We start from the raw sequence: 57,357 nt of genomic DNA on the forward strand, positions 1-57,357 counted from the left end.
GGTTCTCGGTGGCGAACTCCACCAGAGCTTCCTCCGCGAACGCCAGATCCTCCGGGTTAGCGTTCGCCCTAGCCTGCTCGAGGTTCGACATGATCGCCTCGGCCGCGTCCACCGGGATCCGGCCCGCCGAGAGCGCCTCCGCCACCGCCGGGAACGCGACCGGCAGCCGTTCCCCCAGCAAAGTCACCGGCGTCGCCGTCGCCGCGCCCACCCGGCACAGACGGCTCGCCTCGGCCACGGTGATCCGGCCGATCTCGGCCAGCAGCATCGCCGCACTCGCGTTCCCGGTGCGTTTGGCCAACCCCTCCTGCCCGAGCGACACGCGCGACCGTTCAACCACCTGCCCGGCAAGCCTCGCCAACAAGGCGTCGACCTCACGCTTGACCGCGAAACCCGCCCTAAGCGACTCCATGAGGCCCGCATCGCTCATCCCGGCCGCGTCGACCTCCGCATCGCCCATGCCCGCTGGTTGGGCGAAGTGCAGCGCGCCGGCCCACGCGTCGGCGAGTTCGCCGACCGAGGCGACCAACGCATCCGTTGAACCTGACATACCCTCACGCTACGGGTAACCACCGACATTCCCGCCGTCCTCGAATACCAGCCCTCACCAGCGGTTACACCCTGTGGACAACCCCACTCGACACGCCGCTGTGGAGGACCGAAACAGCCGGTCGACACGGGCCCCGACCTCGTCCCCGACAGTGACGTGAACGAACTGCGCGCACGGCGACGGTCACGCTCCCGGCCCGCGGATGGAAGACTGGAGGCATGACGATCATCGCTGCCGCCGACGGATCCGCCCTCGGGAACCCGGGCCCCGCCGGATGGGCATGGTACGTCGATGACTCCTGCTGGGCCGCCGGCGGCTGGCCGCACGCCACCAACAACCAGGGCGAGCTGAAGGCCGTTCTCGAACTGTTCCGGGCGACCGCGCACCTCGACGACGACCTCCATGTGCTGTGCGACAGCCAGTACGTCATCAACTCGGTGACCAAGTGGATGCCCGGCTGGAAGAAGAAGGGCTGGCGCAAGGCCGACGGAAAGCCGGTCATGAACGTCGAGCTCCTCCGCGAGATCGACGACGCGCTCGCCGGGCGCCGTTACCGTTTCGAGTGGGTCAAGGGCCACGCCAACCACACGTTGAACGAGGCAGCGGATGCGCGCGCCCGCGCCGTGGCCGAGGCCTACCAGCGACGCACGACGATTCCGGCCGGACCGGGCTGGTCCGGTGGCGCGGGCGCACCCGTGACGTCCCCGCCCGCTCCCGCGCGACCGCCGGAGCCAGGCGGCGCCCCGGTGACGCTGTTCGACGAGATCGCCGAGCACGGTGCCCTGTTCGACACCGCCTCGAAGGCCGAACCGGCGCGCGAGGCCGGCCGCACGGCATCCGTCACCCTCACCCTCACCCTCACCGACGCGGAACACGCCCGGCTCACGCAGCGCGCGGCGCGGCGCGGTGTGAGCGTCGAAGAGCTGTTGCGGGAGCTGATCTGAGCCCATGGACCAGCCGATGACCCCGCACCTGATCCTCGACCTGCTCCTGCTGCTGGCGCTCGTGGGCTGCTTCGTGTCCGGCTACCGCAGCGGGCTCCTCCGCAGCATCGCCGTGATGCTGGGACTCGTCGCCGGCGGCATCGCCGCCTACTTCGTCGTGCCGCTCGTGGGCAGCTGGGTGCCGGCGCCCGAGTGGCGCACCGCCGCCACCCTGGGGGCGGCCGCGCTCCTGGTGCTCACCGGCCTCTCGATCGGCCAGTCGGTCGGGTTCGCCATCCGTCGCCGCACGAGCCGCAGCCCGCTGCGGGTCGTCGACCGGACGCTCGGCGCCGTGGTCACCACCGTGGCTGCCGCACTGGTGCTTTCGATGGTCGCATTCACGGTCAGCGCCCTCGGCGTGCCTGTGCTGTCGTCTGCCATCGCGTCGTCGAAGGTGTTGCAGACCATCGACGGTCTCACGCCGACCCCGGTGCAGCGGTTCATGGCGCAGCTGCGCACGCTCACCGTCGACGAGGGGCTGCCGCGCATCATCGACGCGTTCAAGGGTCCGGTGCCGGAGATCCCCAAGATCGAAACCGGAAGCCCCGCTCTCAACGCCGCCGCGCAATCCGTGGTGCGCATCACCGGCAACGCCTACGCCTGCGGCCAGAACCAGTCGGGCAGTGGCTTCGTGGTGGCGCCCGGCCGGGTCGTCACGAACGCCCACGTGGTCGCCGGGGTGACGAGTCCTGTCGTCGAGTCGCCCGGCGGGCAGGCCGTGCGCGGCGACATCGTCTACTTCGACCCGGTGGGCGATCTCGCCGTGATCGCGGCCGACGACCTGTCGGCTTCCCCGCTCGACCTCACGAAGACCCTGGGCGTCGGCGCCACCGCGGTGACCGACGGATACCCCTTCGGCGGCCCGTTCGATTCCGACCCGGCGCGCGTGATCGCGGTGAACACCCAGGGCGTCGCCGACATCTACGGCGAGAACCGCGCGCCGCGGGAGGTGTACACCATCGCCTCGAAGGTCGACCACGGCGAGTCGGGCGGCCCACTGCTCACCACCGACGGCCTCGTCGCCGGGGTGATCTTCGCCAAGGCGGCCAACACCGCCAACGTCGGATACGCCCTCACCATGGACGAGCTGCAGCCGGTCGCCGCCAAGGCGCCCGGTCTCAACGACCCGGTGTCGTCAGGGATGTGCGTGAGCGGGTGACTCCTCCCAGCCGGCGCTGATCTCGGCGAGACCCTCCCGGAACCCGCGCTCCCACACCGACCAGTCGTGGCCACCGTCGTACACGCGGAAGGACGCGGTGATCCCCGGCGTGCGTCTGGCCCGGTCGTACAGCACCGCCGCCTCCACGTCGAGGTCATGCCCGGCGTCGGCCTCATCGTTCCGGTACTCCGCATCGCCCACGGCGATGAACAGCCGGATCGGCGTGGCGGGGTCGACGGCGTCGAGTGCCGCAGGGTAGCCGAGCTCCCGGTAGCGGGCGTCGTCGAAGACCCGGCCGCCCACGCCGAAGGCTCCGGAGTGGCGTGCGGAGGACCCCCGCGGCGGCGTGGGAACGTACACGGCCGGACTCATCACGATCGCCGCCGCGAACAGGTCAGGGCGCACGAGCGTGAACCGCAGGGCGCCGGCGCCGCCCATCGAGTACCCGGCGACGACACGGTCCCTGCCGCGCCGCGTGCGGTAGCGACTGTCGATGCGTGGAACCAGCACCTCCGTGAAGGCGGTTTCGATCGCCGCGCCGCCGCGGTACCGGGAGTCGACGTAGAAGCCGGCGCGGTCGCTCCACGGCGCATCCGGGATCACGCCGATGACCGCCGGCAGCGCCCCGCTCCGGATCCGGCCGTCGAGCCAGGGCAGCACCTGCGCCCAGTCGTCCGTCGAGTCGCCACGGCCGTGCAGCAGGTACAGCGTCGGATACCGTCGGTCCTGGTTCTCGGCGTCGTCGTAGCCCGGTGGAAGGTACACCGAGTAGTCGAGCCGGCCGCCGGGCACAGCGGCCGGCATCCACTCGACGCGCAGGTCCCCGCGCGTCATACCGGCGGAACCGTTCTCGGGCTCAATCACTGCCGGGCGTCAGGTCCCAGGCCAACCGGAACCCGATGTTGGGCGAGCGGTCGAGGCCCAGCCCTGCGAGCAGGAACTTCAGGCTGAATTCGGGCTCGCGGCGACCGCCGTCGACGTACCAGTCCGACCCCAGGGACGCGTGGTCGCTCCCGCCTTTCAGCATGACGAAGCGGGTGATCCCGTCGCTGTGCTCACTCTCGGTCCAGTTCCACACCCACCGCTCGGATCGGCGGAACCGGGGGTCGGCGGCCGCGATCTGCCACTCGAATTCAGTGGGGAGGCGGGCGCCCGCCCAGGCGGCGTACGCGCGCGCGTCGTCGAGATCGAGCCAGGTGGCCGCGCCGTCGCCGTCGCTCTCAACCAGGAACCGGTTCGTGCACACGGGCCGGTATCCGGTTGCGGCGGCGAAGGCCAGGAACTCTGCGCGGGTGACCTCGGTGGCGGCCACGGCAGTCCTCGCCTGGTCGACGCGGATGCGCTCGGTCCGGTCGTCGTGCAGCCGGGGCGGGAGCGGCTTCCACTCTTCGACGTACGGGGCGCCGGCGTACATCCCCGTCTCACGCCGCCGGTAGCGCACTTCGAGCGTTCGCTCGCCTGCCTCGATCACGACGGCGCCGGCAGGCGCCATACGGTCCCGCGACGTCCCGGGTGCCAGGCGCAGGGCGTCGCGGGCTGGGAAGGTGTCGTCGGCGTCGAACTCGTCGCCGGCCGCGGCGGCGAGGAGGCCCCCGAGCCAGTCCGGCTCGTCACCGCGAACGGCGAGGACGCCCGTGACGCTCCGGGCCGGGACCGTCGTACTCCCGCCCGGCAGGGCGTGTCCGGCGGTCACGTCATAGAGGCGGGCCCCGGAGGGGGCCTCCGCGATGAGCGGCCCGTGGTAGTCCTCCGTGCCCCGGTTCACGATGGTCCAGAGCGTCAGCGGGCCGTGCGAGTACCGGGAGACGTACACCCGGGCGGCGAGCGCTTCCGGGGCGGCGCCCGAGAGGGGCGACCAGTCGCCGTTAACCAGCACGTCGTTCAGGGCGCGCTGCACCCGGAGCATCCGTCGGAGGGTGCTCGTGTCGCGGGCGTTCCAGCCCACCCACACGCCGAACACGGTGTCCCACACCAGCATGCCCGTTCCGTTCATCCAGGCCGATTGCAGTTCTCCGCTGTGGTCGCGGTTCCAGCGCCTCGTTGAGTGCAGCATGTGGCGGCGCTCGTACCAGTGCGCCCGCATCACCCCGGGGGCCTCGCTGTCGGCGAACCACTGCGCCCAGCTGAGGAGGTGGTCTTCGATCCGCTGGTTGGGCACGCGCGACTCGCCCTCGAGCACCTGCGGCGGGTCGGCCGCGTGCAGGGCGTCGATGAGCCGGGAATCGCCCTCCTTCATGGTGTCGAGGAACACGCCGTCGACCCGCAGTTCGCCCACGAGGAGCGCGAGTTCCTCGGGGTCGTCGTTGGCCGGACGCCGGGTGCCGGTGTCCCACGGGTTGTAGTCGATGAAGACCTTGAGGCCGCGGGATTGGAAGTCCGCGACGAGATCGGCGAGTCCGGGCACATCCCGGTAGTAGTCGTACTGGTTGCGGTCGTCGATGCCGATGACGGGGTATGCGTGCCAGAGCACGATGCCGTCGAACCCGCCGTGGTCCGCGGTCAGCGAGAGGAGGCGGTCCGGGGTGAAGCGCTGCGCGTCACGGTCGAAGAGCCGTTCATCCCAGAGCCAGACGAGGGCGACGCTGTAACAGGACCGCGTCCAGGCGTGGTCGTCGCGGTCGTATTCGCGGCCGCTGTATGCCAGCCGCCGGCGGGCCTCCCGACGCCATGACGCGAGGGCGTCCCGCCAGGCCGGCCACTCGGCGGGGTCGGTGGGCGCCGCGAAGATCTTGGCGATGTCGCCGGTGGCCGCGTCGAGGGTCCCGTCCAGCGGCAGTACCGTCGGCAGGTCGATGGCGCGCGGAACCAGCGGGTTGATCTCGTTGGTGTTGGCCTCATCCGGGTCGAAGGAGTTCATGCGTGCATGCTTTCCGCCACGGCGAGCGTGCGCCGGGCCAGGTCGTCGAACGCGCTGGCATCGAACCCTGGGATGCTGGACGCCAGGCGGTTGTGCAGTGGGTCGATCCATTCGGCGGGCAGAGCGGATGCGCCCGCGAGCGCCCCGCAGATGGAGCCGGCCGTGGCGCCGACCGAGTCGGTGTCCCAGCCGCCGGTGACGGCCAGCGCGATCGCCTCGGCGAAGTCCCCGCCGCTCCGGGTGAGCGCGAAGGCAAGGAGCGCCGCATTGTTGAGCACATGCACCCAGTGCAGGCGGCCGAATTCGGCGTGCAGGGTGTCGAGTGCCTCCTCGACGGGCGTGTGCCCGCGGCCGAGCTCGCACCCGCGGCGGATGGCCGCCGCATAGCGGCTGCCGGCGGGAACGACGGAGAGGCCGGCACCGATGACGTCGTCCATGCTTGCGGCGACCACGGCCGCCGATGACGCGGCGGCGACGAACATGGCGCCGTACAGCCCGTTCCGGCGGTGACTCAGCCACGCGTCGGTCCAGGCCAGGCGGGCCGCCCGCCGCGGGTCGCCGGGGCAGGCCCAGCCGTAGACGTCGGTGCGGATCTGGGCGCCGATCCAGTCCCGGAAGGGATTGCGCACGGCCCCTGCCACGTCGGGTTCGTAGCCGTCGAGGAGGTTGCGATAGGCGATGCGCTCCGCGGTGAAGACCCGGCCCCCGGGGAGGTTTGCCAGCCAGGACCGGGCGACGTCGTCGGTCGTGAAACCGGCGCCGACGCGCTCCAGGAGGTCGAGGCCGATCAGGGGAAAGTTGAGGTCGTCGTCTTCGGGCATGCCGTCGATGTTCTCGGCCAGGCTCGTGGGTCGGCTGCGCCGGTTCCACGGATACCGGGCCGCGACGTCGGCATCGAGACCCGCCTCGGTGAAGTAGCCGGTGATCGGCCAGTTTCCGGTGGACTGCGCGATCGCCCTGATTCCTTCACGCGGGATCTTCTCGACGGGTTTGCCGAGGAGGCAGCCCGCGGCCCGGCCGAGCCACGCGCCGTGCACGCGGTCCAGGTTGGTGGTCGGCGGGAGTGACGGCGTTGCCGGGGCGGCGGCACGGATGTCGTCCAGGGCGTCGGGTTCGGCGTGGCGGAGGGACGCGGGGATGGGAATCCGGTCGATGTCGTCGAGCAGGGTCCGCGCCAGCAGCCGCAGTGCGTCGTCGGCGGCGGTGGGCGTGGCGCCGGTCGCGGGTGCCGTCGTGCTTCCCCCGGCACCGCGCCAGCGCTCGCGGATGGCGGTGACGTCCTGCTCGTCGGCGTCGGCGGCGGCCAGGGCGTGCGGGAGCAGGTCTTCCGGTTGGGTCCAGGTGAGCCGCAGCATCACCGCTGGGCCGCCGGGACCTGTCCGAGGGCGTTCCGTGCGGTGTCGCGTGCCTGTGCCCGCTGCTGGTCCTTCGCCCAGATGTCCCGGGTCACGTCGGCCATGGTGGCGCCGGAGCGTGTGAGGTCCATCTGGCTTCCGGTGGAGACGCCGTCGAGCCACTCCGCCGGGACGCTGCCGAGCCCGCCGAGGGCGCCGGCGATGGAGCCGGCCATCACCGCGATGGAGTCGGAGTCGCGACCGTAGTTGATGGCGCCGAGGACGGATTCTGCGTAGTCCCCGTCGGCGGCCAGGAGCATGCCGAGGGCGATGGGAAGCTCTTCGATCGACTTGGTGCGGCTGGGGATGCGCGCGTCACGGGCGGGCGCCCGGTAGTCGGGGCCGACGGTGTCGAATGGTTCGACAGCGCGGCGCAGCGTCGCGAGTCCGCTCCGCCAGTCGGTGACCGACGCGGCCGCGGTCGCGACGGCGTCGATGGCGTCCTTCGTGCCGTCCTTGGCCAGGCGGAGTGCCGCCGAGACGACGTCGTCGGGTCCCGCTCCCGGGCGCATGGCTTCGGCGACAGCGGCCGCGTACACCCCGGCCGCCTCGCGCCCGTAGCTGGACTGGTGTGCGCCGGCGACGTCGATGGCCTCCGCGTACGCGGCATCTGCTGCACCCGCGTTGGCGATGCCGATGGGGGCCACGTACATGGTCGCCCCGCAGTTCACGATGTTGCCCACTCCGGCTTCCCGGGGATCGATGTGGCCGTAGTGGATGCGGGCGACCAGCCACTTCTCGGCGAGGAAGATGCGGTGCAGGAGCAGGGCTTCGCTCTCCAGTTCGGGGATCCAGCGTTTGTCGCCGATGAGCAGCGGCACGAGGTGGTCGGCGATGGCGTAGGCGTCGAGGTGGTCCCGCACGGTGGCGTAGACGTCGACGAGCGCGTTGGTCATGAGGGTGTCGTCGGTGACGTGCCCGTCGCCCTTGTGGTACGGGGCGATCGGGCGGGCATTACGCCAATCGGCGAGGAACGGGGGAACGATGCCGCTGATGAAGCCGCCGTACCGGGCCTGGATCGCCTCGGGCGTGTTCCCCTCCGCGGCTCCGCCGAGGGCGTCTCCCACTGCGGCGCCGGCGAGGGCACCTGTCGCCTTGTCCTCGAGCAGATCCATTGGTTGTTCTCCTTGTTTCACGATTGCGCTCGCACGCTGGTTCCGGTTGGTCGAGGGCGGGCCGGGCGCGATGCCCGGCCTGCCCTCGCGGTGGTCAGCCGCCGACGGCTGCCCAGCCGTCGGTGAGCTGCTTCTTCAGGTCGTCGGCGCTGATGTTGTTCGCCAGGAACTTCTGCAGGCTCGGGGTGGCGTACTGGTCCTTCCACTGCGGGTAGTTCGCCGCGGACTGGAACGGCGCAGCGGTCAGGCTCTCGCCCGAGGCCAGCATCGCGCTCCAGCCGTTCTTGCCCTCGGTGTCCTTGGCGACCTGCTCGCGAGCGGGCGCTGACGCCGGGATCAGCCAGTCGCCCTCGGCCAGCTTCGCCTGGTTGGTGGGGTTCATGAAGTAGTCGATGAACTCCGCGGCCTGCTTGACGTGCTTGCTCTCGGCGGCCACGGACATGGTCTGCGGGTTGGCAGCCTGCATGGTTCCCTCGCTCCCTGCCAGCGGGGGCAGGACGGCCCAGTGGAAGCCCTTGGGCGCGGATTCCGTGAGCTGCTGCGCGACGTAGTTTCCGCCGACGTACATGGCGTACGACCCGTCGAAGAAGCCCGGGAGCACGTCGGAGCCGCTCTGCGTCAGCGACACCGGGTCGATCGACTTGTCGGAATACGTCATCTCGTTGATGCGCTTGGGAACTTCGAGTTCCGCGTCGCCCACGTGGATCGTCGACGAGCCGCCGTTGTTGTCGAAGAACGTGCCGCCGAAACCGAGCGCGAGGTTCATGACGGTGGCCGTGGGCGACTTCAGGCCCCAGCCGATGCCGTACTTTCCGTCTGCGGTGAGCTTCTTCGCCAGGGCCTGGAAGTCATCCCAGCTCAGCTCTTTGCCGTCGGGCAGCGGCACACCCGCCGCGGCGAATGCATCCGTGTTGGCGAAGACCACATAGGTCTGCATGAGGGTCGGTGCCGCGACGACGGATCCGTCCTGGGCGGTGACCGTGCTCCACACGTCCTTCGACACGGCGTTCACGACGTCGTCGCTGAGGTACGGCTTGAGGTCGGCGAGGTAACCCTGGTTGGCGAAGCCGGCGATGTCCGCTGACTCGTCGTGGATGATGTCCGGGGCCGTTCCGCCCTGGAACTGCGTGACCAGCTGGTCGTGCACGTTGTCCCAGCTGCCCTGCTGGAGCTTGACGGTGATGTCGGGGTGATCCTTGTTCCACGAGTCGACAATCTCTTTCGTGGCCGCGATCGTGGTGTCCTGGAACGCGAGGCTCTGGAACGTGAGGGTGACCGGCCCTTCGGCGGACGGTTCCTGGGAGGACGAGGTGCCTCCCCCGCCGCCGAACGCGCATCCGGTCAGGACTCCGGCGACCGCGAGAGCGCCGGCGGCTAGTGCAGCCCGTCTTTTCATTGTGAGTACTCCTTTGTGATTGCACTGCATTGTGATTGCACTGTTGGATCTTCCGGTGGAAGCGTGGTCATCCTGGTCAGCCCTTCACCGCACCGCTCAACAGCCCCGAGGTGAGGCGGCGCTGGATGATGGCGAAGAAGACGAGGCTCGGGATGGTGGCGAGCAGCGAGGCCGCAGCGAGCTGGCCCAGTTGGACCTGCCCCTCCGCCCCGACGAAACGGGCGAGGGTGAGCGGGAGGGTCTGCAGCTTCGGATCCTGGATCAGCACGAGCGCGAAGAAGAACTCGTTCCAGCTGCCGATGAACGTGAAGAGGCTCGTGGCGACGAGGCCGGGGGCCAGGAGCGGCAGCACGATGCGGCGCAGGATCAGCAGCCGAGAGCCGCCGTCCATGGCGCCGGCCTCCTCCAGCTCGACCGGGATGCCGGCGACGTACCCCTGCAGCATCCACAGGGCGAACGGCAGCGACCACACCGTGTAGACGAGCACGAGGCCGAGCAGGTTGTTGATCAGGCCGATCTGCTTCAGCACCAGGAACAGCGGGATGATGATCAGGATGAAGGGGAACACCTGGCTGAGCAGGATCCACCCGGTCGCGATGGTCCGCAGCTTGGTGCGGAACCGCGCCAGGGCGTAGGCAGCGGGCAGGGAGATCAGGGTGACGATGATCGTGGTCAGAACCGCCACGATCAGGCTGTTCGTGGCCGCCCGGATCAGGTTGGCCTTGTCGATGGCGCCCGCGAAGTTGTCGAAGTTCCAGCTCTCCGGCAGGAACGTCGGGTTGGGCGAGAGCAGTTCCTGCGACGACTTGAAGGCCGTCAGGAGCAGGAACAGGAGCGGGAAGCCGAGGAAGACGACGTAGCAGGCGAGCGCGACGTACTGCAGGGGCCGGCCGATGCGACGTGCCGCGAAGCCCGACGCCATGGGTGCCGCTGTGGTCGTGGTCTGTCTCATGACAGCCTGCTCCTTGCCTGGCCGCGGAGGTAGAGGAAGAGGAACACCGAGATCACGATGACCATGACGTTGCCCATCGCGGCCGCGTAACCGAACTCCCCGTAGCGGAACGCCTCGTTGTAGGCGAACAGCATGGGGAGCATCGTCTGGCCGCCGGGGCCGCCCGCGGTGAGCACGAAGACCAGGGCGAACGAGTTGAAGTTCCAGATGAGGTCGAGGGTGGTGATGGCGACGATGATGGGCCGCAGGGCCGGAAGCGTGACGTGCCAGAAGCGGTGCAGCACTCCGGCGCCGTCGATGGCGGCCGCCTCGTGCAGTTCGGCTGGGACGTTCTGCAGGCCGGCCAGCAGCGTGATCGTGGTCTGCGGCATCCCGGCCCAGACGCCGACGACGATGACCGCGGGCAGGGCGGTGCTGAAGCTTCCCAGCCAGTTGATGTCGCCGGGGAAGCCGACGGTGCGCATCGCCTCGTTGATCGGGCCGTAGCTGGGGTTGAGCATCAGGCGCCACATGATCGCGATGACCACCGGCGGCATCGCCCAGGGCACGAGGGCGAGGGTGCGTGCGACACCGCGAAACTTGAGGTCGAGGTTCAGCAGCAGCGCCAGCCCGAGCGAGGCGAGGAATTGGAGCGCCGTGACCCCGAACGCCCAGACCAGGCCGATGCGGAAGGAGTTCCAGAAGAGCTCGTTCCCCGCGAGCCGCGCGTAGTTCTCGAGGCCGTTGAAGCTGACGACGGCATTCAGCCCGGCTTTGGAGTCGGTGAAGCCGAGCAGGATCCCCTGCATGAGCGGGTACACGCTGAACAGCACGACGGGGATGAGCGCGGGCAGGACGAGGAGCCAGGCGTCGCGGCCTCCGCCGTTGGGTCCGGTGTTCCTGCGCCGGCGCTTCGGCGGGGCGACCGGCGGGACGGGGCGCGTCAGGGTGCTGGTGCTCACGCCGCACCTCCCCGGACTCCACTGCCGGCCGTGTCGATGCTGCCCGGGGCGGGGGTGCCGGCGGTCGACTCCCGCACCGTCAGGCGGGGCTCGATGACGACCCGGCTCACCGACGCTGACGGGTCCTCCAGACGCCGCAGCAGCAGCCGGGCGGCGGTTCTCGCGCGCTTGGCTGAGCGGAGGTCGACGCTCGTGATCGAGGGGATGCTGAGCTCGGCGATGTCTGTGTCGTCCATGCCGACGAGCGCGATGTCCTCCGGGACGCGCAGCCCTCGCCGGGCCAGCACCTTGAGGGCGGCGACGGCCAGCAGGTCGTTCGCGCACACGATGGCGTCGGGAGTCGACTGGTCGAGCAGGGTCTCCGCCGCGGTGAGGCCGGCGGCCAGGGTGAAGTCCTCGGCGCCGACCGTTGCGTCGTCGTTCATCGGCAGCTCGCGCTTCACCATGGCGGCGGTGTACCCCGCGAGGCGGGCGGCACCGGGGACGGTGTCGACCGGACCGTTGATGAACGCGATGCGCCGGCGGCCCAGCTCGGCGAGGTGCGCGACGGCAAGCGTCATGCCGGCGGCGGAATCGGCGCGCACGTTGTCGACCTCCACGTCGGGCGGGAGGGAACCGATGACGACGATCGGCAGGCGGCTCGAACGGATCGTGTCGATGAGTTCCGGGGTGACCCGCAAGGGGCTCAGCAGGAGCCCGTCGGCGTAGCCGCGGTTGAGGCTCTGCAGCAGGGTGATCTGGTCGTCGGGGTTGCTTCCGGTGGACGAGAGCACCAGGCGATACCCGGCATCCGTCACGACCCGGCTGACCTCGTGCATCATGTCGACGTAGACCGGGTTTCCGACGTCGGCGACGGCGAGGGCGATCTGCTCGGTGCGGCCCACCTTGAGGGAACGCGCCGTGGCGTCTGCGACATAGCCGAGTTCCTGCGCGGCGGCCTGCACCCGCTCGGCGAGGTGCGAGGAGGCGGGCAGCCCGTTCAGCACGCGCGACACCGAGGCGATGGACACGCCCGCACGCTCGGCCACGAGCGCCAGCGTTGACTTGCGTGTCTCCATCGGTGGCTCCTTCGCCGGGTCGTAAACGTTTACAAGAACGTTTACAGAAATGTAGCGCACGCCGGTCGTGCGATGCAAGCAGAAATCCGTGATCGACGTCGGAGTCGGTGCCATGATGAACCATGTCCACTCCCCGCACGCTGACGGATGCCGACCTGCGGCGACTGCGCCGTCACCTCCGCACCGAACAATCCGACCTCGCCGCGGAGCTCGCCCAGCTCACCGGCACGCTCGGCGTGGTGCGTGACGCCCGCGGCGACACGTCCGCCGACGATGAGCACGACCCTGAGGGCCCGACGCTCTCCGCGGAGTGGTCACGGATCGCCGGCGTGCACAGCGAGCTTGCGCTCAAGGCGGCAGCCATCGAGCAGGCGCTGCAGCGGATGACGGCCGGCACCTACGGGCTCTGCCGGCGCTGCGGGCGGCCCATCGGCACCGAACGACTCGATGCGCGCCCGGCCGCCGAGCTGTGCATCGAGTGCGCCCGGGTGCTCGAGAACCGCCGCTGAGCGTCGCCCCGCCCGCGCCCCCTCGCCTTCCTCCGCCTCCTCTCCCCCTGAGGGTCGAGAATCGACCTTCCCAGTGCCCTGAACGGTCGATATGCGACCCCTCACGCGCTGGTTGGAGTGGTCGTTCAGGGTGGCGCGGTCAGTGGTGGAGCAGCAGGGCGAGGGCCAGCACCGCGAGCATGAAAGCGGATGCCGCGAGCGCCGCCAGCGCCCACGCGGAGGCGGAGTGCAGGGTGCCCCGCTGCACCAGTTCGTCGTGCGCCCGCCGGTAGCGCACCTTCGCCCCGAAGTACGCCGCGATCGCGAGGCCCAGGCCCACGATGCCCGCGACGACGGCCACCACGCCGGCCTCCTCGGCAACGTAGCGGATGCCGGCGGCACTGGCCACGCCGAGCGCGAGTATGGTGCGCTGCCAGGCCAGGAACGTGCGCTCGGGCTGCAGGCCGGCGTCGAAGACCCGGCCGGCGGCATCCGTTTCGCCGGGCACGCTCACAGCAGCATCCCGAGGGCGATGAGCACGCCCGCCGAGACCACGCCGACCGTGAGCACGGCGGAGAGCGCCGGGGCCGGCAGCGGACGGCCGAGGCGCATGGCGCGTTCCGTGCGCATCCAGCTCACCCACGCATGCACCGGCGCGATCAGGCCCAGGATCACGAACACGGCCGAGGACGCGTGCCGGAAGTCCTCCCGGATCGGCACATCGAGTGCCTCCAGCGCCACGCCCGCGGCGATCAGGGCCAGCGAGGTGCGGATCCAGGCCAGGAAGGTGCGCTCGTTGGCGAGGGTGAAACGGGGGTCGGGCTCACTCCCCTGGCCGTACACCGCATTCGGAAATCGCCTCACCGCCACGTCGCATCCCTTCCCTCGCCCTCAGGCTAGCGGGTCGGGAAGTGAGGGGTTTCCGCGTCGGGCAACCCCGCCTATCGTGGCGGGCATGAACGACAACGACCCTGCCACGAACCGATCCGACGACAACCGGCCCTTCGACGACGCCCGCTTCGGCAACACCCCCGTCGACGGCGAGCCGACGGAAGCCGTCGCGTCGCCCGACGACGATGCCCTGGAGAACATCGCGGAGTCGCTGCCCGGCGCCGGCACCCTGCACGACGGCGAGGCCGAGCGCATGCACGGCACATCCGACGGCGTCACCGACAACGACGACCCCGCCATCCCGAGCCGCCCCGCGCCCCTGACCTGACCTCTCCGGTCAGACGCCCGCGAAGAAGGCGCCGACCGCCGCGGAGAGCGCCACCGGGTCGTTCACGTGGCAGAGCTCCCGCGCGGAGTGCATCGACAAGAGGGGCACCCCGACGTCGACCACACGGATGCCGAGGCGGGTCGCGGTGAGCGGGCCGATGGTGGACCCGCAGGGCATCTGGTTGTTCGACACGAACTCCTGGTAGGCCACCCCGGCGGCGTCGCAGAGCCGCTTCCAGAGGGCGGCCCCGTGCGCATCCGTCGCATAGCGCTGGTTGGCGTTGATCTTGAGCAGCGGCCCTCCCCCGGCGACCGGCTGGTTCACCGGGTCATGGCGCTCCGGGTAGTTCGGGTGCACGGCGTGCCCGGCGTCGGCCGACACGCACCAGGAGGCGGCGTAGGCGCGCAGGCGGTCGGAGGCGCTGGCCCCGAGGCCCGCCCCGATGCGGGTGAGGATGTCGTCGAGCATCGGCCCGCTGGCGCCCGAGCGCGACGCCGAGCCGAGCTCCTCGTGGTCGAACGCCGCCAGCACGCTGATGTGGCCGGCGCTCGGGGCGTCGGCGACGTCGACGAGCGCTTCGAGGCCGGCGAAGACCGACGACAGGTTGTCCATGCGTCCCGCCGCGAACAACTCCTGGTCCCGGCCGAAGCGCGCGGGGGCGGCCGTGTCGGCGGTGTGGATGTCGTAGCCGGCGACGTCGCCGGGCGCGAGCCCGGCGAGCGCGGCCAGGTGGCCGAGCACGTCCGCCTCCGACCCGTCGCCCACGCCGTACACGGGCGTGAGGTGCCGTTGCTTGTCGAGCTTCAGCCCGTTGGAGTTCACGTCGCGGTCGAGGTGCACCGCCAGCTGCGGGATGCGCAGGAACGGTCCGGTGCGCACCAAGTGCTCGGTGCCGCCGTGTGTGACCAGGCGCCCGGCGAACTCCAGCTCCCGGTCGAGCCAGGAGTTCAGCAGCGGTCCGCCGTACACCTCCACCCCCGCCTGCAGCCAGCCGTACGCGGCGATCGTCGGGCGCGGCTTGAGCTTGAAGCCGGGCGAATCGGTGTGCGCGCCGAGGATGCGAAACGGCGTGGTGGGGCCGGCGCCCGCGGGCTGGAACCACGCGACCACGGCGCCGTCACGCACCACGTAGCATCCGCCCGGCTCGCCGTCCCATTCGGCCTGCTCGTCGAGGTGCCGGAAGCCGGCCGACGCCAGGCGCTCGGCCACGGCGGCGGCAGCATGGTACGAGGAGGGCGATGCCGTGATGAAGCGGGCGAAGTCGTCGATGTAGTCGCTAGCGGCATCCATTCGTCCATCCAACCATGCGCGCGCTGCCGAGGGTCTTGCCCCCGAGCCCACGGGCGCGCTCTACTGGTCGCATGTCAACGATGATCTTCGTGAATCTCCCGGTCCGCGACCTGGAGACATCCGTGTCTTTCTGGACGGCGCTGGGATACTCCTTCAATCCCCAGTTCACCGACGAGAACGCCACCTGCCTTGTGATCGATGAGGGTCACATCTACGCCATGCTCCTGGTGCACGACTTCTTCTCGACCTTCACGGACCGTCAGATCGCCGACACCTCCACGACGGTCGAGACCCTGATCGCCTTGAGCGCCGATACCCGGGAGGGCGTGGACGAACTCGCCGACAAGGCCCTCGCCCACGGCGGCAGCCCCGCCGGCGCAACGCAGGACTACGGCTACATGTACGGCCGCAGCTTCCTCGACCCCGACGGGCACCAGTGGGAGGTCACCTGGATGGACATGTCGCAGGTGCCTCCGGCGCCCTGACCGGCGCGTCCCGACCCGCCCGCCGGATTGTCAGTCGCACCTGAGAAGCTGGGTGCATGAGCGAAACGACCACGTCGACGCGGAGCGAGGCCCTCGGCATCCTGCGCACCCTGGTCGGCCGGGGCGACGCCGGCTTCCACGACGGCCAGTTCGAGGCCATCGAGACGCTCGTCGACGACCGCCGACGCGCCCTCGTGGTGCAGCGCACCGGCTGGGGGAAGTCGGCCGTGTATTTCGTCGCCACCCTGCTGCTGCGCCGGCGCGGCGCCGGCCCCACCATCCTCGTGTCGCCCCTCCTCGCGCTCATGCGCGACCAGGTGTCGGCGGCCGCACGGGCGGGGGTCCGCGCCGTCTCCATCAACTCGTCGAACATGCACGAGTGGGACGACGTGCGGCAGCAGCTGCAGCGTGATGAGGTCGACGTGCTACTGGTCTCCCCCGAGCGTCTCAACAACCCGGCGTTCCGCGACCAGCAGCTTCCCGAGCTCATCCGCCGCGTGGGCCTGCTCGTCGTCGACGAGGCGCACTGCATCTCGGACTGGGGCCACGACTTCCGCCCCGACTACCGGCGCCTGCGCGATCTGATCGCCCTGATGCCGCCCGGCGTGCCGGTGCTCGCGACGACGGCGACGGCCAACAGCCGGGTGGTGACGGATGTCGCCGAGCAGCTCGACCACGGCGCCTCCGCCGGCGAGGTGGTCACCATTCGCGGCCCGCTGGCACGCGCCTCGCTCCGCCTCGGCGTGCTTCGCCTGCCCGACGCGAAGGAGCGCCTCGCCTGGCTGCTCAGCCACCTCGGCGAGCTGCCGGGCAGCGGAATCATCTACGCACTCACGGTCTCGGCCGCCGAAGACACCGCCAGGCTGCTCAGGGAGGCCGGACACGCGGTGCGCGCATACACGGGCCAGACCGACACCGCCGAGCGCGAGGAGTCGGAGCGGCTGCTCAAAGACAACGCGGTGAAGGCCCTCGTCGCCACGAGCGCCCTCGGCATGGGCTTCGACAAGCCCGACCTCGGCTTCGTGCTGCACCTCGGGGCGCCCAGCTCCCCCGTCGCGTACTACCAGCAGGTGGGCCGCGCCGGCCGCGCCACCGACAACGCCGACGTGCTGCTCCTCCCGGGCCCCGAAGACGAAGACATCTGGCAGTACTTCGCCACGGCGTCGATGCCGAGCCGCTCCCGGGCCGACGCGGTCCTCTCCGCCCTGCGCGAGAACGGGGGCGCCCCCCTGTCGACGCCCGCGCTCGAAGCGCGCGTCGACATCCGTCGCAGCCCGCTCGAGCTGCTGCTCAAAGTGCTCGACGTCGACGGGGCCGTGCGCCGCGTGCAGGGCGGCTGGGTCGCCACGGGCGAGCCGTGGGCCTACGACGCCGACCGTTACGAGCGCATCGCCGCCGCGCGCGTGGCGGAGCAGCAGAGCATGCTCGCCTACGAACGCACCGACACCTGCCGCATGGAGTACCTGCAGCGCGCCCTCGACGATGAGACGGCGACCCGCTGCGGGCGCTGCGACGCCTGCGCGGGGCCCTGGTATCCCACCTCGGTGGCAGCGGATGCCGCCGCGAGCGCCCGCGCGTCGCTCGACCGGGTGGGCGCGGTCGTCGAGGCCCGGGCGCAGTGGCCGACGGGCGCGGCGAGCCTCGGCGTCGACGTGCGCGGCAACATCCCCGCCGGCGAGCGCGCCGGCCAGGGCCGCGCGCTCGCGCGCCTGACCGACCTCGGCTGGGGCGGTCCGTTGCGCGACCTGTTCGCGCCGGGTGCGGCCGACACCGCGGCGACACCCGCCATGCTGCAGGCCTGTGTGCGGGTGTTGGCCGAGTGGGGCTGGGAGGAGCGCCCCGCCGCCGTGGTGAGCCTGCCGAGCCGCCGGCATCCGCTGCTCGTGGAGTCGGTCGCCAGGACCCTCTCCGACGTCGGCCGCCTGCCTTGGCTGGGGAGCCTCGATGACAACCAGACCGGCCTGCCGCCCGGCGAGGCGGCCGGGAACAGCGCCTATCGGCTCGCGCAGGTGTGGAACCGGTTCTCCGTGGGCGCAGAGGTGGCCAGCGCACTCGGGCAGCTCGGCGGGCGGCCGGTGCTGCTCGTCGACGACCTCGCCGACAGCCGGTGGACCGTCACGGTCGTCGCACGCCTGCTCCGCCGGGCGGGGGCAGGTCCGGTCCTGCCGTTCGTGCTCGCCCTGCGGTCCTGACCCGACTTCCCGGCCTCGCCTACCCGGCGACCCATTTCGTTGGCATTCTGGAAAGGGGACACCGAGCGACGGGAGGCCGAGTTGACGGACGACGAACGTTTCCACGTGCGCCTGGAAGCCGTCGGTCGTGACCCGGAGATCGCGCGCCACACCCTGTCCGGCTTCTACGACGGCGCCGAGTGGAAGACCCACGCGACCACCGCGCGCGCCTACTCCTACCGATACGCGGCCATCGGCGACAACGCGATGACGCTCCGCACCTCGCAGATGAACGGGTACGTCGAGGGCGACATCCCGCCGGGCGACGACTACATCGTGCAGTGGCTCACCGGCGGCCACGCGATCGTCGACATGGGCGGCGACGCGGTGCCGCTCACGGTCGGGCGGCCCATGCTCTTCCCGGCCCACCGTCCCTTCGTCTTCGGCTTCACCGACTACCAGCAGAAGCTCGTGCACCTGAACCGGCAGCAGGTCGACGCGGTGGCCACAGAACTTCACGGGGCTGTTCCCGGGTCGATCCGCTTCGACCACCTCACCCGGCCCTCGGCCGCGTCCATCGCGCTGTGGCATGAGACGGTCGCGCTCGTGTCGCGAACCGTCGCACGGGGCAGCGTGAGCCCGGTGCTGTGGAACGAACTGATACGGATGACGGCGGTCAGCTTCCTGGAGATGTATGCCCCGAACGCCGCCCACGTGCCGGAAGCGCTGCGTCATCCGCGGAACGCCCATGTCCGCCTGGCCGTCGAGTACATCCACGAGTATGCGCACCTGCCGCTCGCGGTCGCCCAGATCGCCGAGATCGCGGGACTGAGCGTGCGTGCGCTGCAGGAGTCGTTCCAGCGCACCCTGGGCATGAGTCCCATGGCCCACCTGCGGCTGGTGCGGCTCGAGCGCGCCCATGAGGATCTGCTCGCCGGCGCGCCGCCGGCGACCACCGTCGGCGACATCGCTCGCCGGTGGGGGTTCGCGCACCTCGGCCGGTTCTCCGCCGCGTACGGCGAGCGATTCGGCGAGCATCCACGCGACACGCTCCGCCGCTGACGACCATCCGGGCGATGCCAACCGGCCGGAAAACGCGGCTGCCGACCGTCATCCGCGCTTGGCGGCTCACCGTGCCGTGTTTCGACGCCCTGCGGCCTAGCCTCAGTCTGCCCGAATTTCTGCCGTCGGCTGGGCCCTGACAGGAATCCGGTGTTGATGGGAACGCTCACGTATGACTCGACCACGACCGTCGACATCGACGATCGGGATCTCGCCCACCTGCAGCTGGTGATCGTGGGGAAGCTGCGCCGGAAGGAATGCTTCCTCTTCACCTGGGAGAACGCCCCCGCCGCCGGCGGCACGACGAGCATTTGGATGCACCCTGCCGCCAACCTCACCCTCAGCTTCTCCGAGAGCAGCCGGCAACTGCGCATCAACCGCGCGTGGGTCGAAGAGCTCGCGGTATCGGCGAACTCGGCGCGCGGCCTCCTCCTCACCCCGGAACCGGCGGACGACGACGGCAGCCGCTGACACGGCATCCGCTGCAGGCCGCCCGGCCCTACCCGAAACGCCCTTTGAGGCGTAAACCGGAAGGACAGGAGACCCTCAAGCAGCACTTCACCTCGAAGGTCTGCACGCACAGCGCGGCAGGCATAGGGAAAGGAAGCATCATGAGCAGCTCAGATCGTCCCGACCGCGAAACACCGGCCGCCGTTCCGGTCGACCAGCAGTCATCGCTACGGGAAGACGTCCTCGCTCGCGAGAAGGAGCGCTACGGTGGCGTGAAGATCGGCTCCGCCTTCTTCGGATGGCTCACGGCCATGGGCACCGCCGTGATATTGACCGCCCTCGTCGCGGCGGCGGGCGCCGCCGTCGGCCTCGGCACCAACGGCAGCCCCAGCCAGGCAGCGGATGCCGCGACGCAGAACGCCACGACGGTGGGCATCGTCGGGGCCATCGCCCTGATCGTGGTCATGCTGATCGCGTACTACTGCGGCGGCTATGTGGCCGGCCGCATGGCGCGCTTCGACGGCGCCAAGCAGGGCATCGCCGTGTGGATCTGGGCCGTCGTCATCGCGATCGTGATCGCGATCATCGCCGCGATCGCCGGCGCCCAGTTCAACGTGCTGGCCAACGTCAACGGATTCCCCCGCATCCCGGTGAATGAAGGCGACCTCACCACCGCGAGCATCATCACGGCCGTGCTCGTGGCCGTGGCCAGCCTCGTCGGGGCGATCCTCGGCGGGATCGCCGGCATGCACTACCACCGCAAGGTCGACCGCGTCGGCCTCGGCCGCTGAGGCGTTAGGAGATCCGCATGATCAGCAACCACAACCTCGGCGCCCTCATGGGCGCGCCCGTGCAGGGCGACGACGACAAGATCGGCACCGTAGGGCAGATCTTCGTCGATCCCGAGAGCGGCAACCCCAACTGGGTCACCGTGCACACGGGCCTGTTCGGGCGCCACGAGACCTTCGTTCCCCTGGACGGCGCCACCTGGGACCACGAGGTGCTGCATGTGCCGTTCGACAAGAAGACCATCAAGGCAGCGCCGCGCATCGACACCGATGAGGCGCTGAGCCCCCAGCACGAAGCCGACCTCTACCGCTACTACCGCGTGGGCGGGTACGACGACCGCGGAGACAGCAACCGCGACGACAGCAACCGCGACGACGAGCACCGGGACCAGCACCAAGAGGTCAGTTCCAGCGGAACGCAGGAGCAGGGCCCCGTGCGACTGCGCAAGTATGTGGTGACCGAGAACAAAGAGGTGACGACGCCGGTCAGCCACGAGGAGATCCGCGTCGAGGCCGAGGGCGACGTGCAGGTCGACACCGCCGATGTGCCCGACGTGGACGTCGTGCCCGACCAGCGGCCCGGGCGGCACGCCAAGGAGGAATAGCCACGAACTACGCTGGGACGCATGAGTACCGCTCCCGTCGCAGCGAAGAAGCCGCAGTCCCGCACGCACCACAACGACGAGTACGTCGACGATTACGAGTGGCTGCGTGACAAGGACGCCCCCGAGGTTGTCGCCCACCTGGAGGCCGAGAACGCCTACACGGAGGAGCGCACCTCCCACCTTGAGATGCTTCAGGAGCAGGTCTTCGAGGAGATCAAGGAGCGCACGCAGGAGACGGACCTGAGTGTGCCGGTGCGTCGCGGCGACTGGTGGTACTACACCCGCACCGTGGAGGGGCAGGAGTACGGCATCCACTGTCGCGCCCCGATCGCCGGGGCCGATGACTGGGCTCCCCCGGTCGTCGCCCCGGGAGAGGCGCTGGCGGACGAGCAGGTCGTCCTTGACGACAACGCCGAGGCCGCGGGGCACGACTTCTACTCCCTCGGCAGCTTCGACATCAGCACCGACGGCAGCCGGTTGCTCTATGGCGTGGACACCGAGGGCGACGAGCGCTACACGATCCGGGTGCGGGACCTCACGACGGGCGAGAACCTGGCCGACGAGATCTCCGGCACCGGCGGCGGCGCCATCTTCGACCCCCGCGGCCGGTTCATCTTCTACACGACCGTCGACGACGCCTGGCGGCCCGACACGGTGTGGCGTCACGAGGTGGGCGCGGCATCCGCTGCTGCACAGGTCTTCCACGAACCCGACGAGCGGTTCTGGGTGGGCGTGGGCCGCACGCGCAGCCGCAAGTACCTCGTCATCGAGGCCGGCTCCAGCGTCACCTCCGAGACCTGGCTGGCTCCGGCCGACGACCCGGACGCCGACTTCAGCGTCGTGTGGCCGCGCACCGAGGGCGTGGAATACGACGTTGAGCACGCGGTCATCGACGGGGAGGACCGCCTGCTCATCGTGCACAACGACGGCGCCCCCGACTTCGAACTGGCGAGCGTGGCTGCGGACGACCCGCAGGGCGAACGACGGATGCCGCTGCCGCACCGCGACGGCGTTCGGCTGGAGAGCGTGGATGCGTTCCGCGACTTCATCGTGATCGAATACCGCCGGGAGGGACTCACCCGGGTGGCTGTCGCCAGCCGGGCGAGCCGCTCGACCGGTGTCGAGGAGCTGAGCTTCGAAGAGACGCTGTTCTCGGTGGGCACCGCCGGCAACCCGGAGTGGGAGCAGCAGACCGTGCGACTCGGCTACACGAGCTTCGTCACGCCCTCCACCGTCTACGACTACGTCGTCGCGACGAAGGAGCTGCGGCTGCTGAAGCAGCAGCCCGTGCTGGGCGGCTACGACCCGTCGCTGTTCGCCCAGCGCCGGGAATGGGCGGAGGCCTCCGACGGCACCCGCATCCCGATCTCGCTCGTCTACCGCAGCGACCTGGTCACCCCGGGCACACCGGCCCCCACCCTCCTCTACGGGTACGGCTCCTACGAGCACAGCATCGACCCGTCGTTCAGCATCTCCCGCCTCAGCCTCCTCGACCGGGGCATGATCTTCGCCGTGGCGCACGTGCGCGGCGGCGGCGAACTCGGCCGGCACTGGTACGAGAACGGCAAGAAGCACCACAAGCGCAACAGCTTCACCGACTTCGTAGCCTGCGCCGAGTTCCTCATCGACAACGACTACACGGCATCCGATCGACTGGTCGCCGAGGGCGGCAGCGCCGGCGGCCTGCTCATGGGCGCGGTCGCCAACATGGCGCCGCAGCTGTTCTCCGGGATCCTCGCCGAGGTGCCGTTCGTCGACCCGCTCACGTCGATCCTCGACCCGTCACTGCCGCTGACCGTGATCGAGTGGGACGAGTGGGGCGACCCGCTGCACGACCCCGAGGCGTACGCCTGCATCAAGTCGTACTCCCCCGTGGAGAACGTGCGGGCCACGCACTACCCGCGAATTCTCGCGGTCACGAGCCTCAACGACACCCGGGTGCTCTACGTGGAGCCCGCGAAGTGGGTGGCGCGGCTGCGGGAGGTGGGCGCCGACGCGCTCCTGAAGACCGAGATGGCGGCCGGGCACGGCGGCGTGTCCGGCCGGTACGGCGCGTGGCGGGAACGGGCGTTCACCTACGCCTGGGTCATCGATGCCGCCCACGCGCATCCGTCGTACGAAGGTGACGTGACCGCCGCCTGACCAGGCTGCGGCGAGCCGGGGCACGCCGCCCCGGCTCGCCTGCCGTGGCTACTTGACGGCGCTGGACGCCGCCCACAGGTTGATGCCCTGGTCGGTGGCGTGCTCGTCGATCGCGGCGAGCTCGTCGGCGCTGAACTGCAGGTTGTCGAGCGCGGCCACGTTGGTCTCCAGCTGGGCGACGGACGACGCGCCGATCAGCGCCGAGGTGACCTGGTCGTTGCGCAGCACCCACGCCAGCGCCATCTGGGCGAGCGACTGGCCGCGCGCCTCGGCGATTCCGGTGAGCGCGCGGATGCTCGCAAGCGTGTCGTCGTTCACCATGTCCTTGCGCGCCGACTTCTCCTTCGCCACCCGCGAGTCGGCGGGGATGCCCTTCAGGTAGCGGTCGGTGAGGAGCCCCTGCGCGAGCGGGGAGAACGGGATGCACCCGACTCCGAGGTCGGCCAGGGTGTCGAGAAGTCCCTCTTCCACCCAGCGGTTGAACATCGAGTACGACGGCTGGTGGATGAGGAGCGGGGTGCCGAGGTCGGCGAGGATCTCGGCGGCCCGGCGGGTACGCTCCGGCGAGTACGACGAGATGCCCGCGTACAGGGCCCGGCCGCTCGTGACAGCGGTGTGCAGGGCGCCCATGGTCTCCTCGAGCGGGGTGTCGGGGTCGGCGCGGTGCGAATAGAAGATGTCGACGTAGTCGAGCCCCATGCGGTCCAGCGACTGGTCGAGGCTCGCCAGCAGGTACTTGCGGGACCCCTTGTTGCCGTACGGGCCGGGCCACATGTCGTACCCGGCCTTCGTGGAGATGACGAGTTCGTCGCGGTGCGCGGCGAAGTCCTCGCGCATCAGCCGGCCGAAGTTCGTCTCCGCGCTGCCGTAGGGCGGACCGTAGTTGTTGGCCAGGTCGAAGTGCGTGATGCCGAGGTCGAACGCCCGCCGCAGGATCGCCCGCTGCGTGGCCAGCGGCTTGTCGTCGCCGAAGTTCTGCCATAGCCCGAGCGAGATCGCCGGCAACTCGAGGCCGCTCCGGCCGGTGCGACGGTAGGGCATGGACTCATAACGATTGTCAGACGGAAGATAGGTCATCCTCCGATACTGCCAGTTCGACCGCTACGAGACCGCCGCTTCGCTCAGCGCCTCCTCCGCCAGGTTCCGTAGCGCGAGGCTGACGGCCAGGTCGGTCTCGTGCTCGAACTCCTCCAGCGCCTCACCGCCGGCCAGGTCGAACCCCGAGGGGACGAGCGCCGCCCACTCCCGGGAGTCGAGCAACGGGTCGGCGAGGTACCAGCGCACGTTCGCCGGTTCGTCGAACAGATGATCGTAGTGACGATCGATCTGGTCCACGCAGACGAACGAGCCGGATCCGACGACCGCGGTGGCCAAGCGGATGCGACGGAGCATCGCCTCCTGCACGGCAGGGAAGCCGGCGAAGAAGAAATGCCATTCGTTGTCCCAGGCATCGGTGGCCCGGGTGAGGCGGTTCAGGATCGGGTGGGTGGCCCAATCACATTGGCGGATCGCGTCATACCGCAAGCGGGGGGCGCATTCATTCGGGTTCATGCAACACCACTTCTATCGACAGTGACAGTGGCGTTAAATACGGCAGGCGTGCAGCTAGGGTACTGATTGCGAGTCGGGTTTAACGCAACTTTCCTTGTTGCACAACCTAGACCTCTCATCCGGGGGTGCGTCATCACCCCTTCGGGGGTCATGACAGGTGCGATCGTTTCTGATACACCGGCAGAACCCGCCCTGTCGGCGGCGCGTGAGAACATGTAGGCATGTCCCGGGCCGCCTTTCCCCTCGTGCAGGCCGGCGACATCATCCGTCTCGTCGGCCCCGCCTCGTTCGAGCGCGCACAGGCCTACAAACGGCGCGGAGCAGTGCTCGACGTGCAGTGGGACGCGGGCCGCGGCAGGCTGACCGGAGTGGTAGCGGGCAGCACCTCTCAGCCGTACCGTTGCCACATCGACCTGGAGGCCACCGACACCGGCTTCAGCCGCCCCCTCGACAGCACTTGCACCTGCCCCATGGACTACGACTGCAAGCACGTGGCGGCGACGCTGCTCATGGCGAACGCCACACACCTGGCTGAAACGGATGCCCTGGCGCAGCCGGCCCAGCGCGAAGCCGTTGCACCGGAGCCGGATTGGAAGCAGTCGCTCACCGACCTCGCGCGGCGGAGCCAAGACCGGGCCACCGGCGCCGCGCCGGTCACGGTCATGGGCCTGCAGTTCGAACTCCGCGAGGAGGCGCCGCGCGCGACCGAGCGCTGGCGTGGCCCAACCACCCGCCCGGTTTCGCCGCGGGAAGCCGCGGCGAAACCGGTGAAGGCCGGCTCGCCCGACGCTGCGGACCGCTACCGGCTCGGCGTGCGCCCGGTCATCCGCAGCGCGCGCGGCAGCTGGGTGAAGTCCACCCTCACCTGGGGCAACATCACGTACCAGCTGAACCGGCTCAATCTCGATCCCGAGCAGCACCGCTGGTTCTGCCAGCTCATCGCCCTGCACCGCGCCGTGCGCGAGGTCTACTACGGGCAGGAGGCCGACTGGCTCTACCTCGATGACTTCGCCAGCCCGCTGCTCTGGCAGCTTCTCGACGAGGCACGCCGCCTCGGCATCGCGTTCGTCGGAACCAAGAAGGACGCCCGGGTGCGGCTCGGTGAACGCGCCGTCGTCGGCCTCGACGCCCGCCGTTCCGACGAGGTGTTGGCACTCTCGCCGACCCTGGCCATCGACGGCCACGGCCACCCCGCTGAGGACGCGGGCGCCGTAGCCGACCACGGCGTCTACGGCTATCGACTCACCCCGCCCGTGTCGATCACCCTGGCCCCCACCGGTAGCCCGCTCACCCCCGAGCAGCGGCGCATCCTCGGCCGGCCGGCGACCGTGACCATCCCCGCGGCCGACGTCGCGGAGTTCCTGACCGAGTTCTACCCGGCACTCCAACGCGTGGTCGAGGTGACGAGCGCGGATGCCTCGGTGCAGTTCCCCGAGATCGCCCCGCCGGTGCTGGTGCTCACCGCCCGGTACCAGCCGAAGCACACCCTGGTGCTCGACCTGGCGTGGGAGAACGGGGTGCCCGCCGAGGCCACGGAGAACGCGATTCTCGACCGCGTGGCGGGCGTGTTCCCCCGTCTCGGCGGCACCGCCCCTGCCGCCGGGCAGAGCGGGTTCCGGTCGCTCACCCTGCAGGGGCTCGACGCTGCCGAGTTCAGCGAGAAGGTGCTCCCCCGCCTGGACGAGCTCGACGGCGTGCGCGTCGACGTCGTCGGGGCACGCCCCGACTATCTCGAGCTCACCGAGGCACCGAAGCTCACGATCAGCACGGTCGAGACCGAGGAGCGGGACTGGTTCGACCTCGGCGTGGTCGTGACCATCGAGGGCCGCAACGTGCCCTTCGGCCCGTTGTTCACCGCCCTCACCAAAGGGCACGACAAGCTGCTGCTCGTCGACAACAGCTACCTCTCGCTCAAGCAGCCGGCCTTCGAGCGGCTGCGTGAACTCATCACTGAGGCCCAGTCGCTGGCCGAGTGGGAGACCGGGGTGCGGATCAGCCGCTACCAGGCCGGCCTCTGGGCGGACTTCGAGGACCTCGCCGACGAGACGGAGCAGGCCGTGGCGTGGCGCGCATCCGTTGCCGGGCTGAACGCACTCACGCAGGTCGACCCGGCGCCCCTTCCCAACGGTCTCCACGCCACGCTGCGGCCCTACCAGCGCGACGGGTTCTCCTGGCTCGCGTTCCTCTGGCAGCACGGGCTCGGCGGCATCCTCGCCGACGACATGGGACTCGGAAAGACGCTGCAGGCGCTGGCGCTGCTCGTGCACGCCGCCGAGCACGGAACGCGGGCGCCGTTCCTGGTGGTGGCGCCGACATCCGTCGTGTCGAACTGGCTGGCCGAGGCGCACCGCTTCGCACCGGGGCTCGCCGCCGTGGGCATCACGTCGACGCAGACCAAGAGCGGGGTGTCGCTGGCGGATGCCGTGGCCGGCGCGCAGCTCGTCGTCACCTCCTACGCGTTGTTCCGGCTCGACTTCGAGGCGTACCAGGCCGAGGAGTGGGCGGGACTCGTGCTCGACGAGGCGCAGTTCGTGAAGAACCGCGCCTCCCGGGCGAACGCGTGCGCGCGCGAGCTGGCCGCACCGTTCAAGCTCGCCATCACCGGCACACCGATGGAGAACAACCTGATGGAGCTGCAGGCGCTGTTCCACGTGGTGGCGCCGGGCCTGTTCCCGTCGGCGCGCCGGTTCGCCGAGGAATACCAGCGGCCGATCGAGGGCAGCAGGAAGGGCACCCCGACCGAGCGCAGCGAGAAGGCGGAGGCCACGCAGCGCTCGGAGCGCCTCGCCCGGCTGCGCCGGCGCATCCGCCCGCTGATGATGCGGCGCACGAAGGAACTCGTCGCCGCCGACCTGCCGCCCAAGCAGGAGCAGGTGCTGAGCGTGGACCTCGAGCCGCGGCACCGCAAGCTGTACGACACATTCCTGCAGCGCGAGCGGCAGAAGCTGCTGGGGCTCATCGAGGACCTCGACCGCAATCGCTTCATCGTGTTCCGGTCGCTGACGCTGCTGCGGATGCTGAGCCTCGACGCCTCGCTCGTGGACGAGAAGTACGCGTCGATGCCGTCGAGCAAACTCGATGCCCTGCTGGAGCAGCTGGAGGACGTGGTGGCGGAGGGACACCGGGCGCTGGTGTTCAGCCAGTTCACGACGTTCCTCGGCAAGGCCGCCGCCCGTCTGGAGGCGCAGGGCGTTCCCTACTGCTACCTCGACGGCTCGACGCTGCACCGGGCGGAGGTGATCAACCGCTTCAAAAGCGGCGAGGCGCCGGTGTTCCTGATCAGCCTCAAGGCCGGCGGGTTCGGACTGAACCTCACGGAGGCCGACTACGTGTTCCTCCTCGACCCGTGGTGGAACCCGGCGACCGAGGCGCAGGCCGTGGACCGCACGCACCGCATCGGGCAGACGAAGAACGTCATGGTCTACCGCCTGGTGGCGTCGGGCACGATCGAGGAGAAGGTCATGGCGCTGAAGGCACAGAAGGCGAAGCTGTTCAACGCCGTGCTCGACGAGGACGCCGCGTTCAGTTCCGCGCTCACGGCCGACGACATCCGCGGGCTGCTGGAGTGACCTGATGGGCGTGCTGCGTACGGTTGGCGTCGCCCTGGCGCTCGGGCTGGGGCTGGGACTGGGGCTGGGACTGGCCGCGGCATCCGCTGTGCCGGGAATGGCCACCGCAGCCGGCGGCCACCCGAGCGGCCTGACGTACGCCGCCCTCGGTGACTCGTACGCGTCGGGACTCGGGCTGCCGCCCTACACCAACCAGCCGGCAACCGGATGCTTCCAGTCGGCGGCCAACTACGCCCACACGGTGGCGTCGGAGTGGGAACTCCAGCTGAGCGACGCCAGCTGCAGCGGTGCCGTCGCGGCGAACATCGTCCGCGCTCCGCAGGAGACCGGGGAGGGGACGGCGCCCCCGCAGTCGACGGCGTTGAGCTCCGACACGGATGTGGTGACCGTGTCGATCGGGGGCAATGACCTCGGCTTCGCCGCAATCGCCGAGTACTGCACGGCATTGTCGGCGGAGGGCCCGATCACCGGCGACCTGCAGCTCGACGACTGCCGGTCGCATTTCCACCCCGACGCGGGCACTGATCTGCTGCAGCAGCGACTCACGGAGGTGGTGGAACCGGCCGTGCACTCGGCCCTTGGCGGCATCGCGGCGGCGGCGCCCCATGCGGTCGTGATCGTGGTCGGGTATCCGGCGATCACGCCCGACGCCGCTCACACTCCGGCCGGCGGATGCTTCCGCTCGGCCGTCAAGGCGGGGTCTGACTCCGGGCGGTTCGCTGAGAACGCGTTCCCGTTCACGGATGCCGACGTGCCGTATCTGCACGGTGTCGAGGCCGGACTGAGTGCGATGCTCAAGCGCCAGGCCGAAGCCGCGGGCGCACTGTACATCGACGCCTTCGACGCCTCCCAGGCCCACAGCGCCTGCGCCGCGGCTTCGGAGGCCTACGTGAACGGGATCACGCTACGTGATCTCGGTGGGAGCACCGCGACCCCGGCTCCCGTACCGGGATCCGGCGCCGGAGCTCCCGCGGAGTTCGACGTGGAACGGGGCGCACTGCACCCGAACACCGCCGGCGTCGCGTTCCTTGCCACTCAGGTGCAGACCGCGATGAAGGCGGCTTTTCCTGCTCCCACCCCGACGGTGTCCACGCCCGGCCCTTCCCCGGCAGCGGATGCGCGGAGTGAATGGACGCTCCCGCTCACCTTCTCGCCGGGGACGGTCATCGGGATCATGGTGGTCCTGGTCGCCACGGGCGCCGTCGTGACCGTCCTGTGGCGTCGACGCCAGCAGGAGCAGGACGACATGGCGCGAGACGGCGAGAGCGGGTCCGACCGTCGTTAGATGGGTAGGCGCGCCCCTCCCGGGCGGCGCCTATTCAGGCCGCGTCGCGCAGGCGCGGGCCGGGGCAGCGCAAACGGGTGGGGACCGCGGCCGTGCCGCGCTCAATACTGTGCTCGGCCATCGCGTGCCCGCAGATGGGGCACCGCGGATCCAGGGGCGGGACGTACGGCGCTTCTTTCTTGCCACGACCGAGCCCCACCTGGGCGGCACCGCTCACGTTGTAGATGAGCCAGTTCCACCGGTTCCAGAAGCCCGGAAGCCCTCGATAGGGATTGGTTTCATCACGTGTAGGCACGTTCGGAATTGTATTCTGTGTACCCGTTAAAGCGCTGGGGTGATCCGCTGGGTCAGGCGGGCGGTGGGGGTGGTGGCGCGGTGAGTGCCGGCGGGCCGCCAGGTGCCGGTGTGGTCGACCCAGGGTGGCGCTTTGACCTGTGGTCTGCCGCGGATCATGCGGATCTGCCAACCGGAGGTGTGGATGGTGTGGTGGTGGTACCAGCAGAGCAGGACCCCGTTGTCGATGCTGGTTTCGTTGATCTGCTGCCAGGGGATGACGTGGTGGGCTTCGCACCATTGGGCGGGGATGGGGCAGTCGGGGATGATGCAGGTGTCGCCGTCGCGGGCGAGGAGCGCTTTTCGTTGTTGCGCGGTGAAGCAGCGCTGGGTTTTGCTCCAGCCGAGGATGTTGCCGTGTTCGCTGAAGATGACCTCTTCGTACCCTCCCGCGCACATGGCCTGCCGGACGGTGCGAAGCGACACGGGCGCCTCGACGCCGTCGACCCACCCGGCGCCCCGGCCGGTTGTCAGGTCGGTGGCGTTCACGTGCACCGTCACGGTCGGCGCCGCACCGCCCATGGTCGGGGTTCCGGGCTGCCGGGCGGCGGCGTCGAAGACCATGCGGAGGATGTCGGCGCGCTTCTCCCCGCCGGTGCGGTCGTCGAGGATCTGCTCGGCGCCGGGGATGAGTTCGCCGGCGTCGATGCGTTCCTGGATGAGCGCCTGTTCCTTCTCTGTCGGAAACGCCGGGCCGGGCAGGGGTGCGCGGGCGGAGAGGTAGGTGTTGAAGACGTTGTCCATGATGCCCCGCAACTCCGGCGTCGCCCCGCCCCGAAGCGGGTACAGGCCGTTGCGGAGCCTGCCGAAGCCGATGCTGCTGCGCGCTTCCCTCCCGACCTCGGTGGGCACAACCCCGTCGGGGTCGAGGCGGGCGGCCCACACCTGCACCTGGCCGCGGATGAGGTCGGCGCTGAACGCGAACCCCGGATACGGTACGTCGGCGGTCTCCGCCGTGACCACACCGGTCGCCGCGGCGACGAGGGCGCGTTCCGCGGCCTGCAGGTCGGCGACCTCCGCCCGCGGCGCCACCTCCGCCAAGCCGGCGGTGATCGCGTCAGCGGAGTCGACGCCGAGTTCCCCGGAGGACAGGCCCGCGGCGACGGCCGGGAACAGCGGCGGGAGGATCTCGCCCATCTCCTGCCGCGGCCGGGTCAGCTCGCCGAGCCGCACCCGCCGGCGTGCTCCGGGCCGGAGACCCGGGTCACCTGGGTGATCAGGTCCGTGCCGGTGCGGGAGCCACGCTTCCACGCCAACGACGCATCACCCAGGCTCCTGTCGGAACGTTTCGCGACCTCCGCCGCGGTGACCACCCGCCCGGCATCGGCGAGCCGACCGACCTGTTCGAACAGGTCCAAACCCTCCAGCAGGGTGTCATCGTTCAGAAGCGACTCGGACAGTTCCGACACCGCTTCCCGGGTCAGCCACGCGGCATATTCCAGCTTCTCAGCAGCGGTGCCGGGCTCGATTCCCATACCACAGATTCTACCAAGGATCAAAGACACCCACGAAAGTTATCCACAGGACGACCGGAAATGCGGCATTCAGTGTCGAATGTCCGAACTAAGCGTTTCCGGACCTCCACGACGTCCGTGAGCTGGTCGATAATGGGTGCAGTGAGAGCGAGGAGGCCGAACTGATGAGGGCACTTGTCGTCGGTGCGGGCATTGCCGGGTTGGTCGCTGCCAGGCAGCTCGGCCTCGCCGGGTGGGACGTCGTCGTTCTTGAAGCGTCGCCCGGCCCGCGTACCGCCGGCTACATGATGGACTTCTTCGGTCCTGGCGTGAAGGCGTCAGAACGGATCGGCCTGTATCCGCGACTTTCCGCGGTCTCCTACCGGGTGGAGGCGGCCGAGTACGTCGATACGAACGGGCGGGTGACTTCCCGCATCGACTACGACCGGTTCGCGCGCGCCGCGGGCGGCAGGGTGCTGAGCCTCCTGCGGCCCGACCTGGAACGGGCATCCCTCGAGTCGCTCGACGACGTACCGGCCGGCCGCGTCGAGGTTCGATACGGCGCTCGCGTGAGCAAGGTCTGGGCGGACGAGCACAGCGCCGGGGTGGACGTGGAAGGAACCGCCAAGGCGACGCTCACCGCTGACGTGGTGATCGGTGCGGACGGAATCCACTCTGTGGTGCGGGAGCAGCTCTTCGGCCCGGAGCAGGAGTTTCTGCGTCCGCTGGGTATGCGCGCAGCCGCGTACATCGCCGACGCCCCGGACCTGCACGATCGGGTCGGAAACAGGTTCCTGCTGACCGACAGCATCGATCGGACGGCCGCGCTGTACGGCATCCGCGGCCGGCGGGTGGCATCCTTCTTCGTCTACCGCGCGACGGGCGACGACGTAGACCAGTCGGGGGCGCGTGACCGTCTCCGGCGGGCGTTCTCCGGCCTGGGCGCCAACGTCGACGAGCTTCTGGCACTGTGCCCCGCCGAGCCGTACGACGACGTTGTGGCGCAGGTCGTGATGCCGACGTGGCATCGTGAACGGGCGATCCTCGTGGGCGACGCGTGCGGGGCGGTGTCGCTTCTCGCGGGCCAGGGAGGTTCCCTTGCGATCGCCGGCGCGGCGCTCGTCGGCGACATCCTCGGACCGGTGACGTCGCCCGCGGGTATCGCGCCCGCACTCGCCGAGGTCGAGGACCGCTGGCGTCCATTCGTCGAGACCGCGCAGGCATCCGGCAGGCGGGCAGCGGCGTCGTTTCTCCCCGCGAACGCCCGGAAGCGGCTCATCCGCCGGTGGATCATCCGCGCATCGGGTCTCCCCGGCATCGACCGCCTCGTGGCGCGGCAGATCGTCAAACGGATCGCCACATAGCGGCTGGTGGGGTCAGACGGCAGCGAGCTCGTAGTCGGGCGCGATCTCGCTGTCGCCCTGCGGGGTGACGCTGATGCGCAACTTCGCCGGGATCTGCTCCTTCATCGCCTCGACGTGGCTGATCAGGCCGATCGTACGGCCACCGGCGCGCAGGCTGTCGAGGGTCGCCATCGCGATCTCCAGTGTGTCGGCGTCGAGCGAGCCGAAGCCCTCGTCGATGAACAGCGTGTCGAGGGTGATGCCGCCGGCCTGCTGCGTCACGACCTCCGCCAGCCCGAGCGCCAGCGCGAGGGAGGCGAGGAACGTCTCCCCTCCCGAGAGCGAGTGCGTGGGACGGGATCGGCCGGTGTGCTGGTCGAGGATCGCGAGGCCGAGCCCGGAGCGGCTCCCCCGGTATTGCAGCGAATCGTCGTGTTCGAGCGCGTAGCGCCCGCTCGTCATCGCCCGCAGCCGCAGGTTGGCGGCGGCCACGATCTCCTCGAGTTGCGCGGCGAGCACGTAGGTCTCCAGGCGCATCCGCTTGGTGTTGGGCTCGTTGCCCTGCACCACGCTCGCGAGTTCGCGGAGCTTCTGGTATTCCTCGTCGAGCGCAGCGGATGCCGCCTGCTGCGCCCGCACGCTGGTCACGATCTGTGCCACCTGGGTTCGTCGCTGGGCCACCGAGCTCCTGGCCGCCAATGCCGCGTCGCGCGCTGTGCGCGCCGACGTGAGCCTCTCGGCAGCGGCATCGAGGTCGACCGGTTCGGCCGGCAGCCCGGCGAGTTCGGGCTCGGCGAGCGTCGCCCGCGCAGAACTCACCGCCTGCTCATGCTCGCGAATGCGCGCGTCGATGGCGGTGATCTCGGCAAGGGTGCGCCGGGCGGTCTCGACCGCCTGCTCGTCTGCGAAGTCGTGCTCCGCGAGCTGGGCGTGCAGCACGGAGGTCGCCGACCGCACAGCCTTCTCGTCCGCTTCCACGGCCGTGATCGCCTGGACGAGCCGGTTCGCCGCCGCCAATTGCTCCTGCAGGCTCTCGACGTGTGCGGCGACGGACTCGAAGCCTCCCAGGTGCTGGGCGACGCGGTCGGCGATGCTGGTGAGGATACTGCTGTGTTCGGCACGGCGCCGACTCGCCGCTTCGCTCTCGGCCCGCAGCCCGGCGAGGCCGGTTGTCGCCGCGTCCAGCTCGCCGCGGAGTCGTTCCCGTTCGGCCTCCAGTCGCTCGGCGTCGGCGTGGGCGGCTTCGACGTCGCGGAGTGCCGCGTGGGCGGCTGCGAGCTCGTCGTCCAGCTGGTCGAGGGTCTTACCGCCGGCGGCGGACCGGGCGCCTGCCAGCCGGGTGGCCACGTCGCCCAGCAGCGCGGTCGCCGCCGCGTATGCCGCCGCAGCCCGATCGGCGTCTCCCTTGGCCAGCTCGATGTCGCCTTCGGTGACCGGCGCGGCGTCGCCGGCGGCCGGCGCCGGGTGCTCCACCGAACCGCACACTGCGCAAGGGTCGCCCGAAACGAGCGCTGCGGCCAATTCCCCGGCGTACCCCGCGAGGCGTTGGCGCATGAGTTCGTGCACGCGGGCGGCGGCGGCCGCATGGGCGCCGCTCGCCTCCGTCTCATCCGCGAGGGCCTGGTCGTGCTCGGACTCCAGCTCACGAGCGAGCAGCGCGGCGTCACGAGCCACGGTGCTGCGCTCGACCCGGCCCCGGGCATCCGCTTCACCCGCGGCCTGCACCCGGGCTGCCGTGAGCGCTGCGGTCACCGAATCGATCCGGGGCGGCAGGGCCTCGATCCGCTCAGTCGCATCCGCTACGGCGGCGGCCCGAGCCTCAGCCGTGCTGTTGAGGTGTTCCGCGTCCGCGTCGAGCTCCGGCAGGCGGCGTTCCTCCGCCGCAACGGACTCGAGGGTGCCGAGCCGGCGCGTGGTCTCATCGATCGCGATCGCCAGCGACTCCGCTGTGCTCTCGCCGGACCCGACGCCGGCATAGGCGGCGCGGGCATCGGCCTCGAGCGATCGCGCCGCGACACGTGCCGCCTCGGCGGCACGCAGGGCGGTCAGTTGCGGCCACACGACGGCCGCGCGACGCGCGTCGGCGAGCGTGCGTCGCTCGGCGTCGATGGCGTCCTGCTCCGCCTCGTGCTCGGCGAGGCGGGCTGCGGCGGCGTCGCGCCGCGACTGAGCCTTCCGGGTGTCGACCAGGGCACGGTGGGCCGCGTCGGCCTCGGCGAACGCCCTGTCGGCCTCGCCGGCGTGGGCCTCTGCCGACTGGAGCTGCGTGTCGAGCGCGGCCAGGGCCGCTTCGAACCACGTCACGCCGGGCTCCTCGGGCGCGGCGTCGTCCTCACCGACCGCCAGCAGGCCCGCGACCAGTGCGGCCTGGTGGGCGACCCCCTGCCGGCCCGACTCGAGCTGCGCCCTGAGGGCCTTCTGCCGTTCGATGAGGGCGGCCTCGATCTGCTCGAAGCGGCGTGTGCCGAACAGTGTGCGGAGCACGGCCTGCCGGTCGTCGTTCCTGGCCAGGAGGAACTGCTGGAACCGGTTCTGGGCGAGCAGGATCACCTGCAGGAACTGGTCTTTGCTGAGCCGCAGGATGCGGTCGAGCTCGTTGCCCACGTCGACCGGGCGGGCCGCAATGCCCTGCCACTCACCGTCGACCAGGCGGTCGAGCTGCGCTGTCGTCTTCTGCACCGTGGTGCCGGTCCCCCGCGCCTTGGGTCGCTCGTACTCGGGCGAGCGTCGAACCCGGTAGCGCGTTCCGCCCTCGTCGCCGACCAGGAACTCGAGCTCGACGAAGCTGGGATCGTCGGCTCCGCAGTGATCGCTTCGCAGCCGCTGCTGGGTGCTCTCGTAGCGGGGAACGCTGCCGTAAAGGGCGTAGCAGATCGCGTCGAGGATGCTCGACTTTCCGGCGCCGGTCTTGCCCGTGATGAGGAACAGGCCGTCGTCGCGGAACGCCTCGAAGTCCACGTGCTGCGCGGTCTTGTAGGGCCCGAAACCCGCGACGGACAGGCGGAGGATCCTCACGCGATGCTCTCCGCGACGAGGTGCTCGGTGATGACGTCGGCGAGGAGCTCACGCTCGAACGGGGTCGGCCCCACGCCGTTTCTCACGTGCTCGAGGAACCCGGCCACGATCTCGTGGTCGCTCTTCTGCTTCACGCGCTCCGCGTACGTCGTCGCCACGGTCTCGGCGGTCACGGCCGGCCGGTGATCGAGCGTGACGCACCAGGGAAAGCGCTCCTGCAGGCGCCGCATGGCATCCATCGGCCGAACCTGGTCGGTGACCACCGCGGCGACCCAGGCGTCTTCGAACGGCGTGTACGCGGCATCCGTGAGCAGCTCGTCGATGTCGCCGGTGATGACCTGCAGGGCCCGGGGCACCGGCAGGTCGACCCAGCGGATGCGCTCGGCCGCGTCGTCGCCCAGGCCGTCGGCGCCGAGGTCGACCAGCCAGGCTCCCCGCGCCTTGCCCGCTTCGGAGAAGGAATAGTGCAGCGGCGCGCCGGAGTACCGCACGCGCTCGCTCAGCCGAGCGCGCCCGTGGATGTGGCCGAGCGCCACGTAATCGGGCCCGTCGAAAACCGACAGCGGCACATAGTCGAGGCCGCCGGCGGTGATGTCGCGTTCCCCGTCGCCCGGGTGCCCGGCCTCGGGTGGCACGTCGACGGCGAAGCAGTGCGACAGCACGACGGCGCGCCCGCCCCGAGCGGCGTGGTCGGCGCGCACACGGTCCATCGCGAACTCGAGCACCTGCGCGTGCGTGCGCAGCGGCGCCTCGGGCCACAGGTGCCGCACGAGCGCGGGCTCGAGGTACGGGATGCCGTAGACGTGCACGTCCCCGTGCTCGTCGCGGAACGTCACCGGCTGGTCATGCTGCTCGGGCCGGGTCATCACGTGCACGCCGGCGAGGCCGGCGAACTCCGACATGAACCCGAGGCGCGCAGCCGAGTCGTGGTTGCCGCTGGTCATCACCACGGATGCCCCGGCCTCCCTGATCGCGGCGAGGGCGCGGCTCAGCACGGTGTAGTACTCCGCCGCCGGGGTCGCCGAGTCGAAGATGTCGCCCGCGACGACCACGACATCGACCCCGTGTTCGCGCACCACGTCGACCAGCGCGTCGAGCACGACGCGCAGGTGCGCGACGGTGGAGTGCCCGTGGAACGTGCGCCCGATGTGCCAGTCGGAGGTGTGCAGGATCTTCATGCGCTCACGCTAACCGCAGCCACCGACACAGACACCGACACCGACACCGACACCCGCCGTACACGTCCACCCCACGCGGCGCCGCACTACGCGAGCGGCTCGTCGGCCTTGCGGAACCACGGCGGGTACACGGCGACCTTCGTGTTCGTGCCCGCTTCGGCCAGGTGCCGCTTCACGACGTCGCGCACCTTCTCGTCGGAGACCCCGATGAGGGCGACCGACGAGATCGGGAACGCGTCGGCGACGAGGAACTCCGCGTCGAGGAGCGCCTCTCCCTCCGCGTCGGCCAGCAGGGAGTGCAGCATCCGCTCGGAGCCGTCACGGCCCGTGCCGAAGCGCGTGAGCGGCAGTGCGGCATCGCGGTCGGCCACGGCCGACTCGCCCGTGGCGAGCGCGGCGGCGGCGCCCGTGACGAGGATCACGAATTCCGCGGGGGCGTAGTGCCCGGCGTCCCCGGCCAGGCGCGGGTCGGGTTCCCTGCTGCGCAGGCTGTCCCACACACGGGCGTGCGGCGACAGGAAGAACGGCACGAATCCCGCCACGGGCCGCCCGGCCACGTCGACCGAGCGTCGCGTCTCTCGCCCGGCGGCCGACGAGACGTCGACCGACGGATGAGCGGACTGCGCACCGGCATCGGCCAGCAAGGCGCCGTCGGAGAGGATCGCGGGGAGGTTCTTGATGTGCGTCACGTGGTAGAGCCGCTGCGTGCCGACCTGGATGGGCTTGCCACGACTCGCCCCGGCCGTGCGTGACGGCGTCGCCCGGCCGGAGGTGCGAGAAGCGGGAGCCCGGCGCACCGCGGCGGGCTTCGCGGGGACCTCGGGTGCGGGTTTCGGGAAGCAGATGGCGCAGAGGCCGTCCTCAAACCCATGGATACATTCGTCGCTCAACCGGTGAACCTTTCCTGCGTTGGCGGCCGGCCCGTGGGCCGAAAGTGCAGGGTCAACGTTACGTGGGTTTCCTGACAACGGATGCCACGGCGAGGCGCCCGCATCGGCCCGGCCCCGTTGCGCGGGTGCCACGCGCCACCCGCGGGACGACGCACTACCCGCGGGACAGGGCGAGCGCGTCCGTGGACGCTGACGCGGCATCCGCGAGCTCCGGCACCTGCTCCTCGCCGGACTCGAGCAGCGTGATGAACGCGCTCAGCTCGGCCACCCCGGCCGGGGTGATGGGCAGGTACTCGGTGAGCGCCGGCGAATGCACGAGGTAAGCCGCCCACTTCGCGCGCGAGATCGCGACGTTCAAGCGGTTCTTCATGATGAGGAACGACATGCCGCGCGGCGCATCGTCGGGTGAGGATGCGGCCAGCGTCACGATCGCGACCGCGGCCTCCTGCCCCTGGAACTTGTCCACCGTCCCCACCCGCACCCGGCTGAGCCCCGCATCGTCAAGCGCGGACCGCACGGTGGCGAGCTGCGCGTTGTACGGGGTCACCACGATGATGTCTTCCTCGGCGAGAGGGTCGCCGTTTTGCGACTCCCCCGGGTCGGTCCACGCCCGGCCGAGCACCGACTGCACCAGGTCGACGACCCGGGCTGCCTCCTCCGCCGACTCCACCGCGTTGCCGTGTGCGGCACCGGCACCACGTGCAGTCCCGGTTCGACGCCGTCGAGCAACCGCTCGGACGCGCACGGGTGCGCATGCAGCTTGCCCTCGTACGACAACCGCGACACGGGCAGGGCGACGGCCGGGTGCATCCGCCGGCTCTCTGCGAGGAAGTACCCGAGCGAGGCCGGCAAGACGTCGTGTCCGTCGCTCACCCAGCCGAGGGCCGACTGGTCGATGGGTTCCGGATGCGTCCCCTGGCTCACCTGTGGAAGCTGCTGGGGGTCGCCGAGCAGCAGCAGGTTGCGGGCGCCGACGCTCGCGGCGATGGTAGAGGCCAGCGAGAACTGCCCCGCCTCATCGATCACGAGCAGGTCGAGGCTCTGCCTCGGCACCCGGGCCGGGTTGCTGAAATCCCACGCTGTGCCGCCGAGCACGAAGCCCGAGTCCCGGCGTTCCAGCGCGTAGAGCAGCTGCCCGTCCTTGGGCAGCTCGGTGTAGTCGGGTTCGCCTGCCGGCCCTCCCTCGGCTGTGCCGCTTTTCGGGACCTTGGCCACGGCACCGGCGTCGAGTCCCGCCTTCACGACGGCGCAGAGCAGGTTCTCGACGACAGCGTGGGACTGGGCGACGACGCCGACCTTCCAGCCGTGCTTCTGCACGAGCTCGGCGATGACATGGGCGCCGAGGTAGGTCTTGCCCGTCCCGGGCGGTCCCTGCACGGCCAGATAGGAATGGTCGAGGTCGAGCAGGCTCGCGACGACAGCGTCGATGCGGTCCTCGCCCTCACGCGCCGGCTCAACGGCCGCGAGCGCCCCGGACCGGGTACGCGGCGGCACCCGTCGCAGAATGTCGACCACCGGGTCGCGTGGCCACGCGGGCTGCGCGTCGACGATGGCCTGCGCCCAGCCGTCGATCGCCGGCTTCTGCTGCCCGGCGGAGGGCGGCGCGGCGGGAGTGAGGGCGCGAGGCAGGCTGTCGTACGCGGTGACGTCCTTTGCGAGAACCTCCTCGACGAGGATGCTGCCGTCGTCCTCCACCTCGAGCACGCGAACGGCACGGGCGGCACGCACGCCTTCCTTGGCGGCGGGGGTGTCGAACGGCGCCGGCTGGTCGTACAGCAGCCACGGGCCGGCCTGGTCGCTGGGCTTGACGGAGCTTCCCGGCCCCCACCGCCCGGACAGCCGCAGGACCCGGCGGTCGGAGCGCTGCTTGCCCTCGCGGTACCAGTCGCGCACCACGGCCGCATGCTCCACGAGGAGCACGTCACGGGTGTCCTGCCATTCCTCCACCGGGTATTCCAGCCGGAAGAAGTGCCCCCACCAGAAGCTCTTCTGCTCGCGCCGGTGGTAGTCGATGGCGGCGGCCGCGAAGGCGGCGGCGGTCTGGTCGGGGGTGCGATCCAGCGCCGGCACCGGAGACGCCGGTGAGGCCGCCAGGCCGAACGCGACACCGGCCAGCCCGAGCAGGGCGTCGCGAAGCGGGGACGGCGGTGGTTCGTCGGCGGCCGACTCGACCGGAGTTCCGCCGATCCGCACCCCGCTCTCCGCCGCGCGGGCGAGCAGCCAGTCGCGCAGGCGCAGCGTGGATACGCAGTCGTACCGGTTGTAGTCGGCGATGGAGTCGAACATCCGCTGGGCCTCGTCGCCCGACCCGAGCAGCTGCAACTCGCGGGCCCTGGCGTATTCGGTGATCGACGCGGCCGCGTTGGTCACCTCTCCCGACCGGAACTCGTCGCCCATGTAGAGCGGCTCCAGCTTCTTGATGGAGTACGACCGCGACCCCACCCGCAGGGCCTTGCGCACCAGCGGGTACAGGTCGACGAGCACGTTCTCGCGCAGCAGCTGGTCGACCTCGTCTTCGCCCACCCCGTGCCGCGCGGCGACGCCGAGCAGGTGCGTGCGCTCATAGGAGGCGTAGTGGTAGATGTGCAGGTCGGGGTGGCGCGCGCGGCGTTCCGCCACATAGTCGAGGAACTCCCGGAGCGCCCGCGCCTCCTCCGCGAAGGTGTGCGCCCAGAACGGGCGGAAGCTCTCATCGGGCTCGATGAGGCCGAACAGGTAGTCGAGGCCCCACCGCTCGGCCGGTCCCTCGGTGTAGAGCGGGTCGCCCTCGAAATCGAAGAAGATGTCGCCCTCGCTCGGCTCTGGCAGCACCGCCAACGCAGAGGGCTGGTACAGCTCGAACGGCGGCGGCTGCCCCTCCTCGGCCCGCAGCTGCAGCCGGGCCTGCGTTGCCAGCGATGCGAGGGTGTTGTCCCCGATCCCGTCGACGCTGGTGAGCGCGCCGGGTGCGTCGCCGACGGATGCCGCCAGCTCGTCTATGGTGCGGATGCCCACCTCGGCGAGGTGGGCGCGTTGCGTCACCCGCATCCCCGCCACGAGCAGGAGGTCGCGGCTGGCCTGCACCTCCGCCTCGCACGTCGTGCACCGCCCGCACACCGCATACCCGGCCGCGCCCCAGGCCAGCGGCCGGTCGTCGGCGAGCCGCTCCCCGATGATCTGCAGCAGGCGCGCGCGGCGCTTGCGGTACACCGGGCGGATGTCGGCGACGCGGTGTTCGCTCACGCTCCCGTCGCCGAGCAGCAACTGCACGGTCTCGGCCGGGCGCACGCCGATGCGCTCGAGCTGCTCGGTGTATGCCGCGAGCTGCAGCAGCGCCGTGACCCGCGCGGTGCGGGCGAGCTTGGTGTCCTGCACCAGGTAGCTGCCGTCTGGCTGCCGCACGATGAAGTCGGCGAAGCCGAGGAACGCACCGGTGGCGGTCGAATCGTCGAAGAACGTCGCCTGGAAAACGACGTCGTCGCCGCGGTCGAACGCCTCAGTGGTGGCGGCCGCAACGCCCTGGAGATCGGCCCGCGTCATGCGCTGGGGCCTCGGGATCTCGGCCACCCGGTGCGTCTGCCGGTACCGCTCGAGCACGCGGTGCTCGTGCTCGTCGCCCAGCCGGGAGGTGCGCTCGAGCATCTCGTCGACGGGGTCGGGCACCGCGTCGATGCGGCCGAGCTTCACGTCGAGCGCGCGCAGGAACGCGAACTCGCACTTCGACGCGGTCGTGAGGTCGCTGGCGCTCGTCACCCACGTGTCGTCAAGCCGGAACATCCGCGCCTCCTCCCATCGCATCCGCTGCCCTTCGAGCGTAACGGTGGCCACCGACAATCCCGGTGGGGCGGCCCCCGGCGGCACCCGTTGGGCCCTATGCTTCTCAATCACCACCGCCGTCGCGACCGCCCGGCGACACCGCAGGCCGAAAGGACGACCGTGACTCCGGAGATCAACTACTGGGCCGTGATCCTCGCCACGCTCTCGAGCATGGTCGTCGGGTCGATCTGGTACACGCCGAAGGTCTTCGGCCGCTACTGGATGAAGGCCGCGAACGTCACCCCGAGCGGCAGGGCAGCGGATGCCGTCGTTCCGATCCTCATCACCCTCCTGGTGAGCTTCGTGACGGCCTGGGTGCTGGCCGGCGCCACCTACATCGCCTGGGACTTCTACGGCGGCAGCTACTTCCGCAACGCCGTCGTGACGGCTCTCATGCTGTGGGCCGGGTTCACGGCCGCCCGGTTCATCACGCACGACGCGTTCGACCAGCGGCCCCGCGGGCTCACGCTCCTGAACGTCGCGCACGAGCTCGTGACCATCCTCGTGATGTCGATCATCATCGGGGTGTGGCCGGCCTAGCCGCGCCCGCGCCGGGCTAGGCCGGAGTCTCCACCAGCCTGGTCAGGTGACGCAGGTCGTCGTACCGTTCCGGCACGGTGACGGAGGGGAGCAGGATCTCCCACATCTGCCGGATGCGGCCGAGAAGGTCGTGCCGCGAGGTGAAGACATTCGCGACCAGCTGCACACCGGTGAACGACGGGATGATGAACCACGCCAGCACGTCGGGGGCCACATTCTCGTTGATGTCGCCTTCACCGATGCCCGTGCGGATGAGGTTCTCGAACGTCACGAGCCAGTCGCGGTACGGCTCGATCACCTGCGGCTGAAAGGACGCCGCCTCGGTCGTGAGGCGGATGCCCGCCTGCACGACGGGGTCGGTCATCAGGTGCCGGCCGAGGTCGGCGCACAGGAGGATCATCGTCTCGAGGGCGGGCCGGCCCAGCGCGATGATCGCCGTTCCCGACACCTGCGAAATGCGGTTCTGCTCCTCGATGACAGCCAGCGCAAGGTCGTCCTTGCTGTCGAAGTGGAAGTACAGGGCGCCCTTGCTGACATTCGCCTCCACCGCCACATCGGCGAGCGAGGCGTTGCCGTAGCCGAGGCGTTCGAAGACCACTGCCGCACCACGGATGATCGCCTCCCGGGTTGCGAGAGCGCGTGCTTGCCGTGCCATGTGCCTCCTCGCCGCTGCCTGGTGACGCCACGTCGGCGGGCCTTCTCACCCGCGCCGCTTGCATCCTAGGGGCTACCGTGCCCGAAGTCCCGGACGTCGCCCACCCGCGACGCCCCGGTCGCTCGCCGGGCGAATCGCGCCGCGACGACAAGTCCTCCCCCGATGACGGTGACGGCGACAACGAGGACCGTCACCCACGCGGCCTGCACCACGACGCCCGCTGCGACCCACAGCAGAACGGGCAGCCCGGAGGCTACCAGCACCCACCCGAATGCCTCCGCGACGACGAGACCCAGCCGCCATCGTCTCGCCGTCGTTTCGCTGCCGGCAGCCTCGCTCATCGCACGCCCTTCCCCCGTTGCGGCACTCTACCGTACATACCGTGCGACCGGTTTTGGAGCCGCAACGCCACGACACATGTCTGCCGGGCGCTCGGACGGGGCCGCCCCGGCCCCGTCGACCACGTACACGGCGCCCGAGCCGATGACCCGGAAGTCCGTGCCCTCGACGACGATCGTCCTCATCGATGCTGAGCACCCGCGGGCTGTGCGCCACCGCTCCAAGCAGCCGCCCGATGCGCCCGCGCCCGGCGGCGTGGGTGCGGTCAGTCACGGGGCAGGTCCTCGGGGTAGGTATCAGGGTCGGTTTTGTGAATGGTGTCGCGGCCCAGTACCTGCCGCGTCATGGCACGGACGGATGTCGTGTCGTCGGCATACGCCACGGCGAAGTCGCGACTGCTGTGGGCCCAGCCGATGCGTCCGCCGGCGTCGATGATGATGAGCCCGCCGTCGCCGCCCACCAGCCGGAGCCGGTCGAGCGCCGCCTCGGCGGCCTCGGCGGGCGAGCCGGTGGCGAGCGCGGCCATCGCATGGGAGGCGAGTGCCACGCGGGTGATCTCCTCCCCGGTGCCCGAGACGGAGACGCCGCCGATGGCATCCTCGGCGTAGAGACCGCAGCCCGGCAACGGGCTGTCGCCCACGCGTCCCGGCAGTTTCCCCGCCAGTCCCCCGGTCGACGTTCCCGCGGCGATGTGCCCGGCTGCATCCAGGGCCACGCAGCCGACGGTGTCGGAGCCGATGTGGCTCTCGCGCTTGCCCGGCGCCACGAGATCGGCGGGGTGTACGAGTTCCACGCCCCGCTCAAGGGCGAAACGCACCGCCCCCGCTCCGGCCAGCAGCACGGTCTGCTCGGTGAGGAGTTCGGCCGCCAGCGAGATCGGATGCCGCACGCCCTGCACGGCGGCGACCGCGCCGACGTCGAGAGTGGCGCCGTCCATGAGCGCCGCATCGCATTCCACGTCGCCGTGATGGTTCACGACCGACCCGAACCCGGCGTTGAAGGTCTCGTCGTCCTCCAGCACCCTGATCGCCGCCTCAACGGCCGACGTGGCCGCGCCGCCCGATTCCAGGACCGCCTGCCCTGCGCGCACGGCTCGGGCGCAGCCGAGCCGGCTGGCCTCTTCCTCCGACGGATGGATCGACTTCGCACCGCCGTGCACGATGATCGCCCACTGCAGTCGTTCCCTTTCAGCCATACAACGCCTCCTCGCCCCTCACACCCGCCGCACCGGCCGCGGCATCCGCTGGCCCGCCCGGTGACGGCCCGAAACCGGGCCCGGGCACGAACTCCTGCACCTGCTTCCAGCTGCCGGCCACGTCGGTCGGCATCAGCACCACGAGGTCCTCCGGCCCCGCCATGCTGAGAGCGCCCATCGCCTCACGCTCGTCGATGTCCCGGCGCACGTGTTCCACGCGCATGCCGGCAGCGATCGCGCTGTAGAGGTAGGGACCGCGGTAGACGGACCGCTCGAGGACGCGCATCAACGGATGCGTCGGTGCGCACGCGGGTGCGGGCTCGGCGGAGAATTCGCGGGACATAACCCGAATGTAGACACGAGTGACGGCCGGCGGAAGGCCTTGCCTCGGGGCCCATCTGTGGGCCTCGGATGGCGCGCGTGCTGGGCGCTGGGGCGCGTGTGGCACGCCACGCGCGCGGCGGCGCTGCGTGGGCGTGCCGGCGGCGGCGGGCCCACGATCGGCTGGCGCTAGGGCGTGGAAGACCTCACCACGGCCGGCAGGGGGTCGACGGCGCGGCTCCGCTGGGGCGCCGGCGGCGTCGGGGCCGTTTCGATGGGGTCACCGATGCGGATGAGCCACGAGTGCAAGGCCGCGGCGTACTCGTCCTTGATGTGCGCGTACGCCGGGTCCTCCGCTCGGTTGTCCTTCTCGGCGGGGTCGAGCCCGCGATCGTAGAGTTCCTCTCTCGGGCGTGGCTCCAGGTGCCGGTCGCCCATCATTTGGCGGGTCTTGCTCTTCTCCAGGTCGATGGCGAGCTGAAGGTTCGGACCGGGCTCGTAATTGCGGATGTACGCGTACGAGGCCGACCGCACGGCGCGCTTGGGATCGTAGGTGTCGTGGTAGTCCTTGGCGGAGTACACCAGCCGGCCGGGGTCGCCCTCGGATTGTCCGCGCAGCACGGGCAGCAGTGACACGCCTTCGAGCTCAGCCGGGGCGGCGCCGCCCGCCAGTTCGATGAGGGTCGGCACGAGGTCCATGTGCGAGACGACCGTCGAGACGCGATGCGGGTCGACGCCCCACGACACCGGGGGCCTCACGATCAATGTGACCCCGGTCCCCGAATCGCGGAGGGTGCTCTTTCCGCCGGGGAAGGCCGCCCCGTGGTCGGTGGTGAGGATCACCATCGTGTTTGCCGGGTCCAGTGTGGCGTCGAGGGCTGCCATGAGGCGTCCGAAGCCGTCGTCGAACTGGGCGATGGCGCCGTAGAAGTCGGCGATGTCGGAGCGCGTGCCCGCATTGTCGGGGAGGAAATCAGGCACGTCGACCTGGTCCGGATCAGCCGGGGAATAGTCCTCGTGCGGCCACGGACGGTGCACCTCCCAGGTTCCGACGGTCAGGAAGAGGGGGTCGCGCCGCTCGGCGGGAGCGAGGTGCGCCAACCAGTCCTCGGTGGCCTCGACGACCTGGTTGACGCGGGGCAGAAAGCCCTGGCCGGGGCACTCATCGAAGCCGAGCACCGTCGGGTCGACGTTCTCGTGCTGGAGACCGATGAGCGCCGAGTGGTAACCGTACGGGCGCAGTCGTTCGGGCGCCGTCAGGACGTTCTCGCGGTAGCGCCAGGCGTTGTGGCTGAGCCCCTGGATGCCGTTGACGTACGGTGACATGCCGGTGAACAGGGCTCCGCGGGCCGGGGAGCAGAGCGGAGCCGCGGAGTGCGCGTTCTCGAACACCACCGAGCGCTCGGCGAACCGCGCGATGTTCGGCGAGGGAACGTGGGTCATCCCGTAGATGTTCAGCCACCGGCCAAGATCATGACAGTGGATGAGAACGACATCGGGATGCAACGGCTGGGTCACCTGGGGGTTCCTTTTCATCATGGTTGTTCTGTCCCGTTTTCAGACGGGCTCGTCTCAGGGAGGGACGCACGTCCCGGATCCGGGCCGGTGCACGGGAGTGCACCGGCCCGGCGTGTGCGGGTCAGCTGGTGGGCAGTCCCTCTTTCTGGATCAACGCCTCCAGCTGCTGCTGGATCTTTTTCATCCCCTCCTCCGGCGAGACCTTGCCGGCCGCGATCTGCTGAAGGTCGGGCTCGGTGAAGTTCAGCATCTGGGTCGAGAACGAGAAGCGCAGCGACGTCGGGTCGTCGGGGAGTCCGGCGGCCGTCTCCTTGACAGCGGCGAGCGCCTGTTCCGAACCCTTCGGCAGGTCGCTGGCGCTGTAGGCCTCCTCGCGAACGGGGATGCCTCCCGCCTGGGCGAACAGCGTCTGCGCCTTCGCCGAGGTGATCCAGGTGATGAACTCGAGCGCTGCCTTGGCGCGCGCCTTCGGCAGGCCGCTCGGGATGGCCAGCGACCACAGTCCGGTGGCCGAGGACGACGTGCCTGCGGGGGTCGGCGGGAGCGGTGCGAAGCCAACCTTTCCAGCCACCGAGGAGTCCGACTCGCTCTCGAGTTGCGCGGCCGCGGCGGCGACCATGTAGGTCTGGCCCGCGTCGCCGGCCTGCATGGCCGCGATGGCCTGCGCCTGCCCGATCGTCGTGGTCGCGGCAGGCCCCTGCTTGGCGAGCTCACGGAATCGGGTTGCCGCCAGAACGGCTTCGCTGCTGTCAGCGGTGGGCGTCCAGTCTGTTCCCGGGTCCTTGAACCACGCGCCGCCGGCACCGTTCAGGAGCGACTGGAACTCGAAGGTGGTGCTGTAGGTGCCGGGAACGCCCTGCGTCCGGTACACGCCGCCGTACTTGAGGTCACCGGATTCCTGGATCTTCTTGCCGTTGGCGATCATCTGGTCCCACGTGGTGGGCACCTCGAGGCCGAGCTTCTTGTAGACGTCGGTGCGGTACACGAAGATGTCGACGTTGCCGAGGATCGGGAGGTTGGTGAGCTCCCCTGAGCTGTCGAAGATCTTCTTGTCGGCGTTCCATCGGCCGACGTTGCTGTAGCTGTAGATGCTGTCGTCCGGCTTGTAGCTGGGGTCCACGTCGGTGAACGGCTGGATCCAGCCGTTCTCATTGAACTGGACGAGGTCCTGTTCGTTGATCTGGTAGACGTCGAAGGTGTGGCTCTGGCTCTGGACGTCGTTGACCTCCTGGGTCTTCACGTCAGGGTTCGGGAACGGGCGGAGATTGATCCTGTTGCCCGTCTCCTTCTGGTACTCCTGGATCAGCTTGTCGTATGCCGGGTTCCAGGGCGCCTGGCTGGTCGGAACGGTCAGGGTCACCGCGTCGCCCTTCCCGGACAGCGACCCTCCGCCTCCGCCCCCGGTGCAGGCGGTGAAGCCCAGCAGGGCGACGGATGCGGCGAGAGACGCCGCGGTCGCCCGGAGCACGGTCCTCCGGGGTGCGTGTGCTGCTTTCATCTTTTCCCTATCTCCTTTGATGTGATGGTGCAGGTTGGGTTCGGTGGTGTGCGGGCTCATCCCTTGACGGATCCCGCTGTCAGCCCCGCCACGATGTGGCGGTTGGCGAAGACGGCCAGGAGGATCATGGGAATGGCCGCGATCGTTCCCGCGGCCGCAAGCTGTCCCCATGTCACGGCGTACTGCTGCAGGAAGCCCGCGATCCCGACCGTGATGGGCGCTGTCTCCCCGCCCGAGGTGAGGGTGAGGCCCATGAGGAACTCGTTCCACGCCATGATCCCGACGAAGACGCCCGTCGCGGCGAGGCCGGGACGCACGAGCGGGAGCATGATCAGCCAGAACGTGCGCATCTCGTGGGCACCGTCGACGAGCGCTGCCTCCCGCAGTTCGTTCGGGAGGCTGGAGAAGTAGCTGCTCATGAGCAGAACGGCGAACGGCAGGTTGAAGAGGCTGTTGACCAGCACGAGACCCGGCACGGTGCCAAGGAGCCCCATGGTGTCGAGCAGCACGTAGAGTCCGGGCACGAGTGTCGCCGGTGGGATGAGCGGGATCACACCGGCCAGGGCCAGGGCAGGGAGCCGCACCCAGTTCGGCGGCGCGAGCTTCGCGAGCGAGTATCCGCTGACCGAACCGATGGCGAGGCAGAGGAAGACGGTGCCGACGACGATGCCGACGCTGTTGAGCAGCTGCAAGAAGAGCGTTCCGCCGCTGAAGATGTCCGTGTAGTTGCCCACCCAGAACGGGAACTCCCACTTCGAGCTGACGATGGCGCGGTTGGGCAGGAAGGCCAGGAGCGTTGCCCAGGCGATCGGGGCTGTAACGGCGATGAGAACCGCGACGAGGAGGATCTCGACGATGATGTTCGGCCGACGCGACTTCAACGTGCTGCTCATGAGCGACCTGCCATTCTCGAGCGGGTGAAAAGCGCGAGCAAGAGGATCGCGATGGTGATCGCCACGACGAGGATGCTGAACGCTGCGGCCTCGCCGTAGTTGAGGTCCTGGAAGAACCACAGCTGGATGCGCTGGGACACGAGCGTCGTGGCCCCGTTCGGTCCGCCCGAGGTCAGCAGGTACATCTCGTCGAAGACCTTAACGCCCATCACGACGCGCACCACGGCGACCGCACCGATGGCGGGGGCGAGCAGCGGCAGGGTGACCCGGCGGAGGATCTGGCCCTCACTGGCCCCGTCCATGCGGGCCGCCTCGAGCAGTTCCTCGCTGATCGACTGCAGGGCCGTGTAGATGAACAGGAACACGACGGGCGTCCAGTGCCAGATGTCGAGGGCGATCAGGCTGAGCATCGCACCGTGGCCGGAGTTCAACCAGGTCTGGCCCGGGAGGCCGAGGTTTTCGAGGACCTTGTTCAGGCCACCGGCGGTCGGACTCAGGATCAGGAGCCAGATCAGGCTGACGACGACGGGAGCGATCACCGCCGGCCAGATGAGGACGTTGCGCGCGACGGGAAGCATGAGCACGGCGCGGTTCACCAGGAGCGCGAGGACGAGACCGGTGATGATGCTGCCGAGCATCGTCGCGATGATGAAGACCGCGGTGTTCCCGAGCGCCTCCCAGGCATCCTTGTTGGCGAGGACGGCCTGGAAGTTTCCGATTCCGATCCAGTCGAAGCTGAATCCGGTGGCCCCGAGGTCGACCTTTGAGAGGCCCATCTGGACGACTCGTGCGAAGGGAAGGGCGCCGAGCGCGAGGCAGAACACCACGAACGGCGCCAACGCGATGACGGCGGTCCTGGCCGTGTTCGACCCCGGGCGGCGCCTGGCTCTCGTCGTACCGAGTGCGCCGCTCGACGCGCTCATTGCGGAACCCCGGAACGGGCGCGCGCGCCCGCCGCGCCTTGCAATTGCTGCCACACTGTCACGCTGATTCCCCATCCAAGCATCGTTGATTCGGCTGGTAGATCGATCTAGCGCTAGATCGATCTAGCTGATGCTAACAGCTCGGTTCGTGCGATTCAAGCAGTGGGCGCACACCCGCACGAGGCGCGGACTTCGAGGTGCATCGTCATCGGTTCGATGTCCACGGCCGGGTCGCCCCGCAGCCCGGCGAGGATCCACGAGGCGGCGCTTCCGCCCAGCGCCGCGGGCCCCACCGCCACCGATGTCACCGGTGGTGAGAACACCTCTGACTCGGGCAGCCCGTCGAATCCGATCACGCTGATGAACCGATCGGAACGTGCCGATTCCCGAAGTGCGTGGAGGAGGGCGAAGGCGATCACGTCGCTGTGGCAGACGACCGCATCGAACTCGATCCCCGAATCCAGGAGCTGCGCGGACAACTCCATTCCGCTCCGGATGCTCGTCTCCCCCGGGAACTGCCGAATGAGCTGTGCCCCCGGATGCGCCTTCAGCGTCTGCTCGACGCCGGTCATACGGTCGTACCGGGGCCCCGCCTTCTCGGGACCACCGAGGTAGACCAGTCGCCGGGCGCCGTGCACGACGACGAGATGCTCGGCCGCGAGAGCGCCACCCTGCATGTCGTCGGGAACGAGACTGGGGATGTCGTTCATCGATCTGCGAGTGATCGCGAGCACCGGCAGGCTCATCCCCGCGCTGAGGACGAGCGACTCCTCGCCGCCCACCGCGGGCGTGTAGGCGAATCCGTCCACCGGGTATTCGAGCATTGCGCGCACGAGGCGCTGCTGGCGGGCCGGCTCGTCGAAGGTGTTCGTGACCATGGTCATGAACCCGGCTTCGGACGCGACCTCTTCAAAGCCGAGCGTCATCGCCGAGAAGAAGGGGTTCGAGACATCCGTGAGAAGCAGCCCGAGCAGTCCGCTGCGATTCGTGCGCAGTGTGGCGGCACCGCGATGGTAGACGTATCCGAGCGCCTCCATCGATGCCTGCACGCGCACGCGGGTCTCGGGGCTCAAGCGACCCGTGCCGCGCACGACCATCGACGCAGCCGCCCTGGAGACGCCGGCGTGCTCGGCCACGTCCTGGAGGGTCACTCGCTTCATTCCATGCACGTTATCGCAAGCGCCGTCCCCGGTCGCCACCGGTCCTCCCGTCGGGGAGCACGTTCCCGGTCCGAGCGGCTAGCGTGGTACGCAAATGTCGCACCATGACCAAGCCTCCAGCGCACCACCGGCGGATAGCCGGTCGAACGCACCCGACATGCACCGCAATCGGGAAGACGCGGGGCACCCGCCGTCGTGCTGCGCACCGAGCCGGACTCCCGCTGCGCCGGTGAGCGTCGGCATCGGAGGCCCTCCGGCTGCCGGTGGCGGCAGCCACCGCATCGAGCAGGCCACGCTCACCGGTGGGCGGTTCCTGATGGGCGACTCCACCGGCGACGGCAACCGCGCCGACGGCGAGACGCCGGTGCACGAGGTCGAGGTGGCGCCGTTCTCGATCGACGTGACCAGTGTCACGAACGCCGATTTCGCGCGTTTCGTCGACGCGACGGGGTACGTCACCGAGGCGGAGAGCTTCGCGTTCTCCGCGGTCTTCCACCTCGCGGTGGCGGCGGAGCCGGACGAGATCATGGGCCCGGCGGTGGGGGCGCCCTGGTGGTACGGGGTCCGGGGCGCCGATTGGCGGCATCCGGGCGGATCACGCTCGTCGGTCGATGGCCTGGACGACCACCCCGTGGTGCACGTGAGCTGGAACGACGCCGTAGCCTACTGCGCGTGGGCGGGCCGGCGACTCCCCACCGAAGCGGAGTGGGAGTACGCCTCTCGCGGCGGCCGGGGCGGCGCCCGATACCCGTGGGGCGATGAGCTCATGGCCGGCGACGGCCGATGGCGGGTCAATATCTTCCAGGGCGAGTTCCCCCAGCGCAACACAGCGGATGACGGCTGGCCGACCACCGCGCCCGTGCGTTCGTTCGAGCCCAACGGTTACGGCCTCTGGCAGACGGTTGGCAACGTCTGGGAATGGTGCGCCGACTGGTTCGACGCCGGCTACTACGGTCGATCGCCGCTCGAGTCTCCCGCGGGCCCGATCGACGGAGCTGCCCGGGTCATGCGCGGCGGCTCCTATCTGTGTCACTCGTCGTACTGCAATCGCTACCGCAACGCGGCTCGCTCGTCGAACACGCCGGACTCCTCGATGGGCAACGCCGGCTTCCGGACCGTGGCCCTCTAGACGCTGCGCAATCCCCTGGCGCGCGAGTAGCGTGGCGGCATGGCCGAGACCAGCGCGGGCATCCTGCTCTTCCGGCGAGCGCCCGCGCTCACGGTGCTGCTCGGCCACATGGGCGGCCCGTTCTGGCACGGCAAGGATGCCTCCGCCTGGTCGATCCCGAAGGGAACCTTCATCGCCGAGGACGAAGAGCCCCTCGCCGCCGCCCTGCGCGAGTTCGAGGAGGAGATCGGGCGGCCGGCCCCTGACGTCGCCTACCGCGAACTCGGCGTCTTCCGCTACTCCTCCGGAAAGCTCGTGTGGGTGTTCGCCGGTGAATCCGACTTCGACGCCGGCCGGGTGGACAGCAACACGTTCGAGCTCGAGTGGCCGCCGCGGTCGGGCCGGCGCCAGTCGTTCCCGGAGCTCGACGCGGCCGGCTGGTTTCCCCTCCGGGATGCGCGGCCGCGGCTCGTGAAAGGCCAGCGGGCGGCGCTCGACGCTCTCGCCGAGCTCGTCACCCCGGCGCACCCGGCGCACCCGGCGCACCCGGGCGCATCCGCCTCGTGAGGGGTCAGGTTTACCTAGTGTGAGACGGGGCAACACTAGGTAAACGTGTCCCCTCACGGGGGCGAGACAACGGGGCTGCCCGAGCGCTACCATTGACTGCCCCGTGCGCCGCCGACCGAGCAGCGGGGCCACCACGCCCCGCGGTGCACCGCCGCCGCCCGCCGCCCCGCCACCGGCGTCACCTCTCCACACGTCGTCATCTCCTCAGAAGGATTTTCGTTGGCCCTCCTCACACTGGTGCTCCACCACGCCAGGCCGTACACGCGCTGGATCGTCGCCGTCTTCGTGCTCCAGCTCGTCTCGACCATCGCCGCGCTCTACCTGCCGAGCCTGAACGCGCAGATCATCGACAAGGGCATCTCCACCGGCGACACCGACTTCATCTGGTCGACCGGCATGACCATGCTCACCGTGTGCCTGGTGCAGGTCGTCACGGCGATCGGCGGCATCTACTTCGGCGCCCGCACCGCCATGGCCGTCGGCCGCGACCTGCGCCGCGACGTGTACCGCAAGGTCGACTCCCTGAGCGCCCTCGAGCTCAGCCGGTTCGGCTCCGGCACCCTCATCACGCGCGGCACCAACGACGTGCAGCAGGTGCAGCTGCTGGTGCTGATGACCCTGAATTTCATGGTCTCCACCCCGATCATGTGCATCGGCGGCATCATCATGGCCCTGCGCGAAGACATCGGCCTCTCCTGGCTGGTGTGGGTCTCCGTGCCCGTGCTGCTGGTGATCGTCGGGGTGCTCGTCTCCCTGCTCATGCCGCTCTTCCGCCTGATGCAGGAGCGCATCGACGGCATCAACACCGTGCTCCGCGAACAGATCATCGGCATCCGTGTGGTGCGCGCCTTCGTGCGGGAACCGTTCGAGTCGGAGCGCTACCGCCTGGCCAACGAGAAGATCACCCGCGTGTCGGTGAAGGTCGGCAACCTGTTCGTGCTCATGTTTCCCGCGATCATGATGGTGATGCACCTCGCCACCGCCGCCGTGCTCTGGTTCGGCGGGCACCGCGTGGCCGACGGCGAGATGGAGATCGGCTCGCTCACCGCGTTCCTGCAATACCTCCTGCAGATCCTCGTGGCGCTGATGATGGGCGTCTTCATGACGATGATGATCCCGCGCGCCGTCGTCTGCGCCGAGCGCATCCGCGAAGTGCTCACCACCGACTCCAGCCAGGCGCTCGTCGCCGACGAGAAGCTGCCCACCCCCACCCGCGGCCGAGTGCGCTTCGAGAACGTCACCTTCGGCTACCCCGGCGCCGAGCGCCCCGTGCTCGACAACGTCAGCTTCACGGCCGAGCCCGGCCAGACCACCGCCATCGTCGGCTCCACCGGCTCCGGCAAGACCTCGCTGCTGAACCTCGTGCCGCGCCTCTACGATGCCGGGGCGGGCACGGTGTCGATCGACGGCGCATCCGTCACCGACCTCACCCGCGGCCAGATCTCGCGCGTCGTCGGCCTCGTTCCGCAGAAGCCCTACCTGTTCTCGGGCACCGTCGGCTCCAACCTGCGCTTCGGGCGAGCGGATGCGACGGAGCACGAGCTCTGGAACGCCCTCCGCATCGCGCAGGGCGACGATTTCGTGCGCGACATGAAGCGCGGCCTCGACGAGCCCATCGCCCAGGGCGGCACCAACGTCTCCGGCGGCCAGCGGCAGCGCCTCTGCATCGCCCGCGCGCTCCTCGCGACCCCCCGCGTCTACCTGTTCGATGACTCGTTCTCGGCTCTTGACGTGACAACGGATGCCCGGCTCCGCGCCGCCCTCGCCGGCGCCACCCATGACGCGACGGTCATCATCGTCGCGCAGCGCATCTCGACGGTGACGAACGCCGACCAGATCCTCGTGCTCGACAACGGTCGCATCGTGGGCCGCGGCACCCACGAGGAGCTCCTCGAGTCGAGTGAGACCTACCAGGAGATCGTGCGATCCCAGCTGAGTGTGGAGGCGGTGGCATGACCATCCGGAAGAAGAACACGGCCCGCGTCGGCGGCAAGGCGGCCAGCGAGATCCGCGCCGAAGAAGCCGTCGCCGAGCACACCGCCGCGGCCGTCGCCGCCGGTGAGGCGCAGACCGAGGCCGCTGTCGGCACTGTGCTCGTGACCGACACCCCGGCCGAGGAGGAGTTCGTCCCCGGCCAGTCCGACGGCGACATGTTCGGCGGCACGCCCGCCCGCAAGGCCGCGCACTTCTGGCCGTCGGCGAAGCGCCTGATCGGCCTGCTGCGCCCCGAGCGCGCCCGCATGACGATCGTCGTCGCCCTGGTCGTGGTCTCGGTGGTGCTCATGGTGCTGGCGCCGAAGATCCTCGGCCAGGCGATGGACACCATCTTCAACGGGATACTCGGCTCGCAACTGCCCGCCGGCGCCACCCTCGACCAGGTCGTCGCCGGCCTCCGCGCCGAGGGCAACACCCAGTTCGCCGACATGCTCGAGGGGACCAACGTGGTGCCGGGCCAGGGCATCGACTTCACCGTGCTGGGGCGGCTGATCCTGGTGGTCCTCGCCATGTACACCGTCGCATCCGTTCTCGCCTGGGCCCAGGGCTACATACTCAACGGCCTGGTAATGCGCGTCGTGTACCAGCTGCGCCAGGACATCGAGGTGAAGATCAACAAGCTCCCCTTGAGCTACTTCGACTCCCGGCAGCGCGGTGATCTGATGTCGCGCGTCACCAACGACGTCGACAACATCCAGAGCGCGCTGCAGCAGGCGTTCTCGCAGCTCGTGCAGTCGGTGCTCACGGTGCTCGGCATCGCTGTAATGATGTTCATCGTGTCGTGGCAGCTGGCGCTCATCGCGCTCATCGCCCTGCCGTTGTCGTTCGGCATCGCCGCGGTGATCGGGGTGCGGTCGCAGAAGCTGTTCTCGGCGCAGTGGAAGAACACCGGGGCGCTCAACGGCCACATCGAAGAGACCTTCTCGGGCCAGGAGATCGTGCGCGTGTTCGGCCGCGACCGGGAGATGCTCGAGGAGTTCGACAAGCGCAACGAGGGCCTGTTCGCCGCGTCGTTCGGCGCCCAGTTCGTCTCGGGCATGATCATGCCCGCCATGACGTTCGTCTCCTACCTCTCCTACGTGCTGATCGCCGTGGTCGGCGCCCTGCGCGTGGCGTCGGGGCAGATGACCCTCGGCGACACGACCGCGTTCATCCAGTACTCGCGCGAGTTCACCCAGCCGCTGTCGCAGATGGCCGGCATGGCGAACATGCTGCAGTCCGGCGTCGCGTCCGCGGAGCGCACCTTCGAACTGCTCGACGCCGACGAGCAGGACCCGGAGACCGCGACCGAGCACCTGCCCGAGCGCTCCACCGGCCACGTCGCCTTCGACAACGTGTCGTTCTCGTACAGCGCGGAGCATCCGCTGATCGAAGACCTCTCGTTCTCGGCCGAGCCCGGCCACACGGTCGCGATCGTCGGGCCCACGGGCGCCGGCAAGACCACCCTGGTGAACCTCGTGATGCGCTTCTACGAGCTCACCGGCGGACGCATCCTCCTCGACGGCGTCGACATCACCGCGCTCAGCCGCGGCGAGCTGCGCTCACAGGTGGGCATGGTGCTGCAGGACGCCTGGCTGTTCGGTGGCAGCATCCGCGACAACATCCGTTATGGGCGTCTCGACGCAACGGATGACGAGGTGGTCGCCGCCGCGAAGGCCACCATGGTCGACCGCTTCGTGCGGCAGTTGCCCGACGGGTACGACACCGTGATCGACGAGGACGCCGGCAACGTGTCGGCCGGCGAGCGCCAGCTGATCACGATCGCCCGGGCGTTCATCGCGAACCCGTCGCTGCTGATCCTCGACGAGGCCACCTCGTCGGTCGACACCCGCACCGAGCTGCTCGTGCAGCACGCCATGGCCGCGCTCCGGCAGGACCGCACCTCGTTCGTGATCGCGCACCGGCTCTCGACGATCCGCGACGCGCACACCATCCTCGTGATGGAGGCCGGCCGCATCGTGGAGCAGGGCAACCACGAGACGCTGCTGGAGCAGCGCGGCGCGTACTACAACCTGTACATGTCGCAGTTCATGGGCGGCGAGGCGGAGTCCGACGAGGCGGGCGAGCCTGCCGCGGATGTGTCGACCCCGGTCTGACCGGCACACCATCGCGCGAGGCTCTTGCATCCGTTTTTCGACGGTGTTAGAAAAGTTCTGAGGTCGTTGTCCCCAGATAGTTGTCGTGGAGTTCCAGCGATGATGATCACAGAATCCGATACGGCTCGGTTCCTTGCGGGCTGCGTGCCGTCCGACCCGGCGTTCGCTGAAGCGGAGTTGGACGACGACTTCGTGCGCGCGGAGTTCGATGCGATCATTGCGGCTGCGTGGCCGCCCCGGCAGTCGATCGCGGCACCACCGACGTGCCCGGTCGCTCCGATTCCGGCGGCGCCCTTCACCGGCTTCGCCGTGCCCTGCTGGGTTCCGACCCGCTCCGGTGCGTTCGGGCAACGACCCGACATCGGGCGACGGGTGCGGTCTCCGCCGACCGCGGGCATACAGTATTCTTTCTATGCCGCGGCCTCGCCTGGCGATTCTGTCGCGGGGCTGCGGCATCTTTCTGCCCGCTTAGACTTGGCGGATGAGGGCGGCAGGCACGGCACTGGTTCTGGCGGGCGTGCTCGCCCTGACCGGCTGCACATCGAGCAGCACGGTGATCCGCGACGAGACGCCCAGCGCCACGGCCGCCCCTCGGCCGGCCGGGCCCTCCCCCGCGCCGAGCCCCACGGCCAGCCCGGTTCCCGGTGTCCTTCCGGTGGCGCCGTCCGCGTTCACCGAGACCGCCCTCGCCGCCGAATCGAAGCGCACGGCCGACGCCGTCCAGGCGCTCATCGACCCGGGCGCCATCGTGAACGTCGACGACCACTCCCAGCTCGTGACGAAGAACGACGGCACCGGCCACTACTACGGCATCCTGCGCACGATCACGCTGGTGCCGGCAACGGATGCGACGCACCTGGCCCAGTCGATGGCCGCAACCCTGCTCGCCTCGGGCTGGCTGAGCCGCGACAGCTCGGACAAAGGCGAGGTCTACCTCACCGGCCTCGCCAGCGCGACGGATGACGCGTCGTCGTGGTTCCTCGTCATCGGCGGCGACGACACGACCCAGGGACAGTCCGCGCTGTCCATCC

48 protein-coding genes and 2 pseudogenes (1 of these 50 only partly in view) are annotated in these 57,357 nt (G+C 69.9%); 20 read left to right on the plus strand and 30 right to left on the minus strand.

Annotation, left to right across the window (positions count from 1 at the left end):
• On the minus strand, positions 1–550 hold a 550-nt coding region (locus EEJ31_RS08410), incomplete at its 3' end, for a 13E12 repeat family protein (RefSeq protein ID WP_148040149.1).
• A 218-nt stretch (positions 551–768) separates the two neighbouring features.
• Between EEJ31_RS08410 and EEJ31_RS14135 the strand changes: the two are divergent.
• Both EEJ31_RS14135 and EEJ31_RS08420 read left to right on the plus strand, forming a co-directional pair.
• Positions 769–1,195: pseudogene (locus EEJ31_RS14135) on the plus strand (ribonuclease H family protein); the annotation flags it as partial.
• 303 nt (positions 1,196–1,498) lie between these two features.
• On the plus strand, positions 1,499–2,692 hold the full coding sequence (locus tag EEJ31_RS08420) for a MarP family serine protease (RefSeq protein ID WP_233563807.1): 1,194 nt from the start codon (positions 1,499–1,501) through the stop codon (positions 2,690–2,692).
• Here EEJ31_RS08420 and EEJ31_RS08425 read toward each other — a convergent pair.
• From EEJ31_RS08425 to EEJ31_RS08460, 8 genes are all read right to left on the minus strand, one after another.
• The gene (locus EEJ31_RS08425) at positions 2,669–3,526 is read right to left on the minus strand and encodes an alpha/beta hydrolase (protein WP_123045866.1); all 858 of its coding nucleotides are present in this window, start codon (positions 3,524–3,526) and stop codon (positions 2,669–2,671) included. The two genes, EEJ31_RS08420 and EEJ31_RS08425, sit on opposite strands and share 24 nt — an antisense overlap.
• Positions 3,527–3,548: 22 nt before the next feature.
• Positions 3,549–5,549 (minus strand): SUMF1/EgtB/PvdO family nonheme iron enzyme, encoded by a 2,001-nt coding sequence (locus EEJ31_RS08430; protein WP_123045867.1) that lies wholly within the window; start codon positions 5,547–5,549, stop codon positions 3,549–3,551.
• Entirely contained in the window at positions 5,546–6,904 is a 1,359-nt protein-coding gene (locus tag EEJ31_RS08435) for an ADP-ribosylglycohydrolase family protein (RefSeq protein WP_123045868.1), read from the minus strand. Before EEJ31_RS08435 ends, EEJ31_RS08430 begins: the two co-directional genes overlap by 4 nt.
• On the minus strand, positions 6,904–8,058 hold the full coding sequence (locus tag EEJ31_RS08440; protein WP_123045869.1) for an ADP-ribosylglycohydrolase family protein: 1,155 nt from the start codon (positions 8,056–8,058) through the stop codon (positions 6,904–6,906). Before EEJ31_RS08440 ends, EEJ31_RS08435 begins: the two co-directional genes overlap by 1 nt.
• Before the next feature lie 94 nt (positions 8,059–8,152).
• Positions 8,153–9,454: an ABC transporter substrate-binding protein gene (locus tag EEJ31_RS08445; protein ID WP_123045870.1), complete on the minus strand. Its 1,302-nt coding sequence runs from the start codon at positions 9,452–9,454 to the stop codon at positions 8,153–8,155.
• 76 nt (positions 9,455–9,530) lie between these two features.
• Entirely contained in the window at positions 9,531–10,406 is an 876-nt protein-coding gene (locus tag EEJ31_RS08450) for a carbohydrate ABC transporter permease (protein ID WP_233563808.1), read from the minus strand.
• A complete protein-coding gene (locus EEJ31_RS08455) occupies positions 10,403–11,347 on the minus strand; it encodes a carbohydrate ABC transporter permease (protein WP_233563809.1) in 945 nt (314 codons plus the stop codon). Before EEJ31_RS08455 ends, EEJ31_RS08450 begins: the two co-directional genes overlap by 4 nt.
• The gene (locus tag EEJ31_RS08460; protein WP_123045872.1) at positions 11,344–12,405 is read right to left on the minus strand and encodes a LacI family DNA-binding transcriptional regulator; all 1,062 of its coding nucleotides are present in this window, start codon (positions 12,403–12,405) and stop codon (positions 11,344–11,346) included. The genes EEJ31_RS08455 and EEJ31_RS08460 overlap by 4 nt, the downstream gene beginning before the upstream one ends.
• Before the next feature lie 122 nt (positions 12,406–12,527).
• Between EEJ31_RS08460 and EEJ31_RS08465 the strand changes: the two genes are divergently transcribed.
• Positions 12,528–12,914: a TraR/DksA family transcriptional regulator gene (locus EEJ31_RS08465; RefSeq protein WP_123045873.1), complete on the plus strand. Its 387-nt coding sequence runs from the start codon at positions 12,528–12,530 to the stop codon at positions 12,912–12,914.
• A gap of 139 nt (positions 12,915–13,053) precedes the next feature.
• On the opposite strand, the gene EEJ31_RS08470 is transcribed toward EEJ31_RS08465, so the two are convergent.
• Positions 13,054–13,407, minus strand: coding sequence for a DUF202 domain-containing protein (locus EEJ31_RS08470; protein ID WP_233563810.1), 354 nt, complete (start codon positions 13,405–13,407; stop codon positions 13,054–13,056).
• On the minus strand, positions 13,404–13,763 hold the full coding sequence (locus EEJ31_RS08475; protein ID WP_123045874.1) for a YidH family protein: 360 nt from the start codon (positions 13,761–13,763) through the stop codon (positions 13,404–13,406). Before EEJ31_RS08475 ends, EEJ31_RS08470 begins: the two co-directional genes overlap by 4 nt.
• 85 nt (positions 13,764–13,848) lie before the next feature.
• On the opposite strand from EEJ31_RS08475, the gene EEJ31_RS08480 reads away from it, so the two are divergent.
• Complete coding sequence (locus EEJ31_RS08480; protein WP_123045875.1) at positions 13,849–14,112, plus strand: hypothetical protein; 264 nt, start codon at positions 13,849–13,851, stop codon at positions 14,110–14,112.
• Positions 14,113–14,121: 9 nt separating this feature from the next.
• Here the strand turns inward: EEJ31_RS08480 and EEJ31_RS08485 are convergent, their stop codons facing one another.
• Entirely contained in the window at positions 14,122–15,402 is a 1,281-nt protein-coding gene (locus EEJ31_RS08485) for a M18 family aminopeptidase (RefSeq protein ID WP_123045876.1), read from the minus strand.
• 71 nt (positions 15,403–15,473) lie between these two features.
• Between EEJ31_RS08485 and EEJ31_RS08490 the strand changes: the two genes are divergently transcribed.
• The 7 genes from EEJ31_RS08490 to EEJ31_RS08520 all read left to right on the plus strand — a co-directional run bounded on the left by EEJ31_RS08490 (position 15,474) and on the right by EEJ31_RS08520 (position 23,105).
• Complete coding sequence (locus EEJ31_RS08490) at positions 15,474–15,887, plus strand: VOC family protein (protein ID WP_123045877.1); 414 nt, start codon at positions 15,474–15,476, stop codon at positions 15,885–15,887.
• 56 nt (positions 15,888–15,943) lie between these two features.
• The gene (locus EEJ31_RS08495; RefSeq protein WP_123045878.1) at positions 15,944–18,079 is read left to right on the plus strand and encodes a RecQ family ATP-dependent DNA helicase; all 2,136 of its coding nucleotides are present in this window, start codon (positions 15,944–15,946) and stop codon (positions 18,077–18,079) included.
• A gap of 81 nt (positions 18,080–18,160) precedes the next feature.
• Complete coding sequence (locus EEJ31_RS08500; protein WP_123045879.1) at positions 18,161–19,120, plus strand: helix-turn-helix transcriptional regulator; 960 nt, start codon at positions 18,161–18,163, stop codon at positions 19,118–19,120.
• Between the two features lie 156 nt (positions 19,121–19,276).
• A complete protein-coding gene (locus tag EEJ31_RS08505) occupies positions 19,277–19,591 on the plus strand; it encodes a DUF7882 family protein (RefSeq protein ID WP_123045880.1) in 315 nt (104 codons plus the stop codon).
• A 140-nt stretch (positions 19,592–19,731) separates the two neighbouring features.
• A complete protein-coding gene (locus EEJ31_RS08510) occupies positions 19,732–20,361 on the plus strand; it encodes a hypothetical protein (RefSeq protein WP_199727314.1) in 630 nt (209 codons plus the stop codon).
• Between the two features lie 17 nt (positions 20,362–20,378).
• Positions 20,379–20,963: a DUF2382 domain-containing protein gene (locus tag EEJ31_RS08515; RefSeq protein ID WP_123045881.1), complete on the plus strand. Its 585-nt coding sequence runs from the start codon at positions 20,379–20,381 to the stop codon at positions 20,961–20,963.
• A gap of 21 nt (positions 20,964–20,984) precedes the next feature.
• Positions 20,985–23,105, plus strand: coding sequence for a S9 family peptidase (locus EEJ31_RS08520; protein ID WP_123045882.1), 2,121 nt, complete (start codon positions 20,985–20,987; stop codon positions 23,103–23,105).
• Positions 23,106–23,153: 48 nt separating this feature from the next.
• Here EEJ31_RS08520 and mgrA read toward each other — a convergent pair whose 3' ends face one another.
• Positions 23,154–24,182 (minus strand): L-glyceraldehyde 3-phosphate reductase, encoded by a 1,029-nt coding sequence (gene mgrA / locus EEJ31_RS08525; RefSeq protein WP_123045883.1) that lies wholly within the window; start codon positions 24,180–24,182, stop codon positions 23,154–23,156.
• A gap of 24 nt (positions 24,183–24,206) precedes the next feature.
• Positions 24,207–24,656: a hypothetical protein gene (locus EEJ31_RS08530; RefSeq protein WP_123045884.1), complete on the minus strand. Its 450-nt coding sequence runs from the start codon at positions 24,654–24,656 to the stop codon at positions 24,207–24,209.
• 221 nt (positions 24,657–24,877) lie between these two features.
• Here EEJ31_RS08530 and EEJ31_RS08535 point away from each other — a divergent pair, with 221 nt between their 5' ends.
• Both EEJ31_RS08535 and EEJ31_RS08540 read left to right on the plus strand, forming a co-directional pair.
• Complete coding sequence (locus tag EEJ31_RS08535; protein WP_123045885.1) at positions 24,878–28,225, plus strand: DEAD/DEAH box helicase; 3,348 nt, start codon at positions 24,878–24,880, stop codon at positions 28,223–28,225.
• Positions 28,226–28,229: 4 nt separating this feature from the next.
• Positions 28,230–29,510, plus strand: a complete 1,281-nt coding sequence (locus EEJ31_RS08540; protein WP_123045886.1) for an SGNH/GDSL hydrolase family protein — start codon at positions 28,230–28,232, stop codon at positions 29,508–29,510.
• Between the two features lie 34 nt (positions 29,511–29,544).
• Here EEJ31_RS08540 and EEJ31_RS13745 read toward each other — a convergent pair whose 3' ends face one another.
• Genes EEJ31_RS13745 through EEJ31_RS08550 form a run of 3 tightly spaced genes read right to left on the minus strand, consistent with a single transcriptional unit; the run spans position 29,545 to position 31,318 of the window.
• Positions 29,545–29,805, minus strand: coding sequence for a hypothetical protein (locus EEJ31_RS13745; RefSeq protein WP_148040150.1), 261 nt, complete (start codon positions 29,803–29,805; stop codon positions 29,545–29,547).
• A 26-nt stretch (positions 29,806–29,831) separates the two neighbouring features.
• Positions 29,832–31,016 (minus strand): HNH endonuclease signature motif containing protein, encoded by a 1,185-nt coding sequence (locus EEJ31_RS08545; protein ID WP_158603928.1) that lies wholly within the window; start codon positions 31,014–31,016, stop codon positions 29,832–29,834.
• Positions 30,998–31,318, minus strand: a complete 321-nt coding sequence (locus tag EEJ31_RS08550; protein WP_123045888.1) for a hypothetical protein — start codon at positions 31,316–31,318, stop codon at positions 30,998–31,000. Before EEJ31_RS08550 ends, EEJ31_RS08545 begins: the two co-directional genes overlap by 19 nt.
• A 164-nt stretch (positions 31,319–31,482) precedes the next feature.
• Here EEJ31_RS08550 and EEJ31_RS08555 point away from each other — a divergent pair, with 164 nt between their 5' ends.
• On the plus strand, positions 31,483–32,661 hold the full coding sequence (locus tag EEJ31_RS08555) for an FAD-dependent oxidoreductase (protein ID WP_123045889.1): 1,179 nt from the start codon (positions 31,483–31,485) through the stop codon (positions 32,659–32,661).
• Between the two features lie 12 nt (positions 32,662–32,673).
• Here EEJ31_RS08555 and EEJ31_RS08560 read toward each other — a convergent pair whose 3' ends face one another.
• The 4 genes and pseudogenes from EEJ31_RS08560 to EEJ31_RS08575 all read right to left on the minus strand — a co-directional run bounded on the left by EEJ31_RS08560 (position 32,674) and on the right by EEJ31_RS08575 (position 41,479).
• Complete coding sequence (locus EEJ31_RS08560) at positions 32,674–35,655, minus strand: AAA family ATPase (protein WP_123045890.1); 2,982 nt, start codon at positions 35,653–35,655, stop codon at positions 32,674–32,676.
• The gene (locus EEJ31_RS08565) at positions 35,652–36,833 is read right to left on the minus strand and encodes an exonuclease SbcCD subunit D (RefSeq protein WP_123045891.1); all 1,182 of its coding nucleotides are present in this window, start codon (positions 36,831–36,833) and stop codon (positions 35,652–35,654) included. The genes EEJ31_RS08560 and EEJ31_RS08565 overlap by 4 nt, the downstream gene beginning before the upstream one ends.
• 86 nt (positions 36,834–36,919) lie before the next feature.
• Positions 36,920–37,723: a DarT ssDNA thymidine ADP-ribosyltransferase family protein gene (locus EEJ31_RS08570; RefSeq protein ID WP_158603929.1), complete on the minus strand. Its 804-nt coding sequence runs from the start codon at positions 37,721–37,723 to the stop codon at positions 36,920–36,922.
• Between the two features lie 154 nt (positions 37,724–37,877).
• Positions 37,878–41,479 (minus strand): annotated as a pseudogene (locus tag EEJ31_RS08575) (TM0106 family RecB-like putative nuclease).
• 159 nt (positions 41,480–41,638) lie between these two features.
• Here EEJ31_RS08575 and EEJ31_RS08580 point away from each other — a divergent pair.
• Positions 41,639–42,058 carry a DUF1761 domain-containing protein gene (locus tag EEJ31_RS08580; protein ID WP_123045893.1) on the plus strand — a complete coding sequence of 140 codons (420 nt, stop codon included), beginning with the start codon at positions 41,639–41,641 and terminating at the stop codon, positions 42,056–42,058.
• A gap of 16 nt (positions 42,059–42,074) precedes the next feature.
• Here the strand turns inward: EEJ31_RS08580 and EEJ31_RS08585 are convergent, their stop codons facing one another.
• The 9 genes from EEJ31_RS08585 to EEJ31_RS08630 all read right to left on the minus strand — a co-directional run bounded on the left by EEJ31_RS08585 (position 42,075) and on the right by EEJ31_RS08630 (position 50,560).
• A complete protein-coding gene (locus tag EEJ31_RS08585) occupies positions 42,075–42,713 on the minus strand; it encodes a ScbR family autoregulator-binding transcription factor (protein WP_123045894.1) in 639 nt (212 codons plus the stop codon).
• A gap of 65 nt (positions 42,714–42,778) precedes the next feature.
• Positions 42,779–43,054, minus strand: a complete 276-nt coding sequence (locus tag EEJ31_RS08590; RefSeq protein ID WP_123045895.1) for a hypothetical protein — start codon at positions 43,052–43,054, stop codon at positions 42,779–42,781.
• A gap of 263 nt (positions 43,055–43,317) precedes the next feature.
• Positions 43,318–44,247, minus strand: coding sequence for an isoaspartyl peptidase/L-asparaginase family protein (locus EEJ31_RS08600; RefSeq protein WP_123045896.1), 930 nt, complete (start codon positions 44,245–44,247; stop codon positions 43,318–43,320).
• Positions 44,240–44,590, minus strand: a complete 351-nt coding sequence (locus tag EEJ31_RS08605; protein WP_148040151.1) for a hypothetical protein — start codon at positions 44,588–44,590, stop codon at positions 44,240–44,242. Before EEJ31_RS08605 ends, EEJ31_RS08600 begins: the two co-directional genes overlap by 8 nt.
• 167 nt (positions 44,591–44,757) lie before the next feature.
• Positions 44,758–46,086, minus strand: coding sequence for a sulfatase family protein (locus EEJ31_RS08610; protein WP_158603930.1), 1,329 nt, complete (start codon positions 46,084–46,086; stop codon positions 44,758–44,760).
• Positions 46,087–46,207: 121 nt separating this feature from the next.
• The gene (locus EEJ31_RS08615) at positions 46,208–47,584 is read right to left on the minus strand and encodes an extracellular solute-binding protein (RefSeq protein ID WP_158603931.1); all 1,377 of its coding nucleotides are present in this window, start codon (positions 47,582–47,584) and stop codon (positions 46,208–46,210) included.
• Between the two features lie 56 nt (positions 47,585–47,640).
• A complete protein-coding gene (locus EEJ31_RS08620; RefSeq protein ID WP_123045900.1) occupies positions 47,641–48,477 on the minus strand; it encodes a carbohydrate ABC transporter permease in 837 nt (278 codons plus the stop codon).
• Positions 48,474–49,400 carry a carbohydrate ABC transporter permease gene (locus tag EEJ31_RS08625; protein WP_158603932.1) on the minus strand — a complete coding sequence of 309 codons (927 nt, stop codon included), beginning with the start codon at positions 49,398–49,400 and terminating at the stop codon, positions 48,474–48,476. The genes EEJ31_RS08620 and EEJ31_RS08625 overlap by 4 nt, the downstream gene beginning before the upstream one ends.
• A gap of 155 nt (positions 49,401–49,555) precedes the next feature.
• Positions 49,556–50,560, minus strand: a complete 1,005-nt coding sequence (locus EEJ31_RS08630) for a LacI family DNA-binding transcriptional regulator (protein ID WP_123045902.1) — start codon at positions 50,558–50,560, stop codon at positions 49,556–49,558.
• Positions 50,561–50,717: 157 nt separating this feature from the next.
• Here EEJ31_RS08630 and EEJ31_RS08635 point away from each other — a divergent pair, with 157 nt between their 5' ends.
• The 5 genes from EEJ31_RS08635 to EEJ31_RS08655 form a co-directional block, all read left to right on the plus strand.
• Complete coding sequence (locus EEJ31_RS08635) at positions 50,718–51,689, plus strand: formylglycine-generating enzyme family protein (protein WP_123045903.1); 972 nt, start codon at positions 50,718–50,720, stop codon at positions 51,687–51,689.
• Positions 51,690–51,728: 39 nt separating this feature from the next.
• Entirely contained in the window at positions 51,729–52,235 is a 507-nt protein-coding gene (locus EEJ31_RS08640) for an NUDIX domain-containing protein (protein WP_123045904.1), read from the plus strand.
• 219 nt (positions 52,236–52,454) lie between these two features.
• Positions 52,455–54,191, plus strand: a complete 1,737-nt coding sequence (locus tag EEJ31_RS08645) for an ABC transporter ATP-binding protein (RefSeq protein WP_123045905.1) — start codon at positions 52,455–52,457, stop codon at positions 54,189–54,191.
• Complete coding sequence (locus EEJ31_RS08650) at positions 54,188–56,326, plus strand: ABC transporter ATP-binding protein (protein ID WP_123045906.1); 2,139 nt, start codon at positions 54,188–54,190, stop codon at positions 56,324–56,326. The genes EEJ31_RS08645 and EEJ31_RS08650 overlap by 4 nt, the downstream gene beginning before the upstream one ends.
• A gap of 481 nt (positions 56,327–56,807) precedes the next feature.
• Positions 56,808–57,357 carry the 5' portion of a hypothetical protein gene (locus EEJ31_RS08655; protein ID WP_123045907.1) on the plus strand. Its footprint extends 29 nt past the window's final position, so the window shows 550 of its 579 coding nt (coding positions 1–550); it begins with the start codon at positions 56,808–56,810; its stop codon lies beyond the right edge, outside the window.

The organism is Cryobacterium tepidiphilum (assembly GCF_003716325.1).
Taxonomy (GTDB): Bacteria; Actinomycetota; Actinomycetes; order Actinomycetales; family Microbacteriaceae; genus Cryobacterium; species Cryobacterium tepidiphilum.

Excerpts from the sequence above, each read along its gene's own strand:
- EEJ31_RS08425 (WP_123045866.1), bottom strand. The coding sequence starts at position 3,526 with ATGACGCGCGGGGACCTGCGCGTCGAGTGGATGCCGGCCGCTGTGCCC.
- EEJ31_RS08515 (WP_123045881.1), top strand. The coding sequence starts at position 20,379 with ATGATCAGCAACCACAACCTCGGCGCCCTCATGGGCGCGCCCGTGCAG.
- EEJ31_RS08420 (WP_233563807.1), top strand. The coding sequence starts at position 1,499 with ATGGACCAGCCGATGACCCCGCACCTGATCCTCGACCTGCTCCTGCTG.
- EEJ31_RS08565 (WP_123045891.1), bottom strand. The coding sequence starts at position 36,833 with ATGAAGATCCTGCACACCTCCGACTGGCACATCGGGCGCACGTTCCAC.
- EEJ31_RS08540 (WP_123045886.1), top strand. The coding sequence starts at position 28,230 with ATGGGCGTGCTGCGTACGGTTGGCGTCGCCCTGGCGCTCGGGCTGGGG.
- EEJ31_RS08435 (WP_123045868.1), bottom strand. The coding sequence starts at position 6,904 with ATGCTGCGGCTCACCTGGACCCAACCGGAAGACCTGCTCCCGCACGCC.
- EEJ31_RS08490 (WP_123045877.1), top strand. The coding sequence starts at position 15,474 with ATGTCAACGATGATCTTCGTGAATCTCCCGGTCCGCGACCTGGAGACA.
- EEJ31_RS08635 (WP_123045903.1), top strand. The coding sequence starts at position 50,718 with ATGCACCGCAATCGGGAAGACGCGGGGCACCCGCCGTCGTGCTGCGCA.
- EEJ31_RS08460 (WP_123045872.1), bottom strand. The coding sequence starts at position 12,405 with ATGGAGACACGCAAGTCAACGCTGGCGCTCGTGGCCGAGCGTGCGGGC.
- mgrA (WP_123045883.1), bottom strand. The coding sequence starts at position 24,182 with ATGACCTATCTTCCGTCTGACAATCGTTATGAGTCCATGCCCTACCGT.
- EEJ31_RS08650 (WP_123045906.1), top strand. The coding sequence starts at position 54,188 with ATGACCATCCGGAAGAAGAACACGGCCCGCGTCGGCGGCAAGGCGGCC.
- EEJ31_RS08620 (WP_123045900.1), bottom strand. The coding sequence starts at position 48,477 with ATGAGCAGCACGTTGAAGTCGCGTCGGCCGAACATCATCGTCGAGATC.
- EEJ31_RS08550 (WP_123045888.1), bottom strand. The coding sequence starts at position 31,318 with ATGGGAATCGAGCCCGGCACCGCTGCTGAGAAGCTGGAATATGCCGCG.
- EEJ31_RS08465 (WP_123045873.1), top strand. The coding sequence starts at position 12,528 with ATGTCCACTCCCCGCACGCTGACGGATGCCGACCTGCGGCGACTGCGC.
- EEJ31_RS08605 (WP_148040151.1), bottom strand. The coding sequence starts at position 44,590 with ATGTCCCGCGAATTCTCCGCCGAGCCCGCACCCGCGTGCGCACCGACG.
- EEJ31_RS08505 (WP_123045880.1), top strand. The coding sequence starts at position 19,277 with ATGGGAACGCTCACGTATGACTCGACCACGACCGTCGACATCGACGAT.
- EEJ31_RS08640 (WP_123045904.1), top strand. The coding sequence starts at position 51,729 with ATGGCCGAGACCAGCGCGGGCATCCTGCTCTTCCGGCGAGCGCCCGCG.
- EEJ31_RS08600 (WP_123045896.1), bottom strand. The coding sequence starts at position 44,247 with ATGGCTGAAAGGGAACGACTGCAGTGGGCGATCATCGTGCACGGCGGT.
- EEJ31_RS08625 (WP_158603932.1), bottom strand. The coding sequence starts at position 49,400 with ATGAGCGCGTCGAGCGGCGCACTCGGTACGACGAGAGCCAGGCGCCGC.
- EEJ31_RS08450 (WP_233563808.1), bottom strand. The coding sequence starts at position 10,406 with ATGAGACAGACCACGACCACAGCGGCACCCATGGCGTCGGGCTTCGCG.
- EEJ31_RS08430 (WP_123045867.1), bottom strand. The coding sequence starts at position 5,549 with ATGAACTCCTTCGACCCGGATGAGGCCAACACCAACGAGATCAACCCG.
- EEJ31_RS08440 (WP_123045869.1), bottom strand. The coding sequence starts at position 8,058 with ATGGATCTGCTCGAGGACAAGGCGACAGGTGCCCTCGCCGGCGCCGCA.
- EEJ31_RS08530 (WP_123045884.1), bottom strand. The coding sequence starts at position 24,656 with ATGAACCCGAATGAATGCGCCCCCCGCTTGCGGTATGACGCGATCCGC.
- EEJ31_RS08445 (WP_123045870.1), bottom strand. The coding sequence starts at position 9,454 with ATGAAAAGACGGGCTGCACTAGCCGCCGGCGCTCTCGCGGTCGCCGGA.
- EEJ31_RS08510 (WP_199727314.1), top strand. The coding sequence starts at position 19,732 with ATGAGCAGCTCAGATCGTCCCGACCGCGAAACACCGGCCGCCGTTCCG.
- EEJ31_RS08535 (WP_123045885.1), top strand. The coding sequence starts at position 24,878 with ATGTCCCGGGCCGCCTTTCCCCTCGTGCAGGCCGGCGACATCATCCGT.
- EEJ31_RS08480 (WP_123045875.1), top strand. The coding sequence starts at position 13,849 with ATGAACGACAACGACCCTGCCACGAACCGATCCGACGACAACCGGCCC.
- EEJ31_RS08630 (WP_123045902.1), bottom strand. The coding sequence starts at position 50,560 with ATGAAGCGAGTGACCCTCCAGGACGTGGCCGAGCACGCCGGCGTCTCC.
- EEJ31_RS08520 (WP_123045882.1), top strand. The coding sequence starts at position 20,985 with ATGAGTACCGCTCCCGTCGCAGCGAAGAAGCCGCAGTCCCGCACGCAC.
- EEJ31_RS08485 (WP_123045876.1), bottom strand. The coding sequence starts at position 15,402 with ATGGATGCCGCTAGCGACTACATCGACGACTTCGCCCGCTTCATCACG.
- EEJ31_RS08590 (WP_123045895.1), bottom strand. The coding sequence starts at position 43,054 with ATGAGCGAGGCTGCCGGCAGCGAAACGACGGCGAGACGATGGCGGCTG.
- EEJ31_RS08555 (WP_123045889.1), top strand. The coding sequence starts at position 31,483 with ATGAGGGCACTTGTCGTCGGTGCGGGCATTGCCGGGTTGGTCGCTGCC.
- EEJ31_RS08495 (WP_123045878.1), top strand. The coding sequence starts at position 15,944 with ATGAGCGAAACGACCACGTCGACGCGGAGCGAGGCCCTCGGCATCCTG.
- EEJ31_RS08615 (WP_158603931.1), bottom strand. The coding sequence starts at position 47,584 with ATGAAAGCAGCACACGCACCCCGGAGGACCGTGCTCCGGGCGACCGCG.
- EEJ31_RS08585 (WP_123045894.1), bottom strand. The coding sequence starts at position 42,713 with ATGGCACGGCAAGCACGCGCTCTCGCAACCCGGGAGGCGATCATCCGT.